This window comes from Schaedlerella arabinosiphila (assembly GCF_003885045.1).
GTDB lineage: Bacteria > Bacillota > Clostridia > Lachnospirales > Lachnospiraceae > Schaedlerella > Schaedlerella arabinosiphila.
On the sequence record NZ_RHJS01000002.1, the window covers coordinates 4,498,259 to 4,555,929 of the forward strand.

Consider the following 57,671-nt stretch of genomic DNA (forward strand, 5'->3'; position numbering starts at 1 on the left):
AACAAATCCGCGATCTCTTCTGCGCTGCAGTTCTTTTTCATCTTTTTGCAGATCAGCTCTATCAGTTTCTTTTCTTCTCCTTCACTATAGCCATCGTGCCAATTACTGTACATCTGGGTATTATAGTCATTTATCGCCTTCTGTCTTGCCTCATACAACAGGCGTTTTTCTTCATTCCCGCTCATATAGAGCAATTGATCATATGCTTTTTGAATATGCGGATCTGTCTTTGCTACCATCTCAAATTCCTCCTTCTTCTCAGCATTGAAAAATCTTGCCCATTTTAAAAGCGCTGTCTCCGGATATTCACGCTCGGCAAGCTTGGGCAGCTCTACAATATGTATCTCTAATTTGTCGCTGTATATCCTCCGCCGTTTATCCTCCCACAAATGGAAACAGGAATAATATTCCTCATCTTCCTCAAACAGGATAAAGTCCAGTATCCCTACATGGATGCATTTTCCAAGAACCTGATAGCCTTCTCCTGCGAGTATCACATCTGAGTACATCTTACTCAGATAAAACAGCGACCGTTCTCTCCAAAACAGGAATTGCGCCACCTGGATTTCCATATCAATCTGAATCTCTCCATTCAAGATCACATGCACATCCAGTATCCCAAGCTTATCCTTTTGGTGCTTTACCCGTAAATAGGTCGGCTTCAATTCTGTACTGACTACTTCTTCCGGGCTGATCCCCAGCACTGCCGCTATGAATCCACGCCGTACTTCTGCAAATTCCATCAGTTCCTTAAAACAGAAATCAATTTTCGGCTTCATTATAAATGTATTTGTGTTTGCCACTCTGCCGCTCCTTTCTTTCATTCAGAGCGAGAAAAAAGCGGCTCCATGTCTTTCCCTGGTCGCTGGTAGCCATATACCAGAATACCGGCCTGATACAGCGCCCTGAAAAATCTTTCGGCTGCCTGACTTCTGCCTATATTCATTATAACGGCATCCCCCGGATTGCACAACTTTTTTCTCCTTCTTCATTTGTCTTGTTCTGGATGCCTTGCAGCAGCGTGCAAAGCACTGTGAACAATAACTCCCCGTTACGTTTCTCATTTCTGGAAATGCCGCCCCGAATCTGGGAACATTGAAAAATCATACAGCTACCGTCAACTGTCCTATGATTTTCTAGGAATGAGATTGCCTTACGGCTTAGAATCAACATCATCCGCTGCATCAGAAAGATGCTCGACTGGATGTGCCTATTTTACTATCCAATTACCCACTCGTCAACCCAATACACAGATTTCTCACACTTTTATCACTTTTATTGTACAATTTACGGCCAACTGGCAGCGAATTGCAAGGCATCCTAAACAGCAGCTTTTCTGCATACGATTGTATAAAAATTTGGCAGACACCCTTCTGCTAAGTATGTCTGCCAAACCTTACATTCTTATGTATCATCCCTAAGTTGGTATCATCAGCCTATATCCATCTTATATATCCGAAGCCAATATCCACCTTGGGTCCTTTGGTTTTTCCTGCTGCTTTGTATCTGCTGCCGTCGTTGTGCGGGTCACACCGCCTGCCACGTAGACGCTGCCGCACTCCGGACAGATTCCCGTCTGCATTGATACGGACTGGCTGATCACGCGGCGTCCTTCACTCTGGGCTTTGGCACGCTCACGAACCACATGCTCCATCTCATGTCCGCGGACTGCTGAAGCCGACTGATCCGGCCCGATATGCGTCGGTGTTTTGAAAGAAACCCCCGGATCATTAGAACCGTCCTGGTACTTTCGTTCCTGACAGGTTTTGCACTCGGCCTCTTCGGAAGTCTTCTGCGCATTCTCTGCACCCATCCCGGCTACCTTCGGCGCATCCTCCTGAGATCCTGCTGCCGGAGTGGTGTCCGTCTGCGCCGCAGTTCCCGGAAGTCCCGCCTGCACCGCTGCTTCTTCCGTCGAAGTCCCCGGAAGCTCTGCCTGCACCGCCTCTTTCGACCCCGTTCCCGGCAAGTCTAACTGTACCGCTTCCTTTCCGGCTCCCTGCGAGCTACCCGGCAAGTCTAACTGTACTGCTTCCTTACCTGTTCCCTGCGAGCTACCCGGCAAGTCTAACTGCACTGCTTCCTTTCCGGCTCCCTGCGAGCTACCCGGCAAGTCTAACTGCACTGCTTCCTTTCCGGCTCCCTGCGAGGTACCCGGCATATCCATCTGTACCGCTTCCTTGCCAGCTCCCTGGAAACCGCTTCCTGCCGCTGTCCGTCCAAACGCCCCTGCATTCTGCATACGCATACGGACTGAAAGCTCCGCCGGGTCCATCCCTTTTCTCAGGAATGGAATCATATAATTGGTACTGCCGGAATTTCCCGGCTGTACGGTAGAAATCTTATCGACCGGCTGTACCGGACTCTCCGGATCAGCCGCTCTTCCGGCTGACACTGCCGCCACACCGGATGCCTGCCCGGCAGCCGCTATACTACGTGCCCCAATTAAGGATGAGACACCGCCAGCCCGTCTTGTCGATACCGAATGACTCCCGGACACAGCCCCTGTCTTCTGCCCCGCCTGAACCTGCTCACCCCCGGACACCGACTGCCCAGCCCGAACCCGCACATTCCCAGCCGCCGCCTGCCCAGCCTGAACCCGCATATTCCGTCCATAACCGCCTGAATACTGATAACTGCTTACATTCGTATTGAGAGAAACCGCCCCTACCATTACACACACCTCCCATGATCACTGCGCACTCTCTTATTATATTATGCACCTGTGATACAGAACGCCCCATATCCGGCGCCTGTCTTCTGCACATTTCGCATACATTGTCCCATATGCAAATATATGAAAAAACAGCCTTCAGCAAGTAAACCTAAAACCTGCACAGTCTGTTTTTTCGCATTGCTCCCTTTTCGAATCTCTTCTTATCCTTTTTAAAGATTCTCTTTAATTATCCTCTTTGATACCCACTACATTATCCCAGATATCATTGACCTCTTCCACGCATTCCATATAGATCTGCGCCATCTCATTGGTATGAAGGCCGAGATCCTCCGCAAGCTCCTTGATCTCGCTCCATTCCGCACGCTCATAGTGGAGGATCAGCTGGTAAAGCTTTCCTGCCTTTCCTTCCTGGTAGATCAGGGCATCCTTCACTTCCTTGATGATCGGGATCTCGAAGAGGATCTCCTCCATCGGAGCGTCGATCATATATTCCAGCGTAGAAAACATACCCATCAGGTAAGCATCCGACGCCGTAATTTCAAATTTTTTCAGCTTCTTCACCAGCGCGGACGCTAAGTTCGCACGCAGGAACGAAGTCTTCAGCAGCTCTTCGGAAGAATTTTCACTTTTATCCTCAAAACTCAGCAGGTATACCCACTGCTTTAACTGGCTGATCCCGACACGCACCAGCGCCTGGCGGATCGAAGTCGTCTCGTGGTGCACCGCAAAATACGCGGAATTTGCCATCTTCAGCAGCGCATAGGTCAGAGACGCATCTCTTGTGATGATCTCCTCCAGGATCTCCACATCCGGCTCTTCCTTCGTGATCTCCATGATCAGCTGGTACAAATTCCCCTGCATGAAATCCATCTTGCTGGCCTTCGTAGTGGTCGCGCTGGAAATAAAATTCCCCTCAACATAATCCACATGAAGTTCCTTTGCAAGCTCATAGACTTCCTTCGTATTCACTCCGGTAGCAATGATCTCCTTCTGGAAGCCATGCGCCATATCCACTACATTGGCAACCGAACTCCTGTGGTTGTCATCCATCTCATCCATGAGCTGTACCTTGATATAGTCCACATATTCCAGCATACTGAAATACTTCGGCGTAAACTGGAAATCATTGATTGCGAAATGATATCCCGCATCTTTATACTTGCTGATCAAAATGGCCGCCAGAGAATGAATGACAATATTGTCCTCGATCTGGATCACGATCTTATCCTTGTCAAAGATCTTCGGCGTATTCCGAAACAGCAATGCCGGGGTAAATGTCATGAATGTCTTTTTCTCCTTGAAAATCCGGTTGGAGTTTTCCGACAAAAATGCAACCATGGCATTCGCCGCAACACTGTCCGTACTCGAATTATATAAGCTGTCCTGATCTTCCTGAATCCTCAGTTCATATCCAATAATCGTGTCGGTCTTTAAATCTTTGATCGCCTGTCTTACTACACAATTATCCATGCACTATATCTCCTTCCGCAGCAGCAATTCGTCCATTACCTCAACCAGACGTCCGATCTCCGGTTTGGACAACTGCTCATCAGCGCCAAGCTGCTTTCCTTTGCGCCACATTTCCTCATTGATCAGAGATGAGAATATGATAACCGGCATACTCTTCATCACCTCATCCTCTTTCACAAGCTTTGTCAGGCGGTGTCCGTCCATCTCCGGCATCTCGATATCCGTAATCAGAAGAGCCGCCTTGTCATGGAAATCAGAATCATTTCTAATCCGGTTCAGATGATCCCATGCTTCCCGTCCGTTGTTAAAATTCATCAGGTTCACATATCCCGCACGCATCAGAGAATCCTTGATCATCTTCGTCAGTAGGATCGAATCCTCGGCAAGGATGATATGCTCATCCCGCATTGACCTCTCACCAAGCTTGTCGATATCATCCACCTGGATACCCGTCTCAGGCGCAATCTCCGTCACGATCTTCTCAAAGTCCAGGATGGTTACCAGTCTTCCGGAGCAGGACGCGATACCGGTCGCTACGCCCTCCTCGCCATTGGAAAGCGTTTTATCCGGCTTCTGGATATCCTCCCATGAAATCCTGCTGATCCCAACCACCGTATGTACCCGGAAAGCAATGTTCATCTTATTAAAATTCGTAATGATAAACAAATCCCTGTCATGGCTATCCCCGCACTGTCCTGTCAGATACTTCGGAAGGTTGATTACCGTAAGCAGGATGTCCCTGGGCTTGAAGATCCCTTCTACTGATGGATGGGAGTGAGGTACCGGCTTGACTTTGTCGGCCATCATAATCTCCCTTACCTTTGCCACATTGATCCCATACAATTCGCCGAATATGGTGAACTGCATTATCTCAATCTCATTTGTTCCTGATTCCAATAAAATCTCTGTATCAGCCATAAACACTCACTCCTTTGCATTCTATATATATTTATCGGCGTATCACATATTAAAAATAAGGCAGCTCCCTATAAGAACTTCTCCGGCCTTCCCGCGCACCGGATCGACACCTTTCCGTTTTCTACGTCCAGCAGCATTGTCCTCGCATAATTAGCTCCCGTGTCTTCTCCCATAATACGCAGCCCTTCGGCCGCAAGAACCCGTTTCACCATCTGCGCGTTGCGGTCGCCGATATTCCCCAGCCCGCCGGGGCCTTTCATCTCGAACATCTTTGCGCCGCCTGCGATTTTACAGATCATCCGGCTCTTTGACGCGCCGAACGCCTGAAGCTTGCGCAGGGTCTCGGGTATCCCCGAATCGGCAAATTTGAATACATTTGTATCCGTTCCCTGTTTTTGCGGAAGCATAATATGAAGAAGTCCTCCCAGCTTGATCATCGGATCATAGAAAGAAATCCCGATGCAGGAGCCTAAGGCATATGTGATCAGTATGCCCTCCTGCCTTGTAATTTTCATATCCGCAATTCCGACCGATACCTTTTTGATCATCCGTCAATCACTCCACTCCTAGTTTTTTCATTAGAACATTTAATGATTTCACATCGGGCAGGAGCAGCATGCTGCTATTCAGTGCCTTTCCATCAATCTTAAATTCACCTGTAATCATCATGATCCTGTCCGAATGCTGTCCCATCACCGCAATCGGCACACTCAGAATGCCGCCGAGCATATTCGCCGTAAACTGCGGGACAGACAGCTCCACTTCTACATTTGCCAGCGAAGACATTGCAGTGATATATGAAGAAATCACAATATTCCCAATCTCTGTCAAGACAGATGTATCAATCTCATCCAGTTCCAGCATATCCACGCTTCCCTTGCCCAGCATCCGCTGCACGATCTCGTCCGCGAACTCTTTCGTCAGGATAAACAGCATAACCCCTTCCAGCTCTCCCGACATCTCTACAAATATTGCCGCAACCAGTTCCTCCGGGTCTCCAAGAAGGTTCAAAGCCGCGTTAAATCCCAGAACCTTTACAGCCGGCATCGACATATTCACCTTCGCATTCAGCATACTGGACAACGCTGTTGCCGCGTTGCCGCCGCCGATGCTTCCAATCTCCTTCAGAATATCAAATTCCAATTCGCCCATTTCTTCATATCTGCTAATCGCCATACATATACCTCGCTATCCTTTATATTTTAATTATGTCCGCAATCCATTGATCGTGGTCATGACTTCATCCGAGGTCTGCACCATTTTTAACGCATAGGAATAGGCCCTCTGTGTCTCAATCATACGAGAGATTTCTTCTGCCGTATCGACCCCGGACATCTCCAGGGTGTGGTCTACCAGTCTTGCGCCACGAATCAGATAGGGGTCGCCGTTCTTCTGCACCGGGACATATTCATTCATTCCGTTGCTTATCATTCCGTCCAGAATATCAAATCCATACACACCGATCTCGCCGCTCAGTTCCCTCTCATTGTCGCTGCCCGTGACGTTGCCCACCAGGATCGGATTCTGGTTCTGATCCAGCACCAGGTTGCCGTTGTCATTGACCAGATAAAAAAGATTTCCCCTCTGCGACATACTGAAATGGCCGTTTCGGGAGTAAGTGATCTCACCCGTGACCGGACTCATCAGCATGAAAAATCCATCGTCCATTATCGTATAGTCAAATTCGCCGTCCGTAGTCATCGGAGCTGAAGGGTCAAAATTGGTATTCGTCTTTTCCACAGCAATACCAACACCTGCTTTCAGCGGGGTATCATCCCCCCTGTAGTTGTTCAGGTTGTAATACATCAGATCCGAAAATACGGCTGACTTGGATTTGTAACCATAGTTATTCACATTCGCAAAGTTGTTCGCTATGACGTCCATCTTCTTCTGCTCTTCCATAGCGCCCCTTGCGGCCGTATAAAATGAAGTATACATAGTTTCTCCTCTCTATATGCTCTCCTGTAGATCCCCGGCCGCATACCGCCGCCGGCATTATGCTCCGCTCCCGGTCACATACCGCCCCTTACGGTTATGTGGGGCTTCCCAGAGCAGTCGCCCTGCTGATCAACTGGTCATACATTCGCAGGATCTGCGCAGATCCCTGGAGCACTCTCTGGCTGCTCATCATGGCCGTCATCTGCTCTGCCAGGTTCACATTGGAATCCTCCAGAAACTTCTGCGTCACCACGGCGTTGGATCCCATCGGCGCGGCCCCGGTCGTGAACACGCCGCCTGTCACCTTGGTCAGCTCTCCGTAATCCGCAAAATCCACCACGTCCAGCGTACCGAAATACCGGCCGTCCTCAGCGCTGGTAATCCGTCCCTGGGAGTCAATGGTCAGGTCGTCCGTATCCACCTGGATCGGCCCGTTGGTTCCCATCACCCGGCCCATGCCCGGCAGGATCAGATAGCCCTGGTTATCCAGGTTAAAGGAGCCGTTTCTCGTATACACTTCCCCGTTTCCCGTCTGGATCACAAAAAATCCGTCGCCCGTCAGGCCCACATCCAAAGGATACCCGGTCTCCCGGATTCCCCCTTCGGTATAATCCGTCACCCTCTCGTCGGCTACGTTCATGCGGGACACCGTCCCCACCTCTGTCCGGCCGTCCTGGTCATAACGATAGAGCATCTCATCCCGAAAAGTACTCTCCATCATCCGGTCCATCTTATATCCCGGTGTAGAGACATTGGACATATTATTACTGATAATATTCAGATTCCGGTTTTGTGTTATCATGTTCGAAGTCAGATCATAAAATCCCTGAAACATATTCCTGTTCTCCTTTGCTCATATTTTTTTATATAAACTTCTCCATATGCACCCGCAGCTTTTTAATCGCGTTCGAATGAATCTGCGATACCCTGGGCTCGCTCACCTGGAGCACATCCGCGATCTGGCGCATATTCAGGTCATCTATATAATACAGTGAGATCACAAGCTGCTCGTTCTCCTTAAGCTTCTTGATCCCCTCCGCCAGCACCTCCGTAACTTCCTTCTTAAGAAACTGGTTCTCCGGCTGTTCGTTGGTCTCCACCTGGGGCAGCTTCATGCTGATCTCATTCCCCTGCGCCTCCGCCAGCACCATATCCAGTGAAAGGATATTGAACAGGCTCGCCTTGCGCATGGTATCCTGGTATTTCTCCGGAGTGATGTTCAGATACTCCGTCACCTCCTGGATGGAAGGATAATACCCAAGTTTATTATATAACGTCATGACCGCTTCTTCAATATCTCTTGTGTTTTTTCTTGTACTTCTCGGCACCCAATCCTGCTTTCGGGCAAGATCGATGATCATTCCCTTGATCCGCTTCGAAATAAAAGTCTCAAATTTGACATTTTTATCCATGTCAAACTTGTCGATGGCAGACATAATGGCAATGACGCCCTCGCTGATGATATCGTCCACCTGGGAAAAGCTCAGATAGATGTCACGCATCTGCAGCGCGATGCTCTTCACGAGATAAATGTAACGCATGACAATCTCCTGCTTGACCTCCAGGCTGCCGGTCTCTTTATACAATTGTAAAAGCTCTTCATTCGACTTATCTTTGTATTGTTCCTGCGTTTCCATATTGTCTGCTCCGCCTAAATATTATTCAGCCCGCCTGTGTCTCAGGGATTCCCTCTGCTCGCCCGTTTCAGCGGTCTATCTGCAGCGAGATATTCCCCACCGCCTGGATCTGGATGTTATTGCTGATCTCGTTAAACGACAGCACATACATCTCCGGGAAGAACTGCTCGATCAGATGGTAGAAATGGATTCTCACCACCTGGCTTGTAAGCACGATCGGAGCCTGCCCCAGCTCGTGGAACTTCTTCACCTCATCCGAAAGCTGGGTGATTACGCTCTGCATTACATCCGGGCTGAGCGCAAGATACAGGCCATGATCCCCATTTGTCAGGCTTGTAATGATATTCTTCTCCAGATCCGCGTCCAGCGTCACCACCTTCATGCTGCCGCCTTCGCAGAACTTTCTTGTAATGGTTCTCTTCAATGCCACACGGATATTCTCCGTGATCGTATCCAGATCCTTCACCGTCATGGCAGAATCCACGATTGTCTCGATGATGGTCTCCAGGTCCTTGATCGGGATACCCTCCTTTAACAGGTTCGTCAGAACCTTCTGGAAGCCTCCATAGGAAATGACCGCCGGGATCGCTTCCTCCACAAGCTCCGGAGACTGGTTCTTCAGATTGTCTATCAGACGTACGACCTCCTGTCTGTTCAGCAGCTCGTACGCATGCTTCTTCACCGTCTCCGACAGGTGCGTCAGCATAACAGAGAGCGGATCAATTACAGTGTAGCCGTAGATCTCCGCCATCTCCCGTTTATCCATGGTGATCCACTTACTCGGAATACCATATGCAGGTTCAATGGTATCGATACCATCAATTTCTTTTTCCAGGTTCGGCGGCTCTAAAGCCAGATAATAGTCAATCAGGATCTCGCCCTTCGCCACCTCTTCGCCCTTGATCTTGATCACATACTGGTTCGTGTTCAGATAAGAGCTGTCACGCAGACGGATCGAAGGAATGACCAGACCCATTTCCTGGGCGTACTGCCGCCGGAATATAACGATACGGTCGATCATCTTACCGCCGCTGGCCTCATCCACAAGCGGGATCAGGCTGTATCCAAATTCCATCTCGATGGGTTCCACATTGATCAGGGAATATACCGTGTTGATGTCCTTGAAATTCTCTTCCTCGGCCATCATCTCTTCCTCCAGGGAAGGACCCTGCTCCATGCTCCCCGGTCCGGCCATGCCTGCCATCACGCCCGCGGCGCCTACCATGACAGGTCCGCCCATCTCTTCCATGCGCCGCAGCAGATAATATCCGCCGAACATCATAACCAGCGCGATCAATGCAAGCTGGAATTTGGGCATCCCCGGAACCGCGATCAGGATCGCCAATACGCCGCCGGCGATCATAAGCGCCCTGGGCTGCGCCTTAAACTGTCCGAGTACTTCTATATTCAAGCTGTCCTCGGCAACCGCACGGGTTACGATCATACCCGTTGCCGTGGAAATCAGCAATGCAGGAATCTGTCCTACCAGGCCGTCACCGATGGTCGCGATAGAATAGACTGAAAGTACCTCCGTAAAGGTCATTCCGCCCTGCACCATACCGATGATACAGCCTCCCAGGAAGTTGATCGCCGTCGTCACAAGGGACAGCGTCGCGTCTCCCTTTACAATCTTCGTAGCACCGTCCATGGCCCCGTAAAAATCCGCTTCCTTCTGGATCTTATAACGTCTGGCTTTGGCCTCCTGCTCGTCGATCAGTCCGCTTCCCAGGTCCGCGTCAATGGCCATCTGCTTACCGGGCATCGCGTCCAGCGTGAATCTCGCCGCAACCTCAGCCACACGCTCGGCGCCCTTATTGATAACAAGGAACTGAACCAATACGATGATCAGGAAGATTACAACTCCGACAACCGCATTTCCCTGCAGCACGAAGTTACCCATGGCCCCGATCACGGAACCGGCGGAACCGCCGTTGCTCAGGATGCTCCTTGTAGTAGATACATTAATACCGATTCGATATAAAGTTGTAATCAGAAGCAGTGACGGGAAAATGGAAAATTCCAGTGCCTCTTTGATATTCATACTGATCAGCAGAATGATCAATCCTACAGATATATTCAGAATAATCATTACGTCCAGGAAAAACGGACTTATCGGTATGATCAAAAGCAGCACGATCATGACTACGATCAATGATACCGCATTATTTAATATATTCTTGATATTCGTCATCTTCTACACCATCTTCTGGTTCCTTTATACCAGTTTTTTATTCAAACGGAAGATCTCAACAAGTATTTCCGCAACAATTCCATAATATTCTGCCGGAATCTCGCTGTTCAGCGGGGTGGAAGCATACAGCCCTCTTGCAAGCGGCTTGTTTTCCAGCACCTTGACCCCATGCTGTTCCCCGATCTCCACGATCTTCAGCGCGATACGGTCCTGCCCTTTTGCAATCACGATCGGAGCATTGTCACGATCCAGGTCATATTTAAGAGCCACCGCATAATGGGTCGGGTTACGGATAATCACGTCCGCATCCGGCACGGCCTGCATCATTCTGCTCCTTGCCATGCTCTGCTGAATGCTTCGGATCTTACCCTTGACCTTGGGATCTCCTTCCATCTGTTTGAACTCTTCCTTGACCTCTTCCTTGGTCATCTTCATATCCTTCTCGAAGGACCAGCGCTGGTAGAACAGGTCGAATCCCGCGATTGCGATAAATACCATGCCGACCTGCAGAACCATATTAAAAATCTTTTTCAATACATAGACGCTGGACGCCGCAACAGACGTATCCATCATTTTCGCAATGACTATGATCTGGTCTTTCAGAATATTATATAAAACCACACCCAGGATCAAGATTTTTATAGAAGCCTTCAGCAGCTCAATGACTTGCTTTAGAGAAAACATATTTTTGATCCCTTTGAGCGGGTTCAGCTTGCTGAGTTTGAATTTCAGCGGATCCCAAGTAAACAAAAATCTGGTCTGAACCCCTGTACCGACCACCGCAAACGCAACACTGAGCAACCCCAACGGAAAAACACATTTTGCTATGACAAAAACCGAGTTCCATCCAACCTGCTGCTGGTTCGCAAAAGACATCTCCTCCATCTGTCCCACTGCCGATATCTGAAACACCATCGCATCCTTCAACGACTCATATATGAGTGGGAACAGCAATCGCAGGCAGCAAAAAATTCCTATTAAGGACACGACTGTGACTACGTCCTTACTCATGGCCACATGGCCTTTTTTCCTTTCGTCACGCCGCTTTTTAGGCGTGGCTCGTTCGGTTTTTTCCTGTCCGCCCTGGTCAGCCAAAGGTTCTCACATCCTTTCTACCGCGAAATCTATACAAACGTCAAAATCCCCTGCACCGATTTCATCATGATCGTCATGATCTTGTTCAGATAATCACCAATCGGGGAAAACATCAAAAACAAAAGGCCCAGACCGACAATCAACTTCATTTGGATATTGATCACAAAGACACTGATTTGCGGTACCACCTTATTCAATATTCCGACACCTACCTCAATCAAAAATTCCGCGGCAATCATCGGGACAGAAAACCGTATCCCCAGTTCCACACATTCCAGAAATATCTCGATCATTCTGACCGCAATATTCTGAGTGATCAGGATTCCTCCATAGGGAACGATCTCGGCAGACGTAATCATGATCTTCATAAGCGCAAGATGTCCGTCTACCGCAAAAAACATCAGCATAAACCAGGTCTGCAGCACGCTTCCCGATACCGCCATCTGCGCGTTGCTCTGAGGGTCATACACAGTAGCCATAGAAAGCCCCATCTGATAGTCGATGATATAGCCTGTAAAACTGATGATAAAAAAAAACAATTGCATGACATATCCAATGAAGTATCCTGCCACAAACTCCTTGACCAGGAGAAACGCGAACTCAATCATACTCGCCGTCTCAAACGCTTCTCCCGTAAAGCCGGAATACACCATCAATGTCAACACAAATATCAACCCGGCTTTTAAACGCGATGATATGTTATTCCTGCCGAATATCGGATTCATCAGTATAAAGCCTGACATCCGCATCATGATCAGCGCGAACAGCGTGAGCTGTGCAGTACTGTTAAACATCGTTGCCATGCCATCACTCCTCACGCCGAGTTTATATCAATTCAAAGATCTGAATTGTAAAATGCGCCAGCGATTCCATCATCCTGCCTCCCCCAAACACAAGGATAAGGCCGATGACCAGCAGCTTCGGAACAAACGTAATCGTCTGTTCGTGAATCTGCGTCGCGGCCTGTATGATTGAAATACATATACCGACGATCATACTGATGACCAGAAGCGGGCCCGCAATCTGCAGGATCAGCACGAATAATTCGTATATGATCTCTCCGATCTGTTCATTTGTCATCTTCCGCTTCCTCCTTCATTTATAATCCCCCCGATATACAAAAACTGCCTGTATGGTCTCTGTCCGGCCTGGCTGCCGGATTCGCCGCGTCCCTCTCTTTCGCCGCGCTAATAAAAGCCCGTCACGATATTCTGGAACAGCAGCTCCCATCCGTCCACAGTGATAAACAGCAGCAGCTTAAACGGCATGGAAATCATAGCCGGCGGCAGCATCATCATACCCATGGACATCAGCGTACTCGACACGACAATGTCAATCAAAAGGAACGGGATATACAGCAAAAATCCTGCCGTAAACGCCCTTTTCAGTTCGCTTGTCATAAAAGACGGGATCACGACTGTGATCGGCATGTCGATCATCGCATCCACATAAGCATCTTTATCCTCAAAATCCGCCTCGTCAGGCACCTCCTGACCTGCGATATCTGTAAACAGCTTCAGAGAACTGTCCACCGTGTTGCGCAGCATAAACCTCTTCAGCGGAACCTGAGCGCGCTCCAACGCCACTTCCTGCGTAATCTCATTATTCTTATACGGCGTATATGCTTCTGTATTGATCTCTGAAATCACAGGATTCATAATAAACAGCGTCAGAAAGATAGAGATTCCCACCAGCACCATATTAGGCGGCGTCTGCTGAACTCCCATAGCAGTCCTCAAAAAGGAAAGGATGATCATGGTTCTCGTAAAAGAAGTCACCATAACTAAAAGTGACGGCAGAAGTGAAATGATCGTCAACATCAGCAATATATCCAGTGTTGGCACCTGTTCACCATTCACATTTATCAGTGCGTCATACACTAATCCTTACCTCCTCTTTTGCCCAGGTCATTCAGCTTCCCCAGCATCTTCCTGAAATCCATCGGCTGGGAGCCTCCGCCTTCATCCTCCGGAGCCAGCGGAAACAACTCCTCATCCTTTACTTCAGACAGGATGCTGATCTGCCCTGCGGTCACACCCACCAGCAGATACTTTCCCCCTACCTGTATTACCGCAATATGCCGGTCCTGCCCCAGCGTAAGCTGGTCAATCAGGCGCATATAACGGGAATTGCTGCCTTTACTCATTCCCCTGCCCAGATACTTGCTGGCCAGATAGCTTAAGTAAATGATACATGCCACTATGACAAATGTGGCGAAAATTCTCCACATAAAAATCCTACCTTCACTCTGATGCCGCAGCCTCTCCTGACATCAGTTCCCTTTCCTACTCTAATGCCGCCAGATTGACCTTCATAATCTCCGTGATACGGATACCGAAGTTATCCTCCACAACAACCACATCGCCCCTGGCAATGCATTGTCCGTTGACAAACAGATCCACCTGTTCTCCGGCCAACTTGTCCAGGACAACCAACGATCCCTTAGTAAAGTCAAGAATATCTTTCACCAGCTTCCTCGTCCTGCCGATCTCCACCGAGATCTCCAGCGGAACGCTCATGATCAACTCCATATTCTCTTCCTGTACGCCCTCAAGCACAATGCCGTTGTCTGCTTTGAGCTTCTGCTGGGCCGGGGACTGTACATGGATCATTTTCGGTTCTGCCGCAGCCGCTTTCTCTGCCGCCTTCTCCGTCATCTGCTGCTGCATCTGCTGCATCTGCTGCATCATCTGCTGCATCATCTGCATCTGCATCATAGCCACATCCGGGCTTACTGCAGCCTGCATCATCTGGGGCGCAGGCGCCATACCGCCCTGCATCATAGCCGCGGACATATCCGCCGGCTGTGCCGTCGGTACAGGAGCTGCCGGTGCTGCCATCGGTGCGGGTGCCGCAGGTGCGGGCGCAGGCTCCGGTTCTGATCCAAGGCCGCCTGAGAGCATCTTCTCGATCTCCTCCTGGGAAAGCGTTCCTCCGCCTCCGCCAGAAGAAGCAGGCGCTGCAGGTGCGGGCGCGGGCTCCGGTTCTGATCCAAGGCCGCCTGCCAACATCTTCTCGATCTCCTCCTGGGAAAGCGTTCCTCCGCCTCCGCCAGAAGAAGCAGGTTCCGGCGCCGGGGCAGGCGCAGGCGCTTCCTCCTGCATGGAACTGATATCGATGATCGCGTCTTCCGGAAGGAATCCTTCCACAAGCCCCTTCGCCAGTTCCATCGGCATCACATTGAAGAACTCGCTCTCCAGCCTGTCTGCGATCCGCAGTGTAAAGCCTACCACAACCTTCGGCTGGTTATCCGTAAAATATTTATCAATAAATTCCTGCGCATTGGCAACTTCAAACGAAATCGGGGTCGAAATATTGACCATCTTCCCCAGAAATTCCGACAATGCCGTCGCTGAAGAGCCCATCATCTGGTTCATGACCTCGCAGACTACGCTGACGTTGATCTCGTCCAGTTCGAAATCTTCATCGGCAATCTCCATGCCCATGACCATTTCTACAATGACCTTCACATCGTGCCGTTTTAAAAGCATGACGTTCTTGCCTTCCAGTCCAGCGACATAAGTAATCTCAACGCCGACAGCGGGCTCCACCTCGCCCATATGGAATTCTTCCTTGCTAACGACGTTCACGACAGGCGTCGTGATATCTACTCTGGCATTCAGCATTGTAGAAACTGCCGTAGCAGATGCGCCAAGGCTGATATTCAGTATTTCGCCTATCGCGTCTATTTCCATTTTGCTAAAGCACTCCGAACTCATACTAACGCTACTCTCCTTTCGGGAATATCCCCCTCATTCTATTTTCCGATATCCAATGCTCTCTGAGCCATCAGCTTCATTGCATTGAATGCCGTGATATTCGCCTCATAAGACCGGGTCGCGGACATGGCGTCCACCGTCTCCTTCACCGGGTCCACATTCGGCATCATGACATAACCCTGTTCATCCGCATCCGGATGATCCGGGTTATAGACCGGGTACAGGTCTCTCTCGTCTTCTATAATTTCAGTCACCCGTACTCCGCCTTTGGTAGCGTTTTTATTCAAAAGACTGTTGAATCTTGAACGGAAAGAACCGGACGCCGCGGAATTTCTCGAAGAGGTCACATCCGTAGAAGCAATCTCCTGAAATACGACCATCTTTCTCCGGTATGGTCCGTCGCCGCTCTCCGTGCGGGTCGAATTGGTATTCGCAAGATTCTGTGAGGCAATGTCAAGCCTTTGTCTCTCTGCCGTCAGCGCGGAGGCACTGATATCAAACGAACTCAAAAAAGACATAATGCCACCTCCCGTTAGCCAAGAATCTTCTTCACGGTTGACAAAATACGCTCCGGCTTAAATGGTTTTACAATGAAGTCCTTCGCTCCGGACTTGATCGAATCCATAACCATCGCCTCCTGACCCATAGCGGAACACATAACAATCGTTGCTCCCGGGTCCATGCCCTTGATCTCCTTTAAAGTCTCCAGACCGTCCTTGTTCGGCATTGTAATGTCCATGAATACAAGATCCGGCTTCTCCGCCGCGTACACTTCCACCGCTTTCGCGCCGTCCTCCGCCTCAACCAGGTCCGTATAGCCTGCCTGGGTAAGCGTATTCTTTAACATCATCCTCATAAATGCAGCGTCGTCTACTAACATTATTTTTGCCATTTTCCTATACCTCTCTTTTTTTATACTTATTGTAATTTATATACACAGATATTTCAACAGATTTATCTGGTAAATAATGCAGTAATCTTGTACGGCATTCCGTACGTGTGTTGCCGGCAATGGCAATTTATACCGCCACATCTTCTTTGTTTTCAATGTTTTCTAAAATGCGGTCTTCAATCTTTACTGCGACATTCTTGTTATGTACGCCAAGCTGCCCGTTGAACCACGGCTGGCCCTCGATAAACAGAGATACCAGAGAATCCTGCGGCTTGTTCAGGTCGATCACGTCTCCCACGTGAAGGTTGTATACATCGTCCAGGTTCAGCTTCGCTACTCCGAGCTGCGCCATAACGTCCATTGAGGACTCCCGGATGCTGTCCATAATCTCTTCCCGGTTGCTCTTGGTGTGTTCGCCCTTCTTCGCGATGTGTTTTGTCTTGTCAATGATGTCGAATATATTGCTCAAAAGTGTTCCGGGGATACAGATATTCATGGTCCCCGACAAATCCCCCAGCATGATGTTCAGCATGATGATGACAACCGTCTCGTCCACGCTGATGCCCTGGAACATGCTCGGGTTCTCCTCTATATGCTCAAACTCGGTCTTCAGCGTGATGTGGGCTCCCCATACATCCGTGTTGATCGCCACCAGGTATTTGATGATCTTCTCATACAGCGCAAGCTCTATGTCTGTATAAGTATAAGATATATCTATGGTCCTGTCAAATCCAAGTCCTCCCAGCATGCGGTCGATCATCGCCGTCATCAGTGTCGGCGCTATATGGAAAAGTACGGGCGGGTTTGTAGAATTGTCCGGCAAATCCACCTCTGCAACGGTAAGCACATCCGTCTCGTTCAAAGCATTTCCAAATTCATAATAGCGCTGCTCCTCGATTCCGACCACTTCCACCTCGCTCACCAGACGGAACAGGCCGTTGATCTGCGAGGTCGCGATTCTGGAATAGTTATCATAAATGCTGCGGAGCATTTTCAGCTTGTCTTTTGTATATTTTTTCGGACTATAGAAGTCGTATTTTCTGTATTCCTGCTTCGGTTTTTCAGGCTCTGGAGCCTTTTTATCCGATTCGGCATTTTGCATTGAATTCAGCAGCGCGTCAATCTGACTTTGTGATAATACATCTGCCATCCCAAACCCCTACTTTCATTATTAATTAGCATGCTCAGCTTCTGATCCGGCCTTTGGAAGAACCGGCCATCCTCCGCCGTCAGGCGGTTGGCTGCGGTTACTGCGCTGTTCTGTCCATCTCCGCATAGTACTCTTCCAGGCTCTTCGTCACGGAATCCGACTTGGTAATCAGCATCTCTACCCTTCGGTTCTTTGCCCGGTTCTCCTCCGTATCGAACGGAGCGATGGGACGGAACTGTCCGTAAGATACAGCTACCAGCTTATCCGGCGTTACCGTCGTCCGCTGCTGAATATATGCCGTAACTCTGGCCGCTCTTTCCGCGGAAAGTACACGGTCTGATTCCGGCTCGTTCATCTGGTTTGGATCTGCCTGCGTGGTGTGTCCCAGGATCTGGATTTCCTTGATGGACTCCGATACTCCTGAAATGATTGTGGCAAACTGATCCAAAATCCCTTTTCCTTCATCCTTTATAATGGAACTGTCCCCGGCGAAAAACACATTGTCACGGAATGTAACATATGTAAACCCATCGCCTTTGTACAGGTCTATCTCTCCTTCCAGTCCCGCTTCCTCCGATGCCTTTTTCAGGCTCTCATACAGAGAATCGAACTCATCCTCATCCATGGAGCCGTCCTTGACGTGGTTGGGAACTTCATCTGTAGCATCCGGCACGTTGTCTATGGCAATCTGTGAGACTTCCACAGCGTTCGGGTTAAAGCTTTTTACGACCTGTATCCACTTTGCCTGGTCTACGGTAGAGATGGAATACAGGAGCACGAAAAAACACAGCAAAAGTGTAACCAGATCACCGTATGTATCCATCCAGTTTGCACCGCCGCCGGATGATTTATTCCTTTTCTTCATATTCTCCTCCTGTTGCCTGCCGCATATCCGTATGGATTATGTCACTGCCGGATACGCGTCCTCTCTCTTACTCTCCCGCGTCAGCCTTTCCGCCGCCTCCTGCTGAATCAAGCAGCTTTGCGCGCCCTTTCTGGGCAACGTATGTAACCAGCTTCTCTTTCAGGAACTTCGGATTGTCTCCTGACTGGATCGCAAGGATACCTTCGATCATGATCTGCTTATACAGAAGCTCTTCTTCGTTTCTGACCGTCAGCTTATTTGCAAAAGGTGAGAAAAGTACGTTCGCGAGGATACATCCGTAGAATGTGGTGATCAACGCTGTCGCCATGGCAGGACCGATGGAGGAAGCACCGCCCGAGTCAATGTCCATCTCCTTCAGCATGTTAACCAGTCCGACCAGCGTTCCGATCATACCGAATGCCGGTGAAAACGCGGAAGCTTTGTTGAACAGGTTGATGCCTTCCTCATGCCGCGCGGACATGGCATCTACTTCATTTTCCAAAAGCGCCCGGACTTCTTCGGGTTCTGTGGCATCTACGATAAGCATAATGCCCTGTTTGAAAAACGGGTCGTCGATCTCATTGGCCTTTTCTTCCAGCGCCAGCAAACCGTTCTTTCTGGCAAGCTGCGCCATCTCCTCCAGTGTGTCCACCAGGAAACCGATGTTGTAGCGGTTCCCCTGAACCAGGAGCACCAGCATCTTCGGGATCGTCGCCAGTGTCTTTAACGGGTAGCTGGCAAGGACCGCGCAGATCGCGCCGCCGACTACGATCGCCAAACTCGGCGGGTCCCAGAAGTTCCCCAGCTTTGTCGGATTGATGCCGACGAATACAATCAGCACCGCACTTATGATGATACCTAAAATTGTTGTTATATCCATATTCTCTTCACCGCCCTTACCTTTTTATCTGTCCGTATGGAAACTATGAATTTTTTCGTTATATGCAATTGTCTTTTCGATGATCTCCTCGGCGCTTTCCTTCACGATGAAGAACTTCCCGTTCATCATGATCACCTTGGATTCCGGTATCAGTTCTACCGATTCAATCTGATCGCAGTTCAGCACGATCTTATTGTCATTTAATTTGGTCAGCATTATCATATCATATTCCCTCTTCTTTTTCAAACGCTGCCAGGATTACGGAAGGAATCTTAGCTGCGCTTCTACCTCCTCTATATCATTAAACAGCAGGCAATATCGGTTCAATACCTGCACAGACCGCATGAACTGCGGAACTGTAAAAGATGACCCTGCCGCATGATGGATATGCGCGGACAGTCGGTTTACAATCCCTTTGTACAAATCTAAATCTTCATCATTACAGACAGTACATCAGGCCGGGATCTGCCATGGAATATGCTTCATGGCAGATCCGCAGCGATATTTATATGGATATGCAAATAAATGGTTTATATGTCATGTATCTGCAAGCTGCTACGCAGTCCTGGTTGATATCATTCAGGACTAACGTTTCATGCTTACAAGTTCCTGCAGCATCTCATCCGTTACAGTGATGATCTTCGAGTTCGCCTGGAAACCTCTCTGGGTTGTGATGATGTTGGAGAACTCGTTGGCAAGGTCTACGTTGGCCATTTCCAGTTTACCGCCGAGGATTCTTCCTGTGGGGCCTGTGCTTGGCTTCACGTCAGTTACTTCACCCGCATTGTCGCCAATTGTATAGTAGTAGCCATCTGTCTTTTCCAGACCATTCGGATTCTGGACAGAAATCAAAGCGACCTGTCCAAGCGCAATCACTCGTTTCTGCTCATCGACACCGATCACAGTTCCGTCTTCACTGATTGAGTAGTTTTCCAATTGATAGCGCTGCCCTGTCGTCGGATCTATTGGGATTCTGATCGTGGAAAGTTCCTCTGAAAATTCTGCGGGGATACCTGCAATGTAATCTTTACCATCCACTTGGTCTCTTATTTCAAATCCGGCGGTGTTCGTATTACCAAATTCACCTGCCAAATCAGTTACCTGCTTCGTTGTTGCAGTTCCTGTTCCATTTGCTTTAATCGTGAAGCTAGGTCTACTCTCTGTTGTTGCAGGTGGTCCTGCAGCAGTTGTAACCTGAGTAAAACCATTATATTCAATCGTACACCCTGCAAACTTAGTATCTGTTAATGCTTTATCTACCCAGTCCTCTACCGCCTTTACCATATCATTTTCATCATAGGTAGTCTCCACCGTAACGCCTGCTATTGTAATTTGATTAGTACCATTACCTTTATTGATTGTAGGCACAACCCCTCTCATTGTCAAACTTGCCCCTGTAGCCGGCGTTTCCGGTATACCTGTACCGTCTACCAGCGCATATCCGTACACATAACTTCTCTGGTCATCCACCAGATATCCGTTTTCGTCTACACTGAATATACCAACTCTGGAGAGGCTCAATCCCGAAGATTTGATATCCGTAAAGCTTCCGTTTACCATCGGTCCCACCAGGAAGAATCCTGTTCCGTCAATCATACAGTCCATTGGTCTGGATGACGGAGCCGGTGCCCCTGTCTCGAAAACATTTGAGATCGATGATACCTGAGAACCATAACCAACCTGGGATGCATTACGCCCGCCGTAAGCACCTGCTGTCACATCACCGCCGGAACTGTTGAATGTATTTGTGTACATGGAGTCCTTGAAGTTGTAAGCATATCCCTTGAATCCCCATGTATTTACGTTGGCGATATTATTACCGATTACGTCCATCTTGGACTGATGCGCCTTGAGTCCTGCGACTCCTGCTATCATTGATCTGACCATTTTAATTTACTTCCTTTCTTTTCTATACAACCCTCTGCCGTACCTGCACGCCCCGCTCCTTTTCCAAAGAGGGAGCGCGCCTGTACCTGCGAGTCACGCAGGCACGAAACCTCCACAAATGGTCCGGCTTACATGAGTACGGCACTGTCAATATTGGTAAAAATATTTTCTTTCATTTCCGTTCCAGACATCGTTGTCACGACTACGTTGTTCGGGACATTTACAATAAAGGCTCCGCTCTCCCCGATGATGACTACATCCCTGGCGCCTTTGGCCCGGGCCTTCTGAACTGCCTGATTAAGGTCATTGAGAAGATTGTCTGTCATATTGATGCCGCGCTCCTGCACTCTCCGCGCCGCATGCTTCGAGAATTGGACGGACTGCGCCTTTTGCGCCTCCTGCTGCAGAAGGTCTGCAAACTGTACGCCCGAAGTGGTGTCTGCCGTCTTCTGAAGCTGCAGTGAAGCAGATTGAAGCTTCAGCGCGCCGGCATTTGTAATCTGATTGATCTGATTAACCGGAGGAATCTGATTGATCTTGTTTCCCATCATATGCACCGCCTTTATCTCTCACCTGCAAATGCTCTACTTCTTAGAATCCTGCGTCTTGTCGTCTGTTCCCTCTGTCTTGTCTGTGGAATCGGTCTTGTCGTCTGTATCCTCTGTCTTATCTGTGGAATCGGTCTTATCATCCGTATCCACCTTCGGCACGTCCCCGATCGCCATGATGCTTGACAGCTCGTATTTCTTACCGTCCACGTATACGGAAGTGGCTCCGGTCAGGTCTACCCCGGTCACGATTCCCTTCTTTGTTTCGACTACCTTACCATCCTCGTCGGTCTTGGTTACAACCGTGACTTCCCTTCCAAGAAGCCCTGTGGAATAGGTGGTCAGCGTTACGGACGAAAGGTTATTGATTACGGTTGAAAAATTCGAGATCGCCGTTGCCATAGAGCTCATGGTGCTCATATTGGACATCTGGGTGATCTGCTCCATCATTGCCGCATTGTCCATCGGATTGGACATATCCTGATACTTCAGCTCTGCGGCGATCAGTTTCCAGAAGTCGTCGGTACTGAGTGTGGAATTATCAGACTTTGCGCCTGCCTGTGTTGCCAGGCTTGCATTATACAATCCACTTGCTACATCACTGTCCAAATTTACTGCCATAAATGTTCTCCTTTCATTATAGAGTGAGTCCCAAGCGAAGCTTCTGCAGGAACTGTTCGGAGTCGTCGGCTTCCTGCTTTTTGCTGTTTTCCTTCTGCTGCTCCTGGCCGTCCTGTCTGCCCTGCTGGTTCTCGTCGTTGTTCCGGTTGAGGTAGTCGGGTTCCTGCTTCTCCACGAAGATCTTTGTCTCGCCGCCGAGGTTCTTGTCGATGATCACGCCGATCTCTCTCGCACGGTCGCCCAGCACTTCCAACGCCCTCTTTTCCGTACAGAAGATGGATACGGTTGCCTGACCGTCCTGATACTGAATCTTGACCGCAATCTTGCCAAGGTTCTCCGGCTCGATCTCAATCTCGAAGGAATCCACGCCTTCCTGCATCTTTCCTACAATCTGGTCTGTCAGCTTGTCGGGCAATTCCTCAGGCTGCGCTACATGGATCGTGGTCACTTCCCGGGGCACATCCTCCTGGATGTTCTTCACGGGTGTCTGTGCAACCGGCGCTGCCGCGGACTGTTCCGCCTGGTAGTCATTTGCCTGGGACTGGTTTTCCTCCCCGGTAGATTGTGTCCTGACCGCTTCCCTGCGTACGGGCGCTGCCTCCACTCTCCCCGGCGCTGCTTCCTGGACTTCCGGCGCTTTCACCTGGACAGCTTCCTGGGGTTTTGCTTCTGTCTGCACATGCACTTCCGCCGGCTTCACTGCCTCTGCCGTCTCCGGCTGTACCGGCATCTGTTCTGCTGCCGCTTCCGTGATCATCTCTCCGGCCCCTGCCGTCTCTACAGGCGTCACTCCTGTTTCTGCCTGAACGGCCTCCGGCATCTCAATGACCACCTCCGGCTCTGCTGTCAGCACCTCCGGGCGCATTCCCTGGCTCATCTGGTATGCTGCAAGCAGCCCCCTGGCCTGGCTGTCGTCCGTGCCTGCAGTCTCCTCTGCCGTCTGGTCTTTTACCTCCTCGCCTTTGCCCTCTTCAGGCTCCTTGGGCGCCTCGGTCTTTTCCGGCTCGGTATCCTTGGATACTTCCGCTGTTCCGGCATCCTGGTTTTCATCCTGCTTGCCCTGGAGCAGCTTCTTGAACTGGTCCGACTGGGTATTCTTTATCCCGGTGCTTCCCGTCTTTTTGCTGTCCGGTGCCTGAAAACCGATATCCGGCGCCTTCACGTTTACATTGACCATTGGTTCTTCCTCCTTTCTTCATGCAATCCGGTTTTGCTGCGGATGCATAGATTATATATAGTAATCTGCCGGAAATGCGCCGAAAGCAACGGTACATGTTCCGCAGGATTACCCGGACATGGCAATAAGTGATCAACCATTGAGCCTTGCCATGGCGTCTCTGGTGGTCACAAATTCTTCAATGGAAAGTTCTTCCTGCTTTTGTACTTCCTTCTCATACTCAAACCGCTTCCGCTCTTTCAGCTTATCAATGGAAGAGGTTTCCTTTTTCGCTTCCACAACTTCGTTCCGCTTTATTTCTTCCTGCTCGCGCAGTCTGGCAAGCTGTTCCTGTTTTCTGCGGATCTTCTGCCGCAATGCATCCAGATAGTTCTCATATGTATGCATTTCGCTGATCTTCATTCCACTCAGCTTATTCTGCCGGAACTCGATATCGCACTGCCGATGCTCGTGCTCCAGTTCATCAATCGCATTCTCACACTCCCTGATCTTGGCCAGTATCCTGGCGTGCTCTGCTTTCAGGCTGTCAAGTACCTGCTCCTTATAGCGCAGTACCGTATCCAATGGAAAAAAGAATTTTTTCATCGTGGTGCATCCTCACTCATTTACTGTAAAATCCGCTGCATAATCTTCAGCGATTCTTCTACTGAAAAACTTTCGTCTGTCTTCTGCATTAAAAATTCGTTGACCTTATCTATTTTGGAAATGGCAACATCCAGTTTGGGGTTGGTTCCCGCCTTGTATGCGCCGATGGATATCAAATCCTCGTTTTTTGTATAAAGGCTCAATATATCCCGCAGCCTTGCGGCCGCATCCTTATGCGCCTGGGGCACAATGCTGGACATCAGACGGGAGATACTCGCATTGACGTCGATGGCCGGAAAATGGTTCTCATTGGCCAGCTTCCTGGTCAGCACGATATGTCCGTCCAGAATACCCCGCACCGTATCGGAGATCGGCTCGTTGGTGTCGTCTCCTTCCACAAGCACGGTATAAACACCGGTAATGGAGCCTTTTTCGAAGTTCCCGCTGCGCTCTAAGAGCTTGGGAAATTCTGCGTAGATGGAGGGTGTATATCCTCTTGCCACGGGCGGCTCTCCTGTAGCAAGCCCGATCTCGCGCTGTGCCATGGCGAAACGGGTGAGGGAGTCCATCATCAGCAGGACGTCTTTTCCCTGGTCTTTGAAATACTCGGCAATGGTGGTGGCCACCAGGGGACATTTGACACGGAGCATAGCTGGCTGGTCTGACGTTGCTACCACGACCACGCTTCTTTTCATCCCTTCCGGGCCCAGATCCTTTTCCACGAACTCGCGGACCTCACGGCCTCGCTCTCCAACCAGCGCAATGACGTTGATGTCTGCCTTGACGTTCTTCGCAATCATGCCGAGCAGTGTGCTCTTGCCCACGCCGCTGCCCGCGAAGATGCCGATACGCTGGCCCTTGCCGATGGTATTGACCCCGTCAATCGCCTTGACCCCGAACTCCAGCGGTTCGGAGATCGGCGGCCGGGACATGGGGTTGATGAACGCATTTTCCACATAGTAATATCTGGAAGAAGGAAGCGGCCCCTGGTCGTCCATGGGATTGCCGGTGGCGTCTATGATGCGTCCCCGCAGAAATTCTCCTACCGGGATCTTCAAACGCTTCCTGGTGTTTCTTACAAAGCTGCCTGCCGAAACGCCGCTCAGGTTTTCATATGCCATGAGCTGCATCTTGTCTTCCCTGAAGCCTACTACCTCCACCGGAATCTGCCTGCGCTTCTCTTCGTTATAGATCATGGCGATATCGCCGATGCTGGCGCGGTTTCCGGAGGATTCCATAGACATACCGATGACATTTTCAATTTTTCCTATGTAACTGACTGTCTCCGCTTTCTGGATCAGCTCCGGCAGCTTCGAAAACACAAATGTTCACCTCGGTTTCTGTTCTTATTAAAAGTATGCATTATACCCTGACATTGTTCAAAATGTCTTTGATATTTTCAAGCTGTGTGCTTACGCTGGCGTCTATGATCTCGTCGGGAAGCTCGATGATGCAGGTGCCTTCCTCGCCGTTGTCCATGGTGATGATCTTAATGTTGTCGGAAAGCTTGGACATGGCGTCTAAAAATTCCGTGTCCACATCCATGGATATGCCGGTGTCGCACTTTGTGATGTATATTTTTGCCCATTGCTTTTTGGTGATCTTATCGGTTGCCGCAAGGATCATACGCTTCACGATGTCCCCGCTGGACTGCAGGCTGGTCTGGATGATCTTCTCCGCCACAGCCAGGGAGATCCTTTTCAGGTCGTCCACGTACTGTTCCAGGAGCTTTGTCTTTTCAATGGAAACACTTTTGATCACATCCGCGGCGTTGGACTGGAGCTGGCGGACTTCTTCATCCAGAAGCCTGCGCTGTTCCTCGTAGGCTTCCCGGGTGCCGTCCTGACGCCCCTCCTCGTATCCGTCGCGGAACGCCTTCTGACGCAGGATGTCTGCCTGGCCGCGGGCGTCCGCAAGGATCTGCTCCGCCTTTTTTTCCGCCTCTGCTATAATCTCATTGGCTGCTTCCGTGGCAAATCTCTCTTCCTGCTCTTCATCCTTTGCCCCGCCGTCTTCCTCTTCTTCCTCTTCCGGCTCTTCTGCGTTTATGGTTCTCTCAATCCTGAATCCCGCGAAGAAATCATATGGCCGGATATCCTGAGCTTCACCCGGCTCTTTCATAATCCTGGGCATCGGTATCATCCTTTCTGTCTGTGATCAGGCGGTCTTCCTGCCCTTTCCTCTCTGATCAGGCAATTTTCCTGCCTTTTCCCTCTGAGGTCAGGCAATCTTCCTGCCTTTTCCTTCTATGATCAGGCAATCTTCCTGCCCTCTATCTCTATGATCAGGCAATGATCTCGTCTTTTCCGCTCTTGACAATAATCAGCTCTCCTGCTTCTTCCAGTCTTCGGATCACGGCAACGATTCTCTGCTGTGCTTCTTCTACGTCGCGCAGACGGACATTGACCGTAACCTCCAGATCGGACTGGATGCTTTCTGCCATACGGCTGGACACATTCGCAAATACAAGATCCTTGATGTTCTGGTCGGACCCTTTGAGGGCGTAAACGATGTCTTTGACGTCGCATTCCCGGATGAATCTCTGGATCGATCTGTTGTCCATGGACACGATATCTTCGAATACGAACATCTTCTTGCGGATGGTGTCCGCCAGTTCTTCGTTTTCCTTGCCCAATTCGTCGAAGATGAACTTCTCGTTTGCACGATCCATGTTGTTCATAACTTCCGCAATGTAATCGATACCGCCGATGGTTGTAAAGTCGGCTGTTGTAAGTACGCTCTCGAACCTCTTTTTGAGAGATGCTTCAACGATCTTGATGGCCTCGGGAGATGCACTCTCCATCTTGGCGATGGCCTCTACCACCTTAATCTGCTTCTCTTTCGGAAGCTCACTGATGACAAATGACGCCTGATCCGGGTCCGCATAGGAGAGAATCAGAGCAATCGTCTGCGGTCTCTCATGCTGCAGGAAGGAGAACAGGTTCTTCACGTCGCTCTTCCGGATAAATTCAAAGGGCCTAGTCTTCATGGATTTGGCCAGCTTATCCAGCAGTGTCTGCGCCGTGCTCTCCCCGAACGCCTTTTCCAGAACCGCCCGGGCGTATTCCATACCGCCGTCGGTCACCACCTTCTGCGTGAGGCAGGTCTTGTAAAATTCATCCAGAACTGCCTCCATCTGCTCCGGGGTCACATGCCCCAGCTTGGCGACCTCTATTGTCAGCCTTTCTATATCTGATTCACTTAAATGCTTATAAATCTTAGATGCCTTGTCAGCTCCCAGAGAGACAACAACCGCCGCCGCTTTCTGCTCCGGTGTCAAGGATGCAATATTAGCCTCCATCTAAACCGCCCCCGTTCAGCCAGTTCTTCAATAACTGGGCAGATATTTCTGCATTCTGTTCCGCGAACTCTCGAATGCTCCTCTTCAGTTCCATACCTCTGTCGTTCTGAATCTGCTGAAGCTCCTGATTGAGATCAAGATGTTCAACCTCTTCTTCCAGAATCTCTTCTTCCTCTTCTTCCTCAGCCCTGCGCCTTCTGATGATCAGTACCACAATGATACCGGTCAGGATCAGCAGCAGTGCAACGGCTGCAATGATCGCCCACAGCGGAATGCTCTCCAGCAATGTGCTGCTTGCGCTCTCCGCGTCTTCATCGTCTTCGGCCCTTCCGTCAAAGGGTGCGCTTGCCAGGGTGATCTTGTCAGCCTGTTCCGCCCTTACGATACCGGCCGCATTGCCGACCAGGGAGCGGAGCTGTGCTTCCCTCAGACTTCCGAATCCTTTTCCGTTGACTACAACCGACACGGTCAGGTCGTCCAGGGCGCCGGAGTCTAACTGTCCCTGCTCTTTGATCTGGTTCACCAGGTAATCCGTTGACCGGCTTTCGCTGGATGCGGAAGCGCCGTTCCCGTCGCCTTCCGTATTGTACTCGGCTGTGTCCGCGTTGGTCTCTGTCCCGACTACGCCGCCTGCCGTATTTCCCGAACCGGACCTTTCATTATATGTATCTTCATGGCTGATGATACCGGTCTTATCTTCATCGTCTATCTTTTCCGGGGTGTTGTATGTGGTGGACTCCCGGATCAGCTGTTCCATATTGATCTTCGCTCTCGCCGCGACGCTGACATTGTCCTCTCCGTATATCGGTCCAAGAACCTTCAGGATCTTCTTCTCGATCTGGCCTTCTACCACTGCCGCGATCTCTTCCGCGTCTGAACTGTTGGCTGTCTTATCTTCAGTCTCGGAAATCGTATTGCCGTTGCCGTCCAAAACGGCTACATCTTCCATAGCCATGTTCGCAACACTCTTTGCGACAAGACGCTGGATTCCCGCCGTCTGCTCTTTCGTCGGCGAACCGCCGTCCTTCATCACAACTGTAACCGATGCTGACGATTTGGTTTCCGAATCATTGAGCACGTATCGGTTATCCTCTCCCAATGCAATGGTTACCTTGGCGTCCGCCACGCCGTCAAACAGCTTAATGGTAGCGCCGATCCGGTCCTGGAGGTCATAAAGCTCGTAAGTTTTTTTATCCGAATCCGTAGTCATCAGGCCGGAATTCTTTATATATGTATCATATGCAAAGCCGCTCTTCGGATATCCCTGCTGAACAAGGGTTGCCTTTGTCTGATCCACGACTTTTTCCTGCACCATGATGGTGGAGTCGCCCTCATAACGAAACGCAACGCCGTCCTCCTGCAGCTTCGCCGTAATCTCCCTGGCTTCTTCCTCACCCAGCCCCGTAAACAGTACTGCGTACGGGCGGTTATTGAGGATCAGCGCAATCACGACCGCCGCCACGACAAGCCCGGCTGCTACGGCAATAATGATCTTTTTCGTTTTACTGCTTAAATTTCCAGCAAATTCTTTGAATTGCCCCAACTTTTCTTTCATGTTCCAATACTCTCTTTAATTTATATTCCCGCGCCGTACGGCGGCAGGGTTGTCGGCTTCAATATCTTTTCAAACGCAAATAGGGCATTCGTTAAGGGATGCCCTTTAATCATGTATATTATGAACTGAGACGCATAATCTCATTATATGCTTCCAGAGCCTTTGTCCGCAGCGCTGCGAGAAGGTCAATGGAAAGCTGCGCCTGGGATGCGGCTATACCTACTGTATGCGGATCTTCAATCTGCCCTGTCGCCAGAAGGTACTGGTTCTTTGCAAGATTCTGATCCGTCTCTCTTACGTTGTTGATCGCTTCTTCAAAAATACTTTTAAAAGCCGAGACCCCGTCCTGGCCCTTTAAGCTCTGGGATGAAGCAGAAGTCTGTCCAGACGCCGCGGCATCTCCGACCCTGCTCCATGGCTGAATTGGGGTGATGAACATATCCTCCATAGATTCTGTCAATCCTTTCTATATATAATAAGTTTCTGAATGTAAATCCTGACCGCCGCGCCCTCTTTTCTGCTGTCTGGGGAACTTCGGCTGTCTTTTGCAAAACAGAATGCACACACGCGGCGGCCTATTCTCCTCCGCCCTGGTATGCCCTGCCGTTTTATATCTTCTAAAGGAAGATATAAAACCGTGCAAATCAGGCGAAATGCTTCGCTTCGTTAGCACTTTAAATCAATAACGTGCACAAATCGCTTATATACCCGATGCATTTTCCCGAATAATTTACCGTTATATCCCAAAAACAGTCCGAAAAACCTGTATATCCCACCATTTTTAGGAACTGCTTTTTTTTAATATGGATATTGCTTACTGTCCTTTGATCGCAGTCTGATATCTCTTGATATCGGCCGTCACCGTCTGGAGCAGGTACTGGTAATGAAGGGACGTCCTTGCCATGTCCGCTTCTTCTACGTCAGCGTGGACATTGTTCTCATCCACTCTTGCGGAAGAATCGTAAGGGGTGTATACAAAGTAATCTGCCCCGGAGATTGCCTGCCGCATCTGTGTGTTGCTCTTTGTCTGGCTGGCCGCCCGAAGCCTTTTGTCGAAGACTTCTTCAAAGCTGATGTCTTTTTTCTTATAACCCGGAGTATCTACGTTGGCAAGGTTATTCTGAACAACCTCCATCTTCTTCCACAGATAATCCAAAGACTTATTCGCCATTGACATGGTATTTCCAAAAATGGAATTCCCTAACATGATATGTATCACTTCCTTCTTAATTGATATGTAAGTTCTTAATGGTGACCGATGATACCGGACTGCCTGTCGGTCTGCCAGAATATTTGAAACATAATTTTGCGCAAACCGACCCTTTATCGTGTTAATGATACACCTTATTTTCTCAAAAGTCCAGTTTTTTCATTGATTTTTTATATTAAATATTTACCAGTCAGCCGCTTCTGTTGAGCGGTTTTCAGGCATTTCCTCTATCGTGTAGAACCCCCGGCATTCATATACTATATATAGGAAATCCGACATTTTTAATTCTTTCCGTACACGGAATAAAATCTGTATGTATCTGCCGCCGACTCCCTTCATAAAGCAGAATATTTCATCCGGCGGGGCCGCATACCCGTAACGCGGATAAAATATTACCAAAGGCTGGTGTAGTCGGAATCTGAATCCAGACTTCCGATGGAACTGCCTTTTCCAAGGCTGCTTACACGGCTCATCATCTGAAGACGCATCATCCCTACAAAATATTCTGCAAGCTGCTGGGTCAGATCCGTTGCGTCCAGGCTGTTCTTCGCCGTGCCCGCGTTCTTCCTGGTCTGGCTTGCGGATGTGCCTGAAGCGGTGGTGACTGTCTTGCCTGTGCTCAGCTCCTGCCCCATGTATCCCTTGATACGGCTGATGTAGTTGATGGTCTCCTGAAAGGGAGGCACGCCGCCGTATTTTGCCACGTTGCCGCTGCCGGCATTGTAAGCGGCCAGGGCAAGATCCACGTCGCCGTTGTACTGCTGCAGCTTCTGGGACAGGTACTTGGCCCCTCCCATGATGTTGCTCCTTGCGTCAAATGCGTTGTCCACTCCCAAAGCGGCTGCAGTTGAGGGCATGAGCTGCATGACGCCCTGGGCCCCTGCGGAGGAAACCGCGTCTGCGTTGAACCCTGATTCTGCCTTGCCGACTGCCATCAGCAGGTTGATAGGTACGTTGTACTTCTCCGCCGCTTCTTCAAAAATCGAATCCATACTCTCAGGCACGCCCATCCTGCCTGCCGCGCTCCGAAAGGTCTCCCCAAAGCTCAGGCTGTCATCCTGGGTCTTGCCGGAGTACAGGCTGCCGATGGTCTGGCTCTGCGTCCCCAGCGACTGGAGCTGGCCCAGCACGCTGTTCATATAGGTGTATAGACTCTGGTATACTGAATAATCCATTGCCATCTTTTTGATCCTCGCTTTTTTAATCTACAGTTCATACTATTGTAGCATATAATCTCAACAATGTCATTATGCCATTTTTATTTCCAGTTGAAAAGCTTTTTTTTGAAATTCCAAACAATTTCCAGAAAACTACTTGAAATTATATAAAAATAGATATTTACATTCCCTTGATTTCGGTATAGAATAGTCTTAAATACGTATATCTTTACGGCAAAATCTAAATACATAGGAGGGAGTAGACGTGTTTAAGAATTTAAAGGTGAGAAGCAAATTGCTTGTCTCATTCGGCATTGTCATTATTTTCTATATTATTGCCATTATTGCCTCGTCGATCGGATTGGGCAGTGTGTTCGGCGGATTGGAGGATTTTTATAATATTCCGTTCCCCATGGTGAAGAGCGCGCTGGAAGCGCAGTCCATCACCCGTGAGATCCAGTTGGACGTATACCGCGCCGTTTCTGTTTCCGGCTCAGAGCTTCAGGCGGTGATCAGCGAGATTGATGCGGCTTCCGCAGAGCGGAATACGGTTATGGAAGAGCTGCATGCGAATTTCAGCGGCGACGCAGCCCTGCTCAGATCAGTGGAAGAGGCCAATGACGCAACCTCCGCTGCCCGCGAGAAGACGATGGATTATGTCCGTTCAGGCAATTCCACGGCTGCCATCGAATCAATCAACGGTGATTATCTGGAAGCCGCCAATCATTTTGAGGACACCCTGAACCAGGTCATTGAACAGGCTGAGAAGAATGCGGCTGAATATTACCAGAACGGTACGACGACCAAGCGGATCTGTACGATCATTTTATACGGTCTTGCGCTGGTCAGCATTATTTTTACCGTATTCCTTGTATTTTCCATTGTCAAGGGACTTACCCGTCCGATCCTGGAGATCGAGGATGCCATCAAGGCGATGGCGAAGGGCGATATGAGCAGCCAGGTTACATATAAGTCCAAAGATGAGCTCGGCGACCTTGCGGAGAACCTTCGTTTTGTACTGACCACCCTGTCCAGCTACATCGGCCATATCTGTGAACGGATGGATTCCCTGGCAACAGGCGACCTGACGGTGGAGATGGATATGGATTATCTGGGTGAGTTTGAATCAATCCGTCACTCCGGCAATAAGATCATCAGCGCTCTGAATGATACGCTTGGACAGCTTCAGCAGGCGTCCGAGCAGGTGGCGAACGGTTCCGAACAGGTATCCAGCGGCGCTCAGGCGCTCAGCCAGGGTGCTACGGAGCAGGCAAGCTCTGTAGAAGAGCTGGCGGCAACTCTTGGAGAACTGTCCAACCAGGTCAACGATACGGCTGCCAATTCCCGTGACGTCAACCAGTTGATCTCCGATACAGCGAAAGAGATCAACAACAGTAAGCTTAAGATGGAATCCATGGTCCGCGCTATGAGCAATATCAACGAGTGCTCCAGCGAGATCGAGAAGATCATCAAGACCATCGAAGATATCGCGTTCCAGACCAATATCCTTGCATTGAATGCCGCAGTTGAGGCCGCCCGTGCAGGTGAGGCCGGCAAGGGATTCGCGGTTGTTGCCGATGAGGTGCGCAGCCTTGCATCCAAGAGCCAGGAAGCTGCAAAGAATACCACCGTTCTGATCAACAATTCGCTGAATGCGGTTTCCGAAGGAAGCCAGATCGCAACCGATACCCAGAGCTCGCTGCTCAAGGTTGTGGACAGCGCGGATAAGATCGCGGAGAACATGGCGAAGATCACCGAATCTGCGGATCTGCAGGCGGAAGGCATTTCCCAGGTTACCCAGGGAATCGACCAGATTTCTTCCGTTATCCAGACCAACTCCGCTACCGCAGAGGAAAGCGCGGCAGCCAGCGAAGAGCTGTTCAGCCAGTCCAGCCTGCTCAAAAGCTTGGTCGGCCGCTTCCGCCTGAAGGGCAGAAGCAGTTCCATGGCAAGCCAGCCCGCAGTATCCGAGCCGGCGGCAGTGGAATCCTATGACAGTAATGTGTACGACGGCGGGTCATTTGACAGCGGGTCTTATGATATGAGCTATGATGATTCCGACAGCTTTGGTGGTGCGGCGGATACTTCATACAGCGCGCCGAGCAGCAGTAATAAGAGCTATAGTAATGAAGTGATTTATGATGGGGCGAAGTATTGATTGATGAATAGGTGAGCAGGTTTCCCGGGCGTGGGATGTTGTCCTGGATCTGCGGATTGATTGTTTTAAGATATGAAAAAGAGTCAGCCTCCGGCAGAAGAAAAACTGCGGGGGCTGATTGTTTTTTACAGCTATTTGAATCTGCACAGTTGACAAGGAGGAACAAAAATTGAAAACCATTGGACTGGTTATGATTGTGAAAAATGAAGGCCGGAGTCTGGAAAAGTGCCTGTCCCGTATCAAGCAGCTTGTCGATGAGATTTACATTACAGATACCGGCTCTACGGATAACACGCTTGAGATTGCCGAAAAGTATCATGCGCACGTGTCTCGTTTCGTATGGAAAAATGATTTTTCCGCCGCAAGGAATTTCGCTCTTTCGCAGTCGTCATGTGACTGGAACCTGGTGCTGGATGCAGATGAATATCTGGTTTCCGGAAAGCGGAAAGATCTGCAGAGCTTTATTGAAAAAGGCGGCTTTGTGGGCGCCATCCAGCGGCATGACAGCTATAAAGAGGAAAACGGAGAGCTCAGCAGGAGTATCGCCTACATTACCCGCCTGCTCCCCCGAGATACCTGGTTTGAGGGACGAATCCATGAGCAGGTCGTAAGCCCTCTTCCAATTGCCCCGCTTCCTCTGGTGTTTGACCATGACGGATATCTTCAGGAGGGAAAAGGCGAACGGAACCTGGAAATTCTTCTGGATGAACTTCGGGAAGATCCGGAAGATCCCTACATACTGTACCAGGCAGCGCGCACCCTTTGGCTGATGAAGGATTATGCCCGGGCAGACGGATATTTCGAGAATTTTTATCGCTTTGTTCCCGATTCTGGTACAGGATACCGTACAAGCGGCGTGATTTCTTACATATATAATCTGATGGGATTAAAAAAATATGAAACAGGATTCAAGATCATTAAGAATGAAGCGGAACGTCTGGCGTCTTATGCGGATTATCATTTCGCATGCGGAACATTTTATACGCAGGCAATCTTTTCGGATGTGCAGCGTTATGTCAATTATCTTCCGCGTATTGAAAGTTCTTATATGCGCTGCCTTGAGATTGGAGAGGTTCCTGAACATGAAGGCGTGTATGGAAACGGCTCTTTTAAGGCGGCTTATAACCTGGGAGTATGGTACGAAGTGAATGGGGATGTAAAAAAGGCGCTGAATTATTACAGGAAGGCGCAAAGCAAGGGGTATCAGTTGGCGAAGGAACGGATTAAGAAATTGATGTAATCTGTTCTCCCCATAGAAATTTTCAGCTCATAGCAGTATAGTACCGCTATGAGCTGTTCAGCGTTGTATGAGATTTTTATGGAAACAGATTCCATATTTTCAAATTGTTACTTTGCATGGCGAACAAACAATTCCATTGAGCCATTATACCGGGTGCTCATCTCATAATGTACAATTTCAAGCTGTATTGTTTTCAATAGAGCTTCCAAGGTTTCATAGGAAACATATGTATAATGGTTCAGTTCATGCCACATGCAATGGGCAAAATTCTGCATTCTCGCATATGCGCAATTATAATTCGGTGTTGAAATCCACAGCACACCGCCGTCTGCCAGCATCTTTTTTGCCTTCTTTAAAACCTCTACAGGATGGATCACATGTTCCAGCACATCCCCCATGACAATGACATCATATTGCTTTTCCGCCTCATAATCTGTAATATCACACCATTTGATATCTACTCCCAAAGCCAGGGAAATCCGTTCACTGTCTTCACGGCAGATTTCAACAGCCTCCGCATGATAGCCAAATTCCAAGGCCACCGCAAGCATCTCCCCTGTACCAACTCCGATTTCAAGATACTCCTTCCCGGGAGTCATCCTCTTAAACTGTTGGAATATCTGGTTATAAGTCGCAAGAGCAAATTTGTTCTCCAGAATTATATTACTTCTACCGCTCGTATAATGTCCATTGATTGCTCCAACTTTATCCTTTGGAAAATTGTATGTAAAATAATTCCCGCAGCGGTCACATTTCATCCAGAGCTTTGCAGGCGGAAAGACGGGATTGTTTTCCAACTTCAGAACCTGCGGTGAGCAGTAATAAGGAATAATATCCCTGTCTTTGCCCCCGCAGAATGGGCATTCATCGGTGATCTGCTCTTCTGCAGCCGCTCCTTCATAGCGGTATGCAACACCAAGAATACCGGCCAGATCAGGATGAATCGTAAACGCGGTTTTTGTCAGTTCATAACAGCGCATCGGCTCCTCTGTTATATACTGCTGCGCACATGCATATACCCCCACAGAAGTCACTTCCGGGCCAAAATTACCATTTAAAAAGAACTCCAAAGCCCGATTCAGATCTTCGCATGAGAAATATTCCCTCACTATCCCACGTTCCTCATACAGCTTTACAGCCATATAAGAAGCAAAAATACCTGCGGCATAAGCCAGCCACTGCTGCTTTTCCTCTTCTGACAGATTGTTTTCAGACAATGCGTTCAGCATGACAGTTGATTGTTCGACATAGCTGTTTTTATCATTTACAATTTCGTAAATTGTTTTATACAGTTCCAGTATTTTTATATTATTATCGTTGGAGTTCAAAGTGGGATTTTTCTGTTCTTCTATTGCCTGTAGTATACTTATCATCTGATCCATTCTGGAATTTTCCTCTTTTCTAAATTAGATACATGTTTATTTTTATCTGTCATATTATAGCATGTATCAGATCCAAAATCCAGTCTGTATCATCAAACAAATCTTCATATGGTTCTTCTCATCCGCCATGCTCCAGTGTTCCGCAGCGCAGGATTTCCTGTTTCATACATAATACTTCTAAATCGTTCGGCAGCAATGAGACAAGCTGCGCCATTACGCTATAAGCTTCTTCCCATTGTCCTTTTTCCATCAGCCCATGGAGCACCTGCTTTACCTGGCCGCCAAGAACTATGAACTCTTCCGGGACGGCCTGCCCGGAGGAGCAGATCTGTTCCTCCAGTGACTGTAATAGCTGATTGACTGCAGCAGACATACGCGGATAAACTTGGACTGCTGCTTTCAGAAGCGAAATGCTACCAGCCAAATCCCCATGATTGATGATAGATAACGCGTCTCTTACTATTACCGCAAATCTATACTGCGAAGGAATGGCATATGTTTCCGGGTCTGCAAGCACCTCCGATCGGTATAATGTCTCCGCATCAGTAAGCACGCTCTCACAATATTGTTCCAGAAGCACTGCCGGACGAGCAGGTTCCAAAAGTTCGCTGGTAAGAAGCCTTTCTAAATAGCACTGTTCTAATTTCCGGGAATAAAACGGGTATTCTTCTAATAGCGGCTTTATCATCCTGTAAAATTCTTCCAGTGCTTTTATTTCTTTTTTCAGCGCAACTGCAGCGGCATATTCGCTCCAGGCCTCCGGGCCCATCCGGTTCATCAGTATGTTCAGTGAAAAGCCATTTCGCACTGCGATTTCGATCAGTTCCCACTGAAATCCTGAAGGGCAGTTTTCTGCACAGGTGGTCCATAAATTTTCCGCACACAGCATATCTCCGTATTTTTCTGCATAGAGAGTCTTTTGGAGACATACATAGAGGTTTTCCGTAGGAAGAGTATTATATCCGGCTAAAATCCCATCATTCATATGAGAATATTTCTTCTTCCATTCTTCCAGGCGTGGATACAGGTGAGAAATCCTGTTTTCCTCATCCCAGGGAAGCCAGGACAGGATATCGCAAGCGGACTCCATATCATCTGTTTCTGCCGAAAAGAACAACCCCTCCACATAAACTGGTATTTCTTCTTCTGCAGCTTTATCCATAGTCACTCCGACAGCCCTCTGTCTCAGTGCTGCATCCGGGTCCTTTCGAAGTTCTGAAAGTTTTTCATGAAAGAGCCGGACATACTTCATCCCTTTACGGTATTCCTTCAAGTCGCGGCAGCATGCAACAAGAGTAACACACAAATGAACTGCAGCAACTTCCAGCGTCCGCGGCAAGCGCAAAATCCGCTCGGCTTCTTTTATGGCAAGTTGTAAATCCCCGGTATACGAAATCAGCAGGGGAAGGTTGACCTGAAGCCATAATTCGTAATTGTAGATTCTTTTTTCTTTCTGCGCAGATTCAAGTCCTTTCCGGCAATATGTAACCGCGTTTTCATATTCTCCAATGCTCCTGTATTCCTGTGCAGCCTGCATACAGTGCTGCGGCGAATCCGGCTCTTTCCGAAGCATTTCCAAAAGTATCGGAAGGTTCCTGCTGGTCTTTGTATCCTTCCGGTCTGTTTTGGCTTTCCTGGCATATCCAAAATGATGCGCAAAAACCCTTAATTTCTTATTGGGCTCTTCAAACGGTTCCAGATTCTCATGTATTGGGAAAATAAATTCCGTTTTAGGAGTCAGGCGGCACATCCTGCCGACATCTGTATCTGTATATCGTTTTCCCTCCAGGTCCAGATAATTGCGTACAACATAAAATCCTGAATTGTATCTCTGGTATTCGCCGCTTTTAAAAAACTGGATAATCTCTGCCGTATCATCAAACCACTCATCATCATCCAGATACATAAACCACTCCCCCTTGGCTTCCTTCAGCCCGGCATTGCGTGCTTTTGAAAAATCATTACACCATGTGAAGGGGATGATCTGTGAAGTATATTGCCGCAGGAGTTCCAGAGTCTCTTCATTTTTTCCTGTAAAAACAGCAATCAGCTCACTGTCCAGTTCCCTCAGAAGCGGCTTTATAGAAGCCAAACACTTCCCAAGTGTCTCCATCCTGTCTGATACGAGTAAAGAAATTGAAAGCTGTATATTCATAATTTTATTCTCCTTATCAATTCCTGGCGCATCCTGACCAATTCCACATCTTCCGGCATTAATGGCAGAAGCTGGTTAAGAATCCCTGCAGCTTGTACTGTCTCTCCCGCAGACAGCAGCGCAGACAACGTTCCCTTCATCTGTCCTGCAAGCACGTAGAATTCCTCCCCCATATGCAATCCAGGATCATTGACCCGCCGTACCGCCTGCCGGAGCAATTCCCTGAGCACCCCTGTCATAGACGGAAAAATTTTGATGCATCTCCGGAATGAATGTACGGCTTCTGTAAGCTGCCCGCCCTCAACTTGTCCCAGGGCATCCAGCGAAGTCAGTGCAAAACTGCATTCGCCGGGAAGAAGCGCCCGGGATTTTTCCTCAAACATTTCATTATTATATTGTGCTTTATAAAATTTCAAGATGCATCGGCAATAATCTTCCAGTGTCCCTGTCAGCTCCTCCCACATGAAAAAACCTTTGAAAAGTCTCTGTTTCAGCACATACTTTTTCAGACAGAGGGCATGAAATGGATAGCCTTCCCGCAGTTTTTCCATATTAACCAGAATCGAACTCAAGCGCGTGTATGGTATGCTTTTCACAACCTCACACATACTCGCATCCCAAGCATACAGATCCATTCGTGCAGCCAATTCTGATATATCCAGGCAATATCTAAGAGCCTCCCGAAGCATTACCTGCTGCAGATACGAGACGTCTGAATGTTCCATACACCAGATACTCAGTCTTTCCCCCTGGGTTCTTCTGCCCTCCTTCAATAAGCCAAGCGCTCTTATAAAGACAAGATAGACAGGAATTGCACTATCGGAAATTATAGAAATATCCAAAGGGTCTGACTTGCCAAAAGAGTCCGTCCTCTTTATGTGGTTTGGAAAGTCGGGCGAATCCGGATGATCCGCCAGAAAATCTAAAATGCGTGATGCTATGGCTGCAAAGCCAGAACCGAAGTTCTCCCTCCATTTTTCAAAATCGGGATAATACCTGCATAGTAAGTTTTCCTCTTTCCATGGAAAGAGTTTCATAAAATAAAATGCGTGTTCCAAGTCCTCCAGTTCCAGGGCGCAGGCTGTACAGTCTGCCCTTAACGCATAGAGACGTTCCGGATTTTTTACATAATTTTCGTCGAACTCGCCGTACCCCTGCTTTTCCCACAGTTCTGGTTTTCGCTCCACATCGGCCAACAGCCGTTCAAACTTGATTCCATAATGGACTGCCTTTTCGTGTTCCTTTTCTTCCTTATATAAATGAACCAATTGCTGGTATAAAATTAATCGGGTCAGTTTCGAAGGATGCTCAGTTTTAATGATTTCTTCAATCTCTGTTATTGCCTGCTGTTTTCCAGGCTTACTGCACAGCAAATGTGAGAGGTATGTCTGCAGCCATCCTTTTGAACAGGAATCACCTGACCTACTGCATATGCTAAGTCCTTCCCTGCAATATTTCTCCGCCGTTTTCCAGTCTCCTTCCAGGTCATATTCCTTTGTAAGCTGAAGATAATTCTTCACAAAGGCAGGCTGCTCCCGGACAGACTGTTTCAAAAGGGAAATATTCCGTGTAGTTTTCTGATTGCTGCTCTTTTTCGTTTCCAGCTTTACGTATCCATAATGATGAACATATGTCTGAAAAAATTTGCAGGGTTCTTTACGGGGAGCAAGTTCTTCATGGATCGGATTTTGAAATCGCGTCCCTGGAAAACGTTGTACCAGCCGAAACGCAGAAAAATCAGAATACTTTGTCCCGTCCCAATCTTGATAGTTGCGCTGTATATAATGGGCGCTGCAATAATCCCTGTATTCACCACTTAGGAAAAAGTCGCAGATTTCTTCCACATCTTCGAACCATTCGTCATCATCCAAATAAAGGAACCATTCTCCCTGTGCTTTTTCCAGTCCGGCATTTCTTGCAGCAGAAAAGTCGCTGCACCACTGAAACGGGATGACCTGAGGGGTATATTTTTCGGCAATTTTTTTTACTTCTTCATCTGTTCCGGTAAAGACAATGATCAGTTCACATGGAATCTTTGTAAGTAGCGGTTTTAAAGAATCCAGGCAGCGTTCCAGCGATTCTCTCCGGTTTGATGCCAACAACGAGATACTCAATGTTATTTCCATAAGCTTACTGTCCTTCCTTAGCCATGAACCTGTATGTGGTATTCCCAGAAAGAGAAAGGGCGTTTTCTTCCATACACAGAAGTATGAACCCTATGTGCAGAAGAAAGCGCCCATCCAATGGACCGGCGCTTTCTGTCGTTTTGATTTTTGAAATTCAATCCAAATGTTACTGGATTACTGTAACAACTGAAGAACTCCCTGCGGAACCTGGTTAGCCTGAGCAAGCATAGCCTGGGAAGCCTGAACCAGAATGTTGTTCTTCGTGTAAGCCATCATTTCCTTAGCCATATCTACGTCACGGATACGGGACTCAGCAGCAGAAAGGTTCTCTGTCTGAACACCCAGGTTGTTGATGGTGTGCTCCAGACGGTTCTGCAATGCACCGAAGTCGGAACGCATGGATGATACTGCGTCAATTGCAGTATTCACTAAATCAATTGCCGATTTAGCAGTATCAGCCTTTGAAATATCAATTCCGCTAATATCAGCCTTAGCCGTCCCAATTGAAGATGAACTCATACCAACAAGCGTTACTGTAATCTGGTTATTATCAGAAGAGGTTTCACCTGCATGGATATTAATGGCTTTTGAAGCACCGCCAAGCTTAGAGAACAAAGTAGTTCCATTAAAGTTTGCAGTATTACTAATTCTGTCAATCTCATCTCTCAGAGCCTGAACCTCTTTCTGCATTTCAGAACGGTTTGCAGAGGAATAAGTTCCGTTGGCAGACTGTGTAGCCAGCTCAACCATACGATTCAGCATGGAGTGAACTTCTGTCAGAGCGCCTTCTGCTGTCTGTACAAGAGATACACCGTCGTTTGCGTTCTTCTGAGCTGTCTCAAGACCTGTAATCTGAGCACGCATCTTTTCGGAAATAGCCAGCCCTGCTGCGTCATCGCCTGCACGGTTGATCTTGTAACCAGATGATAATTTCTCCAGGTTCTTTCCTACAGAAGAGTTGTTGTTGGACAGGTTTCTGTGTGCATTTAATGCAGTAATATTATGTTGGATTCTCATAGTATTTCCTCCTTGAATAATTACCGGGAAATTCCTTTTTCCCGCCTGATTAATTTTTATTTTGGTTTTGCAAGAAGGGTCGGGAAGTGAAATAAATATAGTCTATGGAACATGCCGGCGAACTGTCCAATAAAGTACACCTTACTAAACGGACATTCACTGGAAGTAATAAAGTCGCAGCTACATTTCACGGTTTTTCGGAATAATAAAAACAATTGCTAGCAGTCAGTAACAAGCAATTTTTTAAGTAGTAGTTCAATCTGTTTTCTGCATTGTTTTTTTTTGAAAATAATGCTAAAATCATCATATAATTCAGAGAATATATCAGAAAGGAGCCTGCCGCAATTATGGGAATCTTTGTGAATCCGAACAACAGCGCCTTTCAGGTTGCATTAAATTCGGAAATCTACGTAGATAAAACGCAGTTACTAAGCTATACAAATAAGGTTCTGGGGACAAAGGAAGGATTCATCTGCAACAGCCGTCCACGTCGTTTTGGGAAGTCAACCACGGCAGACATGCTTGCAGCCTATTACAGCAGAGGTTGTGATTCCGAAAAAATGTTTGAAGGACTGGAGATCAGTCGGGATTCCGATTTCTATACCCATCTCAACCGCTATGAAGTGATCCGCATTGATGTACAATGGTGCCGCACCAGTGCAAAATCTGCGGCGGCGACCGTTACTTATATAGAAGAAAATATTATCCGTGAACTGCAGGAAATCTATCAGAAGGTGCCTTTGCCGGATTCCCTGCCGGATTCCCTCGCTGCGGTCAACAAAGTAACCGGACAAAAATTCATTATCATTATAGACGAATGGGACTGCCTGATTCGTGACGAAGCGGAAAACACCGAGCTTCTGGAAGAATACATTACCCTCCTGCGCGGACTGTTCAAAGGCTCTACGCCAACCGAATTTATCCATCTTGCGTATTTGACAGGGATTCTTCCGATCAAAAAGATAAAGACGCAGTCGGCATTGAACAATTTTGATGAATTTACGATGCTTGACGCCGGCATTCTGGCCCCATATGTCGGTTTTACAGAAAAGGAAGTGGAAGCATTATGCGAAAAATACAGCAAAGACTTCAAGGAAGTAAAACACTGGTATGACGGGTATTTTCTTCAAAAAGAACATATTTATAATCCAAAAGCTGTCGTAAGTGTCATGATGCGCGGCAATTTTAAAAGCTACTGGTCTCTGACCGGCACCTATGAGTCGATCCTTCCATTGATCAGCATGGATTTTGACGGACTTAAAACAGATATTATCAAAATGCTTTCCGGAGACTCCGTAAAGGTAGAGGTGGATTCCTTTCAAAACGATATGGTGACATTTCAAGACAAGGATGACGTATTGACCCTGTTGATTCATCTGGGATATCTGGCTTATGATGAGACAAAGGAAACGGCATTTATCCCGAATGAAGAGATCCGCAGCGAATTTTCAAAAGCAACCCGACGCAAAAAATGGAACGAATTGACGGAGTTGTATGTAAGGTCCAATGAACTGCTGCAGTCAACGTTAGATATGGATTCAAACGCTGTTGCGGAACTCATAGAAAGATTCCACATGGACTATACATCTGCCCTGCAGTACAATAATGAAAATTCTCTGAGCAGTGTTTTGAGCATCGCATATCTAAGCGCCATGCAGTATTATTTTAAACCAGTCCGCGAAATGCCGGCTGGCAGAGGATTTGCTGATCTTGTATTTCTGCCCAAAAAAGAATATCCGGAATTACCGGCGCTGCTGATGGAATTAAAGTGGAACAAGTCTGCAGAAGGGGCGATACGTCAGGTCAAAGAGCGTAAATATGTAAAAACGTTGGAAAACTATACAGGAGAAATCTTACTTATAGGAATCAACTATTCAAAGAAGGAAAAAAGGCATCAGTGTGTCATCGAAAAAAGATAGACTGTATTGCCGCATGAAAGGATCTGTATTTTGTTGATAAATCCATGTCGATCACAGAACTGATTCCAGCGCTTGAAAAGAAAAATCGTTTTTTCTGTAGTCCAAGGCTGCGCCGGCTATGACTTGTAAAAGGAGTTGTGAACTATGGCAAAATATTTTAATACAGAAGGTCCCTGCTATCCCAAAGAGCATTATATGGTCAATCTGGATCTGCGGATTCAGGAGATTAAAAAGCTAATCGACAGCAAAAAATATTTTTCCATCAACAGGGGAAGGCAGTACGGCAAGACCACTACGCTGGACATGCTCCAGGAAAAGCTTAAGAGTCAATATTCTATATTTTACATTAGCTTCGAGGGATTTGCGGAAGAATCTTTTCAAAATGAGGACGCATTCTGCAGGCTATTTGCAGGACTTTTATACGATACTATAATTTATGGAGAAGTGGATGGAGTTGGAGAAGCAGCAAAATCAGCATTGGGAAATCTGAGCCTGCCTGGTTCGCAGGACGCAAACTTCCGTTCGTTGTCCAATTTGATCTCAACGATATGCAGTACGGCAGAAAAACCTGTTGTTCTGATGATTGATGAGGTTGACCAGGCGGGAAGCCAACAGATTTTTTTGTCATTTTTAGGTATGCTGCGCAGCAAATATCTAAAGATGAGACAACGGCCAACCTTTCAAGCCGTCATTCTGGCCGGGGTATACGACATACGAAATCTGAAGCTGAGGATCCGTTCAGAACAGGAGCACCAAAAAAACAGCCCATGGAATATTGCCGCAGATTTTAAGGTAAATATGGGATTTGATGCCGGGCAGATTCGGGAAATGCTGTCAGAATATGAGCAGGATCACCGCACGGGGATGGATGTCGGGGAAATGTCAGAACTGCTTTACTCGTATACATCCGGTTACCCGTTCCTGGTGTCCAGGATCTGTAAAATATTAGATGAAAAAGTTTCCGAAAAGTATTCTCCTTGGACAAAGGAAAGTTTTTTGGAGGCTATAAAAATCCTTTACGTTGAGAAGAATCCATTATTTGATTCGCTGGTCAATAAACTGACCGATTACCCTGCGCTCGGTAAAATGATGCGATCCATACTTTTTGCAGGCGACAGTATTCCTTATAATCCAGGCAATCATGTCATTGATATTGCGTCCATGTTTGGATTTATAAGAAATTACCAGGGAAACGTTTCCGTTGCGAACAGGATCTTTGAAACATACCTCTATGACCTGTTTTTGTCAGAAAAAGAACTGAACAATCGGATTTTTAAAGAGGGGAATATTGACAAAAATCAATTTGTGCGAAACGGCATTCTGGACATGGATCTGGTAATGAGAAAATATATGGTGCATTGGAATGACCTGTATCATGCCGCTGATGAAAAATTTATTGAGGAGAATGGCAGAAAATTTTTTCTGTTATATTTAAAGCCAATTATAAATGGAACCGGAAATTATTATATCGAATCGCGGACCAGGGACAATAAAAGTACTGATATTATTGTAGACTACCGTGGTCAGCAATATATAATCGAAGTCAAAATCTGGCGGGGAGATGAATATAATAAAAGAGGAGAGTCTCAGCTTGCAGATTATCTGGAAACTTATCATGAAAAAAAGGGATATTTGCTCAGCTTTAACTTCAACAAAAACAAAAATGTAGGGATGAAAGAATTTGTATGCGGCAATAAAGTGATCTTGGAGGTTGTTGTCTGAAAAGATATCAGGAAAATATGTTAAATATAAGTAAGGAGCTGCTGGGAAATAGGATCCATACACAATAATTTCTGCATATTTGATGATTTGCGGTATATATTGTGGATAATTCAGTTATTTCAGGGCAGCCCCTTTGTTGCATACAAATCTATGCAGAAAGAGCAGCCCCGACTGTACGGACTATTTTGTACCGTCTCTTAAAATTTTCTGGCGCAGGCGCAGCAGCTCTAAATCATCCGGAATCAGCGGTGCTAATTGCGACGCAATAGAAAATGCCTCTGTGTACTGGCCGTTATCCAGCATTTTCTGCAGAGTTTCTTTCATTTGTTTTGCCAGTATTTGGAATTCACTGTCTGGACTATATATAGGAGTATTTACCATTTCTGCAATTTCACAGACAAGTTCATTGATTACTCCCGTCATTTCGCTATCAAGCAGAAGTGCGGAATGGAGCAGGCAGATAGCTTTCTCATATTCCATACTCTCCAGCTTCTGCAATGCCTCAGAAATGAGAAATGCAAAACGGCAGGAACACGGAAAAATTTTCAGATTATCCTGATGGAATATTTCGTCCCGATACTGAATTTTATAATATGAAAGGATGGTTTCGGCATATTCTGACAAAGTATCTATAAATTTTTTGCCTGTGTAATATCCACGAAGCAGGGACCTGCCAAGCAATTCTTTTTTCAAAATAAGCTTATAAAATAAATTTTCTTCATTCAGTGTATTGCTGGCCTCCCAAGCCTTTTGTGCCTCTGAATCCGAAAGATTTTTTATAGTCTCTGCCATATATTGGCGCCATGTTTCCAAATCCAGCCTGCATACGATATCTAAAATGTTTATACCAGACGAGAGTATTTCTTTTACTGCTTTTTTACGCAAAAAGTCGGATTCAGATTCTGCGATACATTTGATGAAAAGCTGCGTTCGTTCTTTCTGATCCTCTTTCATGTGTATTGCGTTGCAAAAAACCTGATAGAGCGAGTTTGAGGGGGACTTTTTCAAAAGCTCACTAAATAGTATATGGAAGCGGGAATCCAATCGGTCAAAATCGGGATAAAGCTGTTCTATCATTCCAGCATTATCCCAAGGAAGGCGCGAGAAGAAAAAAGCAGCCTGTTTTTGATTGCCGATATCCAATGCAGCTTCTAAACATGCCATCCGTAATCTGCATAAGCGTTTCGGATCCCTGATCTTGTCCACAGACAGACTCCCATAATTTTGCTCTGTCCAAATTTGCGGGGTATTCTCTATGTGCTTCAAAAGTTCTTCGAATTTTAGCCCATACTGCAGCGTTTTCTCTGAATTCCAGGACTTGGCAGCGGATAGGACTAATACCGCATAGATATCTGCTGCCGGCAGTTCATGGGGCAAATCTCCGTTTAAGATCGCAAGTGCTTCCAGCTCTGCTTGATGGTAACTGCCGCTCATATATGTTAGCTCTACAAGTTCTGTCTGTAGCCAGCCAAGGCGGGAGTCAGATAAATCTCCTTTACTCTTACATAGTGTCAATCCTTGCCTGCAATATTTTGCAGCTTTCCTCCAATCCTCTTCCGAAGCATATTCCTGCACAAGTTGGATATAATTTTTTATATAATCCGGCCGCAGCTCCATATCCCTTTTTAAAAGCATAAGGTTGCGTGATGTTTTACTATGGTCAGTAGTCCTCACATATCCATAGTGATGTACAAATGCATTAAAATATTTGCAAGGTTGTGACAAAGGCGTTGGTTCCTCATGGATCGGATTCTGAAAATGGATTCCCGGTACCATCCGTATCATCCGCATAACCTGAATATCTGTGAAATAGGTACCGGACCAATTATGATAATTTCTCTGACGATAGCATGCCATACCATATCTCTGGTATTCCCCGGATTGGAAAAATTTACATATTTCCGATGTATCTTCAAACCATTCGTCATCATCAATATATAAAAACCATTCCCCCTTTGCAGCTTTAATCCCTACATTGCGCGCCGCAGAGAAATCATTGCTCCATGTAAAAGGTATGACAGAATCTGTATAACGGCAAACCAGTTCATGTATACGATGATCTGTCCCGGTATGGACTATGATCAGTTCGCTCGGAACCTGTATCAGCAGTGGGGTCAAAGAATCAAGGCACCGTTCCAGAGCCGATGGTTGATCTGATGCAAGCAGCGAAATACTAAGCTGTATCTTCATAATATAATATCCTTTCATACAAACTCCGCGAATAGGCATTTTCTTTTATGTATAACAGTTCCATAGAAACTGTTATACATAAAAGAAAGCGCCCATCTCGTAGATAAGCGCTTTCTATGATTATACCCTGCGGGATTACTGTAATAACTGAAGAACTCCCTGCGGTACCTGATTTGCCTGAGCAAGCATAGCCTGGGAAGCCTGAACCAGAATGTTGTTCTTGGTGTACGCCATCATTTCCTTCGCCATGTCTACATCACGGATACGGGATTCAGCCGCCGTAATATTCTCTGTCTGAACGCCCAGATAATTGATTGTGTGTTCCAGACGGTTCTGTGCTGCACCAAAGTCAGAACGAAGGGTGGAAACAGCGTCGATATCGGCTTTTACCTCATCGATAGCAGACTCTGCGCCAGTAGCATCGCTAATATCAATAGCAAGAGAGTTTGCAATCTTCGTTGTTAATGTTTCCAACGTAACCCCAATATAGTCGCCCGCCTGGTCACTAACTTGAAGATTTATAGTAGTATCCTGAGTAAACAACTTCTGGCCATTAAAATCAGACTGAGTAGCGATTCTTGTGATTTCTGCCTGTAACTTCGTAATTTCTGTCTGCATTTGGCTACGATTTGTACTCTGATAAGTTCCATTGGCAGACTGCGTAGCCAACTCCACCATACGGTTCAGCATGGAGTGAACTTCTGTCAGAGCACCTTCTGCTGTCTGTACAAGAGATACACCATCGTTAGCGTTCTTCTGAGCTGTCTCAAGACCAGTGATCTGAGCACGCATTTTTTCAGAAATAGCAAGCCCTGCTGCGTCATCGCCTGCACGGTTGATCTTGTAACCAGATGATAATTTCTCCAAGTTCTTTCCTACAGAAGAGTTGTTATTGGACAGATTTCTGTGTGCGTTTAATGCTGTAATGTTATGTTGGATTCTCATGATTTTTCCTCCTTGAATTTGTGTCAGGAAATTCCTTTTCCCTGCATAATCATTTTTTCTGTTATAAAAGTTTTTTCTGAAGAAGCTTCAGGAATTGAAACGTATGTTCCTGTTCAGACCTGCCGGCGAACTGTCTGAAAAGGTACACCTTGCCGGACAAAGCTCGCCCATGGCGGCATGTATTATGGGATGGTTTTTGGATTTATTTTAAGAAAAGTTCCTCCCGAATTGCATGCTAAGCTGTGTTCCAACGGATTTCCACATTGTATTTATCTAAAAATAATGATAAAATCGACTTATAAACAGAAAACAGCAATTGAAAGGAAGTATAAAGCATGGCTTTACCACAATTAAAAATCTATACGGAAGAGGATTATTACCGTTTGCCCGAGGATGTCCGGGCGGAACTGATCGACGGACAGATTTATGATATGTCGGCCCCCAGCCGGATACACCAGGAAATATTAAATGCAGTCAATAATATGATTTATAATTATATACAATCTAAAAAAGGAAATTGTAAAGTCTATCCTGCACCTTTTGCAGTTAAGCCGTTTAAAGACGATGATAAGACGATAGTAGAGCCTGATATAAGCGTGATCTGTGATCCAGGCAAGCTGACAGAACGTGGCTGCACCGGGGCGCCCGACTGGATTATTGAGATTGTCTCTCCCAGCACTTCCAGCCAGGACTATGTACGCAAGCTGAACCTTTACATGGATGCAGGAGTAAGAGAATATTGGATCATTGATCCGCGCAGTCAAAAGATTCTCGTGTACCATCTGGAAGAAACTGATTTTGAAGTAAAGACTTATACGCTCCGGGACAGAGTAAAGGCGAACATTTATGATGATTTATGGATTGATTTTGAAGGATTCGAATTTTAAGAGGGGGACATGCATAGGGGATGCTGCAAATACAGTTATATACGCCATATGGTCGAATATATGCGGATCAAATACCCTATTTTGTATATAGCGCTATTTTGCAGCATCCCCTATATGGTCTAGTGTAATGTATCATTCACTAGAGCGTGTTTGAAAATTGCTTTGCCGCAGAATTTCCTGTTTCAGCTTTAGAACTTCCAGGTCTTCCGGCAAAAGTGCAGCCAGCTGGTTTACAACTCCGTAAGCTTCCTGCCATTGTTTATTTTCCATGAGTCCGTACAGCACCTGTTTGACCTGTCTGCCTAGTGCTGCGAACTCTTCCGAGACAGCAGGGCCGGAGGCGCTCATCTTTTCTTCCAGATATCTGCTAAGCTTTTTGATGACCACTGTCATATCCGGATACATTTGAAGTGCTTTTTTCAAAAGCGGGATGCAGTCTGCATATCTTTTATGTTCCAGGTTTTCCAGAATATTTTTTATTATAAAGGCAAATTTATACTGGAAAGGAAGGGCATAATGCTCCGGATTGCGTAAAATCTTTTCATTATATATAATATCTGCTTCTGTAAGCGTGAGTTCGCTATACCTTCGCAGTAATTCCAGAATCTGTGAGATATCCAGGCCATCCTGGATCAGTTGCCTCTCCAGAAAACGCTGCTCCAGCCTTCCGGCATAGATTGGATAATCTGTCGTCCCCGCCTGAATGCCTGCCAGAAAATCAGGCATTTCGGAAATCTCTGTACGTTCTGCAAGTCTCTTTGTGCATACATCCCAGGTCTCTGCGGAGATCTGTTCCAATACTGGATCAATAACGAACCTATTTCTTGCCGCAAGTCCTGCAAGCTGACACAAGACACTTTCGGAGTTTACGGCTTTGCAGCATTGTCCGAATAAATTTTCGGCCTCTGTGATGTCCTGCCTCTCTTCTGCGTACAGTGCCTTTTGAAGGCTTACATAGGTATTATCTGTCTGAAGCCTGGAGAATCCCTCCAGAATGGTCTGCCTATGATCCGGATGGTCCTCCTTCCATTTCTCCAATGTCTCATATTGAAGGGCAATCTCAGATTCATTGTCCCAGGGAATCCAGGTAAGTATCTCTTTCATCCGGCGTGGTTCATTTAACTCAACAGCAAAAAGGAGTCCTGCGATATAGGTGGGTATAGCCCGGGACTTTGCGCTCTCATACGTCACCGTTCCCCCATTCTGCCGTGAAGCATCCTCTGGATGGCGTTTCAGGTACCGCATCCTGGCATGATAAGTGTTGACATGTTCAAGCCCTTTTCCGTATTCTTTTAATTCCAGGCAGAAGCCGGAAAGGATCGAATGCAGGTGGGCCTCGCTGGCTTCCAGAGTACGCAAAGACTGCAGGATACGTTCTCCCTCTTCCAATGCCTGCTTCTTATCTCCGGCAGCGGAGATAAAGAGCGGAAGATTTACCTGCATCCATAGTTCCTGTGAAAAGATCCTCTTTTCTTTTGCAGCGGAATCAAGCCCTTTGCGGCAGTATTCAATCGCCTTGTCGAACTGAAGGATATTCCTATATTCCTGTGCCAGCTGCATATAGCATTGAATATCATCGGATTCCGTTTCAAGCCGCTGAAGAAGCAGGGGAATGTTTCTGTTCGTTTTTTCCGTAAGATTCTTTCCTTCCGCCTGTTCCACATACCCGAAATGGTGGACAAATGCATCCAGCTTTTTACAGGGGTTGGGAAACGGACTCAGGTTTTCGTGGATGGGATAGACAAACCTGGTTTCCGGCGTGATGCGGCACATCCGTCCCACGCTTGTATCGAAAGAGGTCATCCCTTCCCGGTCCTGGTAATTCCGCTGTATATAAAGCGCAGATTCATATTGTCGATATTCTCCGCTCTGAAAAAAGCGAATGATGTCTGCCGTATCATCAAACCACTCGTCATCATCCAGATAGAGGAACCATTCTCCTCTCGCTTCCCGGAGTCCTGCATTCCGTGCTTTTGCAAAATCACTGCACCAGGTAAAGGGGACGATATGAGAGGTATACTGCTTTGCAAGCTCCAGCGTATCCTGACTTTTTCCGGTATAAACAATGATCAGTTCACTTTCCAGATCTTTCAGGAGGGGGACAAGGGAATCCAGACATTTATTCAGAGTATCCGGCCGGTCTGAGACCAGAAGAGAGATTGTCAGCTGTATGTTCATGGTCAGTTGCTCCTTTTTTATAAAAAACCGGCAGTATACCTATATACTGCTTATTCAGAAAAAAAGGCTTCTTTAAAAAGAAGCCTTTTTCCCATATGAAAATTCAATTCATTTTTACTGAAGTAACTGAAGAACTCCCTGCGGTACCTGGTTAGCCTGAGCAAGCATAGCCTGAGAAGCCTGAACAAGAATGTTATTCTTGGTGTAGGTCATCATTTCCTTAGCCATGTCAACGTCACGGATACGGGACTCAGCTGCTGTGATATTCTCTGTCTGAACACCCAGGTTGTTGATGGTGTGCTCCAGACGGTTCTGCAATGCACCGAAGTCGGAACGCATAGAAGAAATCGAATCAATTGCTGTATTTACTGTATCAATTGCAGCTTTTGCAGTATCAGCAGTGGTAATAGAAAGACTTCCTACTCCAATAGAAGCAGCATCCATCTGCTTGAAGCTTACAGATAACTGATTCGTATTAGCACTGGACTCACCTACGTGCAACTTGATTGTTGTTGCTGCTGCAAACAGTTTTGTTCCGTTAAAGTTACATGTAGCACCGATTCTGTCAATTTCTGCATTCAGAGCTGTGATTTCCTTCTGCATCTCAGTACGGTTTGCAGAGGAATATGTTCCGTTGGCAGACTGTGTAGCCAGTTCCACCATACGATTCAGCATGGAGTGAACTTCTGTCAGAGCACCTTCTGCTGTTTGTACAAGAGATACACCGTCGTTTGCATTCTTCTGAGCTGTCTCAAGACCAGTGATCTGAGCACGCATCTTTTCAGAAATAGCCAATCCTGCCGCGTCATCGCCTGCACGGTTGATCTTGTAACCAGATGATAATTTCTCCAGGTTCTTTCCTACAGAAGAGTTGTTGTTGGACAGGTTTCTGTGTGCATTTAATGCTGTAATGTTATGTTGAATTCTCATAGTGATTCCTCCTTGAATTTATGCCGGGGAATTCCTTTTCCCCGTCTGCTATATTTTATAATTTTCGCAAGAAGGATTTAGGAAGTGAAATAAATATATCTTTTAAACATGCCGGCGAACTGTTTTAAAAAGGTACACTTATTTGGATTATTTTCTATTCGTCCCGTTGATATAGGAATGCCTTATACTCTGCGATTCGCTTGTAGAGGGTGCTTCTGCCCATATTACATAGATTTCCAAACTCTTTGATTGAGATCAGATCCGCATCCCACTGCTCATATAATTCTGGAAAATTCTCCGGCATAGGTATCATAGGCTTACCGAACTGGACTCCGCGGGCCTTTGCTGCAGCAATTCCTTCCGCCTGTCGCTGCCGGATATTATCCCGCTCATTTTCGGCAACAAAAGAAAGAAGCTGTAATACAATGTCGCTGATAAAGGTTCCCAACAGGTCTTTTGTCTTTGTTGTATCCAGCAAAGGCATGTCCTGAATACAGATATCGGCACCTTTTTCTTTTGTAATGACACGCCACTGTTCCATGATTTCCTGATAATTCCGCCCCAGTCTGTCGATGCTTTTCACGACGATCAGATCTCCCTCACGTACCCGGCGCATCATCTTCGTATATGCCGGACGCTGAAAGTTTTTTCCGCTTTGTTTATCAACGTAGATGTCTTTTTTGTGTATACCGGCTTCTAAAAGAGACAGCATCTGCCGTTCGATATTTTGTTCCCGCGTAGAAACTCTGATGTATCCGTATATTCTGTTTGCCATACCACTACCTCCTTGGATAAAATAACTTTTTTCGAGTATAAAACAAAACCAACATCATGCCAAATCCAATATCTGAATATTTCCATAAACAATGATTGGAAGTATTTTCCGATTCTGATTTAAAAATCTCATATACCACCTTGCGCATAGATTTCACTGTATGTTTCATATAGGAAACATACAGTGAAAGAAACTGGCACCATCTACTGGCATCCTGCATTTATACGGGGATTCAGATGGAACTGGAGGAGGATGCAGACACGGCAGAAGAAAACGGCGGTGCTGAACCCCTAAAATAAGCCGAAAAATATTTTAAAATTTTTTCAAAAAAGTCTTAAGTTATTCGGATATCATACGATATAATAAATGTCAAGAAGTTTTAGGGCAGTCCAAATAAGTGTACTTTATTGGACAGTTCGCCGGCATGTTCCATAGACTATATTTATTTCACTTCCCGACCCTTCTTGCAAAACCAAAATAAAAATTAATCAGACGGGAAAAAGGAATTTCCCGGTAATCATTCAAGGAGGAAATACTATGAGAATCCAACATAATATTACTGCATTAAATGCACACAGAAATTTAACAAACAACAACTCTTCTGTAGGAAAGAACCTGGAGAAATTATCATCTGGTTACAAGATCAACCGTGCAGGCGATGACGCAGCAGGATTGGCTATTTCCGAAAAGATGCGTGCTCAGATCACAGGTCTTGAGACTGCTCAGAAGAATGCAAATGACGGTGTATCTCTTGTACAGACAGCAGAAGGCGCTCTGACAGAAGTTCACTCCATGCTGAATCGTATGGTTGAGTTGTCTACACAGTCTGCCAACGGAACATACTCTTCTACAAACCGTGCCGAAATGCAGAAGGAAATCGTTGCATTAAGAAAGGAAATTGACAGAATCAGTAATACTGCAAACTTCAATGGAACTTCTTTATTTAATAATGGTACTCAGGGAATTGCTATTCATGCAGGTGAAACATCCAAAACAGCTAATCAGATTACCATTACTCTTAAGGCAATGAGCGCTACCAGCATGGCTGATAGTAACGGAAATACAGTTAGCCTAAACACTGCAGTAGATATTTCAACAGCTACTCAGGCTCAAGCGTCCATAGACATTGTTAATAAGGCGATTGACATTATTTCTTCCATGCGTTCCGACTTTGGTGCACTGCAGAACCGTCTGGAGCACACCATCAACAACCTGGGTGTTCAGACAGAGAACCTCTCTGCTGCTGAGTCCCGTATCCGTGACGTAGATATGGCTAAGGAAATGATGACTTACACGAAGAACAACATTCTGGTTCAGGCTTCCCAGGCTATGCTTGCTCAGGCTAACCAGGTTCCACAGGGAGTTCTTCAGTTGTTACAGTAATCCAGTAATATTTGGATTGAATTTCAAAAATCAAAACGACAGAAAGCGCCGGTCCATTGGATGGGCGCTTTCTTCTGCACATAGGGTTCATACTTCTGTGTATGGAAGAAAACGCCCTTTCTCTTTCTGGAAATACCACACACAGGTTCATAATTAAGAAAGGACAGTATGCATATGGAAATAAAACTGAGTATCTCGCTGCTGGCATCAGACCGGAGAGAATCGCTGGAACGCTGCCTGGATTCTTTAAAGCCTCTTCTAACAAAGGTTCCATGTGAACTGATCATTGTCTTTACCGGGACAGACGAAGAAGTAAAAAAAATTGCCGAAAAATATACCCCTCAGGTCATCCCGTTTCAGTGGTGCAGCGACTTCTCTGCTGCAAGAAATGCCGGACTGGAAAAAGCAAGGGGGGAATGGTTCCTTTATCTTGATGACGACGAATGGTTTGACGATATAGAAGAAATCTGCGCCTTTTTCCTGAGCGGTGAATACAGGGATTACCAGAGCGCTCATTATATACAACGCAACTATCAGGATTGGGAGGGTACAAGGTACTCTGATTTTTCCGCATTTCGTATGGTAAAGCGGCAGCCCTGGACACGATTTCAAAATCCGATCCATGAAGAGCTTGCCCCTCGAAAAGAACCCTGCAAATATTTTCAGACATGTGTCCATCACTATGGATATGCACAGGAGAGGAGGGAGACAAAAGGCAGTCAAAAAAACGCCCGGAATATCTCTCTTCTGGAGCAGTCTGTCCGGGAGCAGCCCGCCTTTGTGAAGAATTATCTTCAGCTTGCCAAGGAATATGACCTGGAAGGGGACTGGAAAACAGCAGAGAAATATTGCAGGACGGGACGCAGCATATGTCAGAATACAGAGGACCGCTGTTCTAAAGGCTGGTTACAGGCATACCTTTCTCACCTGCTGTGCAGCAGACCGGGAAAGCAACAGGCAATCGGGGAAATTGAGGAAATTATTGAAAAGGAAGATCCCTTGGAATTGATCCTCCTGGTCTTATATCAGGAACTTGTACATTTATATAAAGAAGAAAGGGAACCTGAAAAAGCGGTTCTTTACGGTATAAAATTTGAACAATTGCTGAACGATTTGGACAGTAATGCAGGGATATGGGAAAAGCAGGGGTATGGTGAGTTTGATGAAAATTATGTAAAAAATCCGGAACGGCTGTATGCGTTATGGGCAGACTGTACGGCCTGCGCCCTGGCGCTGGATGACTTGGAACACGCCTCCCATTTTATGGAACTCTTTCCCTGGAAAGAAGAAAGCCTGTTATGCAGGTATTATCCTGATTTTGAAGAGTGGAGAGAAAACTTTGGTTCAGGCTTTGCAGTCATAGCTTCACGTGTTTTAGATTCCCTGGCTGATCACCCGGATTCTTTAGGCGGGTCAGATACTTTGGATGTTTCTACCATTCCCGATGGCGCTGCTCCCGTATATCTTTGCTTTGTCAGAGCACTTAGCTTATTGACAGATGGCAGAAGAACGCAGGGTGAAAGACTGAGTATCTGGTGTATGGAGCATTCAGATGATTCATATCTGCAGCAGGTAATCCTGCATGAGGCCCTTTTGAACCGCATCGACTTATCAGCATTGGCTGTCCGTATGGATCTGTATGCCTGGGATAGCTCCGTGGAAGAGTCTTTGAAGGACATACCCTATACACTGTCATGTTCCGTTCTGGAAAGTGCAGAGAAGCTGCAGGAGGATTGTCCGCTTCACAGCCTCTGCCTGAGGAAGCACACATTAAAACTGAAACTTATAAAAGGATTTTTCATGTGGGAAGAATTGACCGGGATGCTGGAAAGTTATTGCCAATGCATCCTCGCATTTTATAAGTCACAATACAAAAGCGAAATGTTTGAAGAAAAATCCTGCGTATTTCTTCCTGGTGAGTGCCGTTTTGCCATGACTGCTCTGGATGCTTTGAACCGATTAGAAAGAGGGACGCCGACAGAGGCTGTACATTTGTTTCGGACATGTATTAAAATCTTCCCCTCTATGACTGGGGTGCTCACAGAACTGCTCCGGCAGGTATTACGGCGGATTCATGATCCGGCTTTACAGGCCGCAGAGGAATTCTTCCGGCTTGCGGGACAGATGAAAGGGACACTGTCCACTTTATTGGAAGCTGGACAGACGGTACAGGCGGCAGGCATTCTGGATCAGCTTCTGCCGTTGATGCCGGAAGATGTGGAGCTGATCAGGATGCGCCAGGAACTGATAAGGAGAACTAAACTATGAATATACAGCTTTCAATTTCTTTACTCGTATCAGACAGAATGGAAACGCTCGGGAAGTGCCTGGCTTCATTAAAACCCCTTCTGAGGGAACTGGACAGCGAACTGATTGCTGTTTTTACGGGAAAAAATGAAGAGACACTGAATCTCTTGAGGCAATATACTTCACAGGTCATCCCTTTTACCTGGTGTAATGATTTTTCAAAAGCCCGTAATGTCGGACTAAAGGAAGCCAGAGGAGAGTGGTTTATGTATCTGGATGATGATGAGTGGTTTGATGATACGACAGAGATTATCCAGTTCTTTAAAAGCGGTGAATACCGGAATTATCAGTGTGCATTTTATGTGGAACGCAATTACATGGATTTGGAGGGAAAACGTTACTACGATGCGGATGTAGGCAGAATGTGCCGTCTGACGCCGGAAACAACGTTTGTGTTCCCCATTCATGAAAACCTGTATCCGTTTCATGAACCGGATAAGAAGCTAAAGGCATTTGTACATCATTTCGGCTATGCCAGAAAAGATAGGGAAAATCTTGAGAATACAAAGACCAGCCGGAACCTCCCACTGCTCCTGGAGATGCTTGAAAAGAATCCGAAGTCTCCCCAGAGCTGCATGCAGATCGCGCAGGAATACCGCAGCATTGGAGAATATGACAATGCGATCCGTTACTGTCGAAGAGGGCTTGAATATGCCCGGAAAGAAAAGCGAATTTACAATTATGAATTATGGCTCCAGGTCAATCTTCCAATGCTGATCTCTTATACCGGAGATTTGGAGCTTGCCCTAAAAGAAGCCGAGCAATTGCTGGTCTTGCCGCGAACCCTGGAAGTTGCGTCAGCCTATTTGTGTGTAACTCTCGTTGCTTCCTGCCGGGATCTTAAGAAATACCGGAAGGGATTAAAATATGTCCGGCTTTATCAT

The 57,671-nt window shown here is 47.1% G+C and carries 51 protein-coding genes (2 of these 51 running past the window's edge); 8 read left to right on the forward strand and 43 right to left on the reverse strand.

Translation table 11 applies throughout. The features are described from left to right. The 34 genes from EBB54_RS21270 to EBB54_RS31660 all read right to left on the reverse strand — a co-directional run. A protein-coding gene (locus EBB54_RS21270) for an Rpn family recombination-promoting nuclease/putative transposase (RefSeq protein WP_243127758.1) crosses the window boundary here: on the reverse strand, window positions 1–803 show its 5' portion. Its footprint begins 121 nt before the window's first position; 803 of the gene's 924 nt are visible here — the first part of the coding sequence; the start codon lies at window positions 801–803; the stop codon falls past the left edge of the window. A gap of 644 nt (window positions 804–1,447) precedes the next feature. Next, window positions 1,448–2,674, reverse strand: coding sequence for a hypothetical protein (locus EBB54_RS21275; RefSeq protein ID WP_125128887.1), 1,227 nt, complete (start codon window positions 2,672–2,674; stop codon window positions 1,448–1,450). Between the two features lie 225 nt (window positions 2,675–2,899). Then, entirely contained in the window at window positions 2,900–4,147 is a 1,248-nt protein-coding gene (locus EBB54_RS21280) for an EAL and HDOD domain-containing protein (RefSeq protein ID WP_125128888.1), read from the reverse strand. Between the two features lie 3 nt (window positions 4,148–4,150). Beyond that, window positions 4,151–5,065 (reverse strand): chemotaxis protein, encoded by a 915-nt coding sequence (locus tag EBB54_RS21285; RefSeq protein WP_125128889.1) that lies wholly within the window; start codon window positions 5,063–5,065, stop codon window positions 4,151–4,153. 68 nt (window positions 5,066–5,133) lie between these two features. Then, window positions 5,134–5,613, reverse strand: a complete 480-nt coding sequence (locus EBB54_RS21290; RefSeq protein WP_004072143.1) for a chemotaxis protein CheD — start codon at window positions 5,611–5,613, stop codon at window positions 5,134–5,136. 7 nt (window positions 5,614–5,620) lie between these two features. Then, window positions 5,621–6,241 (reverse strand): chemotaxis protein CheC, encoded by a 621-nt coding sequence (locus EBB54_RS21295; protein ID WP_004072139.1) that lies wholly within the window; start codon window positions 6,239–6,241, stop codon window positions 5,621–5,623. Between the two features lie 30 nt (window positions 6,242–6,271). After that, window positions 6,272–7,003, reverse strand: coding sequence for a flagellar hook-basal body protein (locus EBB54_RS21300; protein ID WP_004072137.1), 732 nt, complete (start codon window positions 7,001–7,003; stop codon window positions 6,272–6,274). A 94-nt stretch (window positions 7,004–7,097) separates the two neighbouring features. Then, on the reverse strand, window positions 7,098–7,838 hold the full coding sequence (locus EBB54_RS21305) for a flagellar hook-basal body protein (protein ID WP_125128890.1): 741 nt from the start codon (window positions 7,836–7,838) through the stop codon (window positions 7,098–7,100). 28 nt (window positions 7,839–7,866) lie between these two features. Further along, window positions 7,867–8,640 (reverse strand): sigma-70 family RNA polymerase sigma factor, encoded by a 774-nt coding sequence (locus EBB54_RS21310; protein ID WP_125128891.1) that lies wholly within the window; start codon window positions 8,638–8,640, stop codon window positions 7,867–7,869. Window positions 8,641–8,707: 67 nt separating this feature from the next. Next, entirely contained in the window at window positions 8,708–10,831 is a 2,124-nt protein-coding gene (flhA, locus tag EBB54_RS21315) for a flagellar biosynthesis protein FlhA (RefSeq protein ID WP_125128892.1), read from the reverse strand. A gap of 24 nt (window positions 10,832–10,855) precedes the next feature. After that, window positions 10,856–11,926 (reverse strand): flagellar biosynthesis protein FlhB, encoded by a 1,071-nt coding sequence (gene flhB / locus EBB54_RS21320; RefSeq protein ID WP_125128893.1) that lies wholly within the window; start codon window positions 11,924–11,926, stop codon window positions 10,856–10,858. 29 nt (window positions 11,927–11,955) lie between these two features. Then, window positions 11,956–12,729: a flagellar biosynthetic protein FliR gene (locus EBB54_RS21325; RefSeq protein WP_125128894.1), complete on the reverse strand. Its 774-nt coding sequence runs from the start codon at window positions 12,727–12,729 to the stop codon at window positions 11,956–11,958. Between the two features lie 22 nt (window positions 12,730–12,751). After that, on the reverse strand, window positions 12,752–13,006 hold the full coding sequence (locus tag EBB54_RS21330) for a flagellar biosynthetic protein FliQ (RefSeq protein WP_125128895.1): 255 nt from the start codon (window positions 13,004–13,006) through the stop codon (window positions 12,752–12,754). 107 nt (window positions 13,007–13,113) lie between these two features. After that, on the reverse strand, window positions 13,114–13,806 hold the full coding sequence (fliP, locus tag EBB54_RS21335) for a flagellar type III secretion system pore protein FliP (protein WP_004072122.1): 693 nt from the start codon (window positions 13,804–13,806) through the stop codon (window positions 13,114–13,116). After that, a complete protein-coding gene (gene fliO, locus EBB54_RS21340; protein WP_004072120.1) occupies window positions 13,806–14,156 on the reverse strand; it encodes a flagellar biosynthetic protein FliO in 351 nt (116 codons plus the stop codon). Before fliO ends, fliP begins: the two co-directional genes overlap by 1 nt. A 55-nt stretch (window positions 14,157–14,211) precedes the next feature. Next, window positions 14,212–15,645, reverse strand: coding sequence for a flagellar motor switch protein FliN (gene fliN / locus EBB54_RS21345; RefSeq protein ID WP_125128896.1), 1,434 nt, complete (start codon window positions 15,643–15,645; stop codon window positions 14,212–14,214). Between the two features lie 38 nt (window positions 15,646–15,683). Further along, entirely contained in the window at window positions 15,684–16,163 is a 480-nt protein-coding gene (flgC, locus tag EBB54_RS21350) for a flagellar basal body rod protein FlgC (RefSeq protein ID WP_004072117.1), read from the reverse strand. Window positions 16,164–16,177: 14 nt separating this feature from the next. After that, window positions 16,178–16,537, reverse strand: coding sequence for a response regulator (locus EBB54_RS21355; RefSeq protein WP_004072115.1), 360 nt, complete (start codon window positions 16,535–16,537; stop codon window positions 16,178–16,180). A 127-nt stretch (window positions 16,538–16,664) separates the two neighbouring features. Next, window positions 16,665–17,687 carry a flagellar motor switch protein FliM gene (locus EBB54_RS21360; protein WP_125128897.1) on the reverse strand — a complete coding sequence of 341 codons (1,023 nt, stop codon included), beginning with the start codon at window positions 17,685–17,687 and terminating at the stop codon, window positions 16,665–16,667. A 97-nt stretch (window positions 17,688–17,784) separates the two neighbouring features. Continuing rightward, window positions 17,785–18,552, reverse strand: a complete 768-nt coding sequence (locus tag EBB54_RS21365; RefSeq protein WP_125128898.1) for an OmpA/MotB family protein — start codon at window positions 18,550–18,552, stop codon at window positions 17,785–17,787. 67 nt (window positions 18,553–18,619) lie between these two features. Further along, window positions 18,620–19,432 carry a motility protein A gene (locus EBB54_RS21370; protein WP_125128899.1) on the reverse strand — a complete coding sequence of 271 codons (813 nt, stop codon included), beginning with the start codon at window positions 19,430–19,432 and terminating at the stop codon, window positions 18,620–18,622. 24 nt (window positions 19,433–19,456) lie between these two features. Further along, window positions 19,457–19,678 carry a flagellar FlbD family protein gene (locus EBB54_RS21375; protein ID WP_330554569.1) on the reverse strand — a complete coding sequence of 74 codons (222 nt, stop codon included), beginning with the start codon at window positions 19,676–19,678 and terminating at the stop codon, window positions 19,457–19,459. Between the two features lie 339 nt (window positions 19,679–20,017). Continuing rightward, window positions 20,018–21,319 carry a flagellar hook-basal body complex protein gene (locus EBB54_RS21380; RefSeq protein ID WP_125128900.1) on the reverse strand — a complete coding sequence of 434 codons (1,302 nt, stop codon included), beginning with the start codon at window positions 21,317–21,319 and terminating at the stop codon, window positions 20,018–20,020. Window positions 21,320–21,447: 128 nt separating this feature from the next. Then, on the reverse strand, window positions 21,448–21,870 hold the full coding sequence (locus EBB54_RS21385) for a TIGR02530 family flagellar biosynthesis protein (protein WP_125128901.1): 423 nt from the start codon (window positions 21,868–21,870) through the stop codon (window positions 21,448–21,450). Window positions 21,871–21,903: 33 nt separating this feature from the next. Continuing rightward, window positions 21,904–22,488: a flagellar hook capping FlgD N-terminal domain-containing protein gene (locus tag EBB54_RS21390; RefSeq protein WP_125128902.1), complete on the reverse strand. Its 585-nt coding sequence runs from the start codon at window positions 22,486–22,488 to the stop codon at window positions 21,904–21,906. Between the two features lie 16 nt (window positions 22,489–22,504). Continuing rightward, a complete protein-coding gene (locus EBB54_RS21395; RefSeq protein WP_125128903.1) occupies window positions 22,505–23,665 on the reverse strand; it encodes a flagellar hook-length control protein FliK in 1,161 nt (386 codons plus the stop codon). A 132-nt stretch (window positions 23,666–23,797) separates the two neighbouring features. Next, entirely contained in the window at window positions 23,798–24,250 is a 453-nt protein-coding gene (gene fliJ / locus EBB54_RS21400) for a flagellar export protein FliJ (RefSeq protein ID WP_004072096.1), read from the reverse strand. 20 nt (window positions 24,251–24,270) lie between these two features. Further along, window positions 24,271–25,572, reverse strand: a complete 1,302-nt coding sequence (fliI, locus tag EBB54_RS21405) for a flagellar protein export ATPase FliI (RefSeq protein WP_004072094.1) — start codon at window positions 25,570–25,572, stop codon at window positions 24,271–24,273. A 40-nt stretch (window positions 25,573–25,612) separates the two neighbouring features. Further along, entirely contained in the window at window positions 25,613–26,371 is a 759-nt protein-coding gene (locus EBB54_RS21410; protein ID WP_243127759.1) for a FliH/SctL family protein, read from the reverse strand. A 163-nt stretch (window positions 26,372–26,534) separates the two neighbouring features. Further along, entirely contained in the window at window positions 26,535–27,551 is a 1,017-nt protein-coding gene (gene fliG / locus EBB54_RS21415) for a flagellar motor switch protein FliG (RefSeq protein ID WP_004072091.1), read from the reverse strand. Beyond that, the gene (gene fliF, locus EBB54_RS21420) at window positions 27,541–29,106 is read right to left on the reverse strand and encodes a flagellar basal-body MS-ring/collar protein FliF (protein ID WP_125128904.1); all 1,566 of its coding nucleotides are present in this window, start codon (window positions 29,104–29,106) and stop codon (window positions 27,541–27,543) included. Before fliF ends, fliG begins: the two co-directional genes overlap by 11 nt. A gap of 118 nt (window positions 29,107–29,224) precedes the next feature. After that, window positions 29,225–29,566 carry a flagellar hook-basal body complex protein FliE gene (fliE, locus tag EBB54_RS21425; RefSeq protein ID WP_243127760.1) on the reverse strand — a complete coding sequence of 114 codons (342 nt, stop codon included), beginning with the start codon at window positions 29,564–29,566 and terminating at the stop codon, window positions 29,225–29,227. A gap of 354 nt (window positions 29,567–29,920) precedes the next feature. Beyond that, entirely contained in the window at window positions 29,921–30,313 is a 393-nt protein-coding gene (gene flgB / locus EBB54_RS21430) for a flagellar basal body rod protein FlgB (protein ID WP_125128906.1), read from the reverse strand. A gap of 395 nt (window positions 30,314–30,708) precedes the next feature. Further along, a complete protein-coding gene (locus tag EBB54_RS31660) occupies window positions 30,709–31,491 on the reverse strand; it encodes a lytic transglycosylase domain-containing protein (protein WP_279229977.1) in 783 nt (260 codons plus the stop codon). 247 nt (window positions 31,492–31,738) lie between these two features. On the opposite strand from EBB54_RS31660, the gene EBB54_RS21440 reads away from it, so the two are divergent. Together EBB54_RS21440 and EBB54_RS21445 are read left to right on the forward strand one after the other, a co-directional pair. Then, entirely contained in the window at window positions 31,739–33,631 is a 1,893-nt protein-coding gene (locus tag EBB54_RS21440; RefSeq protein ID WP_125128908.1) for a methyl-accepting chemotaxis protein, read from the forward strand. Window positions 33,632–33,800: 169 nt separating this feature from the next. Further along, a complete protein-coding gene (locus tag EBB54_RS21445; RefSeq protein ID WP_125128909.1) occupies window positions 33,801–34,871 on the forward strand; it encodes a glycosyltransferase in 1,071 nt (356 codons plus the stop codon). Window positions 34,872–34,978: 107 nt separating this feature from the next. Here EBB54_RS21445 and EBB54_RS21450 read toward each other — a convergent pair whose 3' ends face one another. From EBB54_RS21450 to EBB54_RS21465, 4 genes are all read right to left on the reverse strand, one after another. Continuing rightward, a complete protein-coding gene (locus EBB54_RS21450; RefSeq protein ID WP_125128910.1) occupies window positions 34,979–36,253 on the reverse strand; it encodes a class I SAM-dependent methyltransferase in 1,275 nt (424 codons plus the stop codon). Window positions 36,254–36,371: 118 nt separating this feature from the next. Beyond that, entirely contained in the window at window positions 36,372–38,408 is a 2,037-nt protein-coding gene (locus EBB54_RS21455) for a tetratricopeptide repeat-containing glycosyltransferase (RefSeq protein WP_125128911.1), read from the reverse strand. Next, entirely contained in the window at window positions 38,405–40,534 is a 2,130-nt protein-coding gene (locus EBB54_RS21460; protein ID WP_125128912.1) for a glycosyltransferase, read from the reverse strand. The genes EBB54_RS21455 and EBB54_RS21460 overlap by 4 nt, the downstream gene beginning before the upstream one ends. Window positions 40,535–40,708: 174 nt before the next feature. Next, entirely contained in the window at window positions 40,709–41,551 is an 843-nt protein-coding gene (locus EBB54_RS21465; RefSeq protein WP_125128913.1) for a flagellin N-terminal helical domain-containing protein, read from the reverse strand. Between the two features lie 347 nt (window positions 41,552–41,898). Between EBB54_RS21465 and EBB54_RS21470 the strand changes: the two genes are divergently transcribed. Then, a complete protein-coding gene (locus tag EBB54_RS21470; protein WP_125128914.1) occupies window positions 41,899–43,470 on the forward strand; it encodes an AAA family ATPase in 1,572 nt (523 codons plus the stop codon). 144 nt (window positions 43,471–43,614) lie between these two features. Further along, a complete protein-coding gene (locus EBB54_RS21475) occupies window positions 43,615–45,192 on the forward strand; it encodes an AAA-like domain-containing protein (protein WP_125128915.1) in 1,578 nt (525 codons plus the stop codon). Between the two features lie 180 nt (window positions 45,193–45,372). Here the strand turns inward: EBB54_RS21475 and EBB54_RS21480 are convergent, their stop codons facing one another. Next, a complete protein-coding gene (locus EBB54_RS21480; RefSeq protein ID WP_162307178.1) occupies window positions 45,373–47,400 on the reverse strand; it encodes a glycosyltransferase in 2,028 nt (675 codons plus the stop codon). 117 nt (window positions 47,401–47,517) lie between these two features. Then, on the reverse strand, window positions 47,518–48,327 hold the full coding sequence (locus EBB54_RS21485; protein WP_125128917.1) for a flagellin N-terminal helical domain-containing protein: 810 nt from the start codon (window positions 48,325–48,327) through the stop codon (window positions 47,518–47,520). Between the two features lie 335 nt (window positions 48,328–48,662). On the opposite strand from EBB54_RS21485, the gene EBB54_RS21490 reads away from it, so the two are divergent. Then, window positions 48,663–49,214 (forward strand): Uma2 family endonuclease, encoded by a 552-nt coding sequence (locus EBB54_RS21490; RefSeq protein WP_125128918.1) that lies wholly within the window; start codon window positions 48,663–48,665, stop codon window positions 49,212–49,214. Window positions 49,215–49,346: 132 nt separating this feature from the next. Here the strand turns inward: EBB54_RS21490 and EBB54_RS21495 are convergent, their stop codons facing one another. From EBB54_RS21495 to EBB54_RS21505, 3 genes are all read right to left on the reverse strand, one after another. Next, window positions 49,347–51,392, reverse strand: a complete 2,046-nt coding sequence (locus tag EBB54_RS21495; protein WP_125128919.1) for a glycosyltransferase — start codon at window positions 51,390–51,392, stop codon at window positions 49,347–49,349. Window positions 51,393–51,506: 114 nt separating this feature from the next. Beyond that, window positions 51,507–52,322: a flagellin N-terminal helical domain-containing protein gene (locus EBB54_RS21500; protein WP_125128920.1), complete on the reverse strand. Its 816-nt coding sequence runs from the start codon at window positions 52,320–52,322 to the stop codon at window positions 51,507–51,509. 154 nt (window positions 52,323–52,476) lie between these two features. After that, window positions 52,477–53,097: a recombinase family protein gene (locus tag EBB54_RS21505; RefSeq protein WP_125128921.1), complete on the reverse strand. Its 621-nt coding sequence runs from the start codon at window positions 53,095–53,097 to the stop codon at window positions 52,477–52,479. 537 nt (window positions 53,098–53,634) lie between these two features. Here EBB54_RS21505 and EBB54_RS21510 point away from each other — a divergent pair. The 3 genes from EBB54_RS21510 to EBB54_RS21520 form a co-directional block, all read left to right on the forward strand. After that, window positions 53,635–54,480, forward strand: a complete 846-nt coding sequence (locus EBB54_RS21510) for a flagellin N-terminal helical domain-containing protein (protein WP_125128922.1) — start codon at window positions 53,635–53,637, stop codon at window positions 54,478–54,480. A gap of 174 nt (window positions 54,481–54,654) precedes the next feature. Continuing rightward, entirely contained in the window at window positions 54,655–56,748 is a 2,094-nt protein-coding gene (locus EBB54_RS21515) for a glycosyltransferase (protein WP_162307179.1), read from the forward strand. After that, window positions 56,745–57,671, forward strand: the 5' end (the start) of a protein-coding gene (locus EBB54_RS21520; RefSeq protein WP_125128924.1) for a tetratricopeptide repeat-containing glycosyltransferase. Its footprint extends 1,116 nt past the window's final position; only the first 927 of its 2,043 coding nucleotides appear in the window; it begins with the start codon at window positions 56,745–56,747; the stop codon falls past the right edge of the window. The genes EBB54_RS21515 and EBB54_RS21520 overlap by 4 nt, the downstream gene beginning before the upstream one ends.

What these genes read in the sequence shown, in the direction of transcription:
- EBB54_RS21275 (WP_125128887.1), bottom strand. Translation starts at nt 2,674, where the DNA reads ATGGTAGGGGCGGTTTCTCTCAATACGAATGTAAGCAGTTATCAGTAT.
- EBB54_RS21280 (WP_125128888.1), bottom strand. Translation starts at nt 4,147, where the DNA reads ATGGATAATTGTGTAGTAAGACAGGCGATCAAAGATTTAAAGACCGAC.
- EBB54_RS21285 (WP_125128889.1), bottom strand. Translation starts at nt 5,065, where the DNA reads ATGGCTGATACAGAGATTTTATTGGAATCAGGAACAAATGAGATTGAG.
- EBB54_RS21290 (WP_004072143.1), bottom strand. Translation starts at nt 5,613, where the DNA reads ATGATCAAAAAGGTATCGGTCGGAATTGCGGATATGAAAATTACAAGG.
- EBB54_RS21295 (WP_004072139.1), bottom strand. Translation starts at nt 6,241, where the DNA reads ATGGCGATTAGCAGATATGAAGAAATGGGCGAATTGGAATTTGATATT.
- EBB54_RS21300 (WP_004072137.1), bottom strand. Translation starts at nt 7,003, where the DNA reads ATGTATACTTCATTTTATACGGCCGCAAGGGGCGCTATGGAAGAGCAG.
- EBB54_RS21305 (WP_125128890.1), bottom strand. Translation starts at nt 7,838, where the DNA reads ATGTTTCAGGGATTTTATGATCTGACTTCGAACATGATAACACAAAAC.
- EBB54_RS21310 (WP_125128891.1), bottom strand. Translation starts at nt 8,640, where the DNA reads ATGGAAACGCAGGAACAATACAAAGATAAGTCGAATGAAGAGCTTTTA.
- flhA (WP_125128892.1), bottom strand. Translation starts at nt 10,831, where the DNA reads ATGACGAATATCAAGAATATATTAAATAATGCGGTATCATTGATCGTA.
- EBB54_RS21325 (WP_125128894.1), bottom strand. Translation starts at nt 12,729, where the DNA reads ATGGCAACGATGTTTAACAGTACTGCACAGCTCACGCTGTTCGCGCTG.
- EBB54_RS21330 (WP_125128895.1), bottom strand. Translation starts at nt 13,006, where the DNA reads ATGACAAATGAACAGATCGGAGAGATCATATACGAATTATTCGTGCTG.
- fliO (WP_004072120.1), bottom strand. Translation starts at nt 14,156, where the DNA reads ATGTGGAGAATTTTCGCCACATTTGTCATAGTGGCATGTATCATTTAC.
- fliN (WP_125128896.1), bottom strand. Translation starts at nt 15,645, where the DNA reads ATGAGTTCGGAGTGCTTTAGCAAAATGGAAATAGACGCGATAGGCGAA.
- flgC (WP_004072117.1), bottom strand. Translation starts at nt 16,163, where the DNA reads ATGTCTTTTTTGAGTTCGTTTGATATCAGTGCCTCCGCGCTGACGGCA.
- EBB54_RS21355 (WP_004072115.1), bottom strand. Translation starts at nt 16,537, where the DNA reads ATGGCAAAAATAATGTTAGTAGACGACGCTGCATTTATGAGGATGATG.
- EBB54_RS21360 (WP_125128897.1), bottom strand. Translation starts at nt 17,687, where the DNA reads ATGGCAGATGTATTATCACAAAGTCAGATTGACGCGCTGCTGAATTCA.
- EBB54_RS21365 (WP_125128898.1), bottom strand. Translation starts at nt 18,552, where the DNA reads ATGAAGAAAAGGAATAAATCATCCGGCGGCGGTGCAAACTGGATGGAT.
- EBB54_RS21370 (WP_125128899.1), bottom strand. Translation starts at nt 19,432, where the DNA reads ATGGATATAACAACAATTTTAGGTATCATCATAAGTGCGGTGCTGATT.
- EBB54_RS21380 (WP_125128900.1), bottom strand. Translation starts at nt 21,319, where the DNA reads ATGGTCAGATCAATGATAGCAGGAGTCGCAGGACTCAAGGCGCATCAG.
- EBB54_RS21385 (WP_125128901.1), bottom strand. Translation starts at nt 21,870, where the DNA reads ATGATGGGAAACAAGATCAATCAGATTCCTCCGGTTAATCAGATCAAT.
- EBB54_RS21390 (WP_125128902.1), bottom strand. Translation starts at nt 22,488, where the DNA reads ATGGCAGTAAATTTGGACAGTGATGTAGCAAGTGGATTGTATAATGCA.
- EBB54_RS21395 (WP_125128903.1), bottom strand. Translation starts at nt 23,665, where the DNA reads ATGGTCAATGTAAACGTGAAGGCGCCGGATATCGGTTTTCAGGCACCG.
- fliJ (WP_004072096.1), bottom strand. Translation starts at nt 24,250, where the DNA reads ATGAAAAAATTCTTTTTTCCATTGGATACGGTACTGCGCTATAAGGAG.
- EBB54_RS21410 (WP_243127759.1), bottom strand. Translation starts at nt 26,371, where the DNA reads ATGAAAGAGCCGGGTGAAGCTCAGGATATCCGGCCATATGATTTCTTC.
- fliG (WP_004072091.1), bottom strand. Translation starts at nt 27,551, where the DNA reads ATGGAGGCTAATATTGCATCCTTGACACCGGAGCAGAAAGCGGCGGCG.
- fliF (WP_125128904.1), bottom strand. Translation starts at nt 29,106, where the DNA reads ATGAAAGAAAAGTTGGGGCAATTCAAAGAATTTGCTGGAAATTTAAGC.
- flgB (WP_125128906.1), bottom strand. Translation starts at nt 30,313, where the DNA reads ATGTTAGGGAATTCCATTTTTGGAAATACCATGTCAATGGCGAATAAG.
- EBB54_RS31660 (WP_279229977.1), bottom strand. Translation starts at nt 31,491, where the DNA reads ATGGATTATTCAGTATACCAGAGTCTATACACCTATATGAACAGCGTG.
- EBB54_RS21450 (WP_125128910.1), bottom strand. Translation starts at nt 36,253, where the DNA reads ATGGATCAGATGATAAGTATACTACAGGCAATAGAAGAACAGAAAAAT.
- EBB54_RS21455 (WP_125128911.1), bottom strand. Translation starts at nt 38,408, where the DNA reads ATGAATATACAGCTTTCAATTTCTTTACTCGTATCAGACAGGATGGAG.
- EBB54_RS21460 (WP_125128912.1), bottom strand. Translation starts at nt 40,534, where the DNA reads ATGGAAATAACATTGAGTATCTCGTTGTTGGCATCAAACCGGAGAGAA.
- EBB54_RS21465 (WP_125128913.1), bottom strand. Translation starts at nt 41,551, where the DNA reads ATGAGAATCCAACATAATATTACTGCATTAAATGCACACAGAAACCTG.
- EBB54_RS21470 (WP_125128914.1), top strand. Translation starts at nt 41,899, where the DNA reads ATGGGAATCTTTGTGAATCCGAACAACAGCGCCTTTCAGGTTGCATTA.
- EBB54_RS21475 (WP_125128915.1), top strand. Translation starts at nt 43,615, where the DNA reads ATGGCAAAATATTTTAATACAGAAGGTCCCTGCTATCCCAAAGAGCAT.
- EBB54_RS21480 (WP_162307178.1), bottom strand. Translation starts at nt 47,400, where the DNA reads ATGAAAGGATATTATATTATGAAGATACAGCTTAGTATTTCGCTGCTT.
- EBB54_RS21485 (WP_125128917.1), bottom strand. Translation starts at nt 48,327, where the DNA reads ATGAGAATCCAACATAACATTACAGCATTAAACGCACACAGAAATCTG.
- EBB54_RS21490 (WP_125128918.1), top strand. Translation starts at nt 48,663, where the DNA reads ATGGCTTTACCACAATTAAAAATCTATACGGAAGAGGATTATTACCGT.
- EBB54_RS21495 (WP_125128919.1), bottom strand. Translation starts at nt 51,392, where the DNA reads ATGAACATACAGCTGACAATCTCTCTTCTGGTCTCAGACCGGCCGGAT.
- EBB54_RS21500 (WP_125128920.1), bottom strand. Translation starts at nt 52,322, where the DNA reads ATGAGAATTCAACATAACATTACAGCATTAAATGCACACAGAAACCTG.
- EBB54_RS21505 (WP_125128921.1), bottom strand. Translation starts at nt 53,097, where the DNA reads ATGGCAAACAGAATATACGGATACATCAGAGTTTCTACGCGGGAACAA.
- EBB54_RS21510 (WP_125128922.1), top strand. Translation starts at nt 53,635, where the DNA reads ATGAGAATCCAACATAATATTACTGCATTAAATGCACACAGAAATTTA.
- EBB54_RS21515 (WP_162307179.1), top strand. Translation starts at nt 54,655, where the DNA reads ATGGAAATAAAACTGAGTATCTCGCTGCTGGCATCAGACCGGAGAGAA.